Origin of the sequence: Acinetobacter sp. AOR43_HL, assembly GCF_027854635.1 — a bacterium.
Classification (GTDB): domain Bacteria; phylum Pseudomonadota; class Gammaproteobacteria; order Pseudomonadales; family Moraxellaceae; genus Acinetobacter; species Acinetobacter pittii.
The window spans coordinates 346,030-401,016 of sequence record NZ_JAKTHX010000002.1 but is presented as its reverse complement, the minus strand read 5'-3'; the positions used below and the strand labels follow the sequence as shown (position 1 = coordinate 401,016).

Annotated in this window: 55 protein-coding genes and 1 tRNA gene (1 of these 56 only partly in view); 22 read left to right on the top strand and 34 right to left on the bottom strand. The window is 38.4% G+C overall.

All coding sequences use genetic code 11. The annotated features are described in order from the left end of the window. The 3 genes from MKL33_RS01880 to MKL33_RS01870 all read right to left on the bottom strand — a co-directional run bounded on the left by MKL33_RS01880 (position 1) and on the right by MKL33_RS01870 (position 2,488). Positions 1 to 85 (bottom strand) — tRNA-Leu (locus MKL33_RS01880). Positions 86 to 177: 92 nt separating this feature from the next. After that, positions 178 to 993 carry a protein kinase domain-containing protein gene (locus tag MKL33_RS01875; protein ID WP_270906362.1) on the bottom strand — a complete coding sequence of 272 codons (816 nt, stop codon included), beginning with the start codon at positions 991 to 993 and terminating at the stop codon, positions 178 to 180. Continuing rightward, the gene (locus MKL33_RS01870; RefSeq protein ID WP_005073515.1) at positions 980 to 2,488 is read right to left on the bottom strand and encodes a DUF3336 domain-containing protein; all 1,509 of its coding nucleotides are present in this window, start codon (positions 2,486 to 2,488) and stop codon (positions 980 to 982) included. Before MKL33_RS01870 ends, MKL33_RS01875 begins: the two co-directional genes overlap by 14 nt. Before the next feature lie 177 nt (positions 2,489 to 2,665). On the opposite strand from MKL33_RS01870, the gene MKL33_RS01865 reads away from it, so the two are divergent. Further along, a complete protein-coding gene (locus MKL33_RS01865) occupies positions 2,666 to 3,547 on the top strand; it encodes an ATP-binding protein (RefSeq protein ID WP_032052273.1) in 882 nt (293 codons plus the stop codon). Positions 3,548 to 3,650: 103 nt separating this feature from the next. Continuing rightward, positions 3,651 to 4,754, top strand: a complete 1,104-nt coding sequence (locus MKL33_RS01860; protein ID WP_069036112.1) for a DUF6670 family protein — start codon at positions 3,651 to 3,653, stop codon at positions 4,752 to 4,754. 2 nt (positions 4,755 to 4,756) lie between these two features. Here the strand turns inward: MKL33_RS01860 and tsaD are convergent, their stop codons facing one another. Then, the gene (gene tsaD / locus MKL33_RS01855) at positions 4,757 to 5,767 is read right to left on the bottom strand and encodes a tRNA (adenosine(37)-N6)-threonylcarbamoyltransferase complex transferase subunit TsaD (RefSeq protein ID WP_005068344.1); all 1,011 of its coding nucleotides are present in this window, start codon (positions 5,765 to 5,767) and stop codon (positions 4,757 to 4,759) included. A 145-nt stretch (positions 5,768 to 5,912) separates the two neighbouring features. On the opposite strand from tsaD, the gene rpsU reads away from it, so the two are divergent. Beyond that, positions 5,913 to 6,128 (top strand): 30S ribosomal protein S21, encoded by a 216-nt coding sequence (rpsU, locus tag MKL33_RS01850; RefSeq protein ID WP_001136722.1) that lies wholly within the window; start codon positions 5,913 to 5,915, stop codon positions 6,126 to 6,128. A gap of 25 nt (positions 6,129 to 6,153) precedes the next feature. Continuing rightward, the gene (locus tag MKL33_RS01845; RefSeq protein WP_002115302.1) at positions 6,154 to 6,600 is read left to right on the top strand and encodes a GatB/YqeY domain-containing protein; all 447 of its coding nucleotides are present in this window, start codon (positions 6,154 to 6,156) and stop codon (positions 6,598 to 6,600) included. A 90-nt stretch (positions 6,601 to 6,690) separates the two neighbouring features. On the opposite strand, the gene MKL33_RS01840 is transcribed toward MKL33_RS01845, so the two are convergent. The 12 genes from MKL33_RS01840 to MKL33_RS01785 form a co-directional block, all read right to left on the bottom strand. After that, a complete protein-coding gene (locus MKL33_RS01840; protein WP_080632642.1) occupies positions 6,691 to 8,118 on the bottom strand; it encodes a M48 family metalloprotease in 1,428 nt (475 codons plus the stop codon). Positions 8,119 to 8,261: 143 nt separating this feature from the next. Beyond that, positions 8,262 to 9,227, bottom strand: coding sequence for a 2-hydroxyacid dehydrogenase (locus MKL33_RS01835; RefSeq protein ID WP_270906361.1), 966 nt, complete (start codon positions 9,225 to 9,227; stop codon positions 8,262 to 8,264). An 11-nt stretch (positions 9,228 to 9,238) separates the two neighbouring features. Next, positions 9,239 to 9,886, bottom strand: a complete 648-nt coding sequence (locus MKL33_RS01830; protein WP_270906360.1) for a hypothetical protein — start codon at positions 9,884 to 9,886, stop codon at positions 9,239 to 9,241. 100 nt (positions 9,887 to 9,986) lie between these two features. After that, positions 9,987 to 11,876 (bottom strand): M48 family metalloprotease, encoded by a 1,890-nt coding sequence (locus MKL33_RS01825; RefSeq protein ID WP_086378536.1) that lies wholly within the window; start codon positions 11,874 to 11,876, stop codon positions 9,987 to 9,989. Between the two features lie 78 nt (positions 11,877 to 11,954). Then, complete coding sequence (gene purF / locus MKL33_RS01820) at positions 11,955 to 13,496, bottom strand: amidophosphoribosyltransferase (RefSeq protein ID WP_005068333.1); 1,542 nt, start codon at positions 13,494 to 13,496, stop codon at positions 11,955 to 11,957. Between the two features lie 25 nt (positions 13,497 to 13,521). Then, entirely contained in the window at positions 13,522 to 14,109 is a 588-nt protein-coding gene (locus MKL33_RS01815) for a CvpA family protein (RefSeq protein WP_002115251.1), read from the bottom strand. A gap of 6 nt (positions 14,110 to 14,115) precedes the next feature. Beyond that, positions 14,116 to 15,120 (bottom strand): quinone-dependent dihydroorotate dehydrogenase, encoded by a 1,005-nt coding sequence (locus MKL33_RS01810; RefSeq protein ID WP_005068330.1) that lies wholly within the window; start codon positions 15,118 to 15,120, stop codon positions 14,116 to 14,118. An 89-nt stretch (positions 15,121 to 15,209) separates the two neighbouring features. Further along, positions 15,210 to 15,689, bottom strand: coding sequence for a type II secretion system protein GspM (gene gspM / locus MKL33_RS01805; RefSeq protein WP_270906359.1), 480 nt, complete (start codon positions 15,687 to 15,689; stop codon positions 15,210 to 15,212). After that, positions 15,689 to 16,828 (bottom strand): type II secretion system protein GspL, encoded by a 1,140-nt coding sequence (gene gspL / locus MKL33_RS01800; RefSeq protein WP_270906358.1) that lies wholly within the window; start codon positions 16,826 to 16,828, stop codon positions 15,689 to 15,691. Before gspL ends, gspM begins: the two co-directional genes overlap by 1 nt. A gap of 23 nt (positions 16,829 to 16,851) precedes the next feature. Beyond that, on the bottom strand, positions 16,852 to 17,307 hold the full coding sequence (locus tag MKL33_RS01795) for a SixA phosphatase family protein (protein WP_005068324.1): 456 nt from the start codon (positions 17,305 to 17,307) through the stop codon (positions 16,852 to 16,854). Positions 17,308 to 17,363: 56 nt separating this feature from the next. After that, positions 17,364 to 18,437 carry an NAD(P)H-dependent glycerol-3-phosphate dehydrogenase gene (locus MKL33_RS01790; protein WP_002115297.1) on the bottom strand — a complete coding sequence of 358 codons (1,074 nt, stop codon included), beginning with the start codon at positions 18,435 to 18,437 and terminating at the stop codon, positions 17,364 to 17,366. Positions 18,438 to 18,471: 34 nt separating this feature from the next. Next, positions 18,472 to 19,047: a nitroreductase family protein gene (locus MKL33_RS01785; protein ID WP_044100980.1), complete on the bottom strand. Its 576-nt coding sequence runs from the start codon at positions 19,045 to 19,047 to the stop codon at positions 18,472 to 18,474. Positions 19,048 to 19,251: 204 nt separating this feature from the next. Here MKL33_RS01785 and MKL33_RS01780 point away from each other — a divergent pair, with 204 nt between their 5' ends. Continuing rightward, positions 19,252 to 19,632 carry a hypothetical protein gene (locus tag MKL33_RS01780; RefSeq protein ID WP_005073503.1) on the top strand — a complete coding sequence of 127 codons (381 nt, stop codon included), beginning with the start codon at positions 19,252 to 19,254 and terminating at the stop codon, positions 19,630 to 19,632. Positions 19,633 to 19,669: 37 nt separating this feature from the next. Here MKL33_RS01780 and rhlB read toward each other — a convergent pair whose 3' ends face one another. Together rhlB and MKL33_RS01770 are read right to left on the bottom strand one after the other, a co-directional pair. After that, on the bottom strand, positions 19,670 to 20,821 hold the full coding sequence (gene rhlB, locus MKL33_RS01775; RefSeq protein ID WP_002115257.1) for an ATP-dependent RNA helicase RhlB: 1,152 nt from the start codon (positions 20,819 to 20,821) through the stop codon (positions 19,670 to 19,672). Positions 20,822 to 20,930: 109 nt separating this feature from the next. Beyond that, positions 20,931 to 21,143 (bottom strand): cold-shock protein, encoded by a 213-nt coding sequence (locus MKL33_RS01770; RefSeq protein WP_000126912.1) that lies wholly within the window; start codon positions 21,141 to 21,143, stop codon positions 20,931 to 20,933. A gap of 372 nt (positions 21,144 to 21,515) precedes the next feature. Here MKL33_RS01770 and MKL33_RS01760 point away from each other — a divergent pair, with 372 nt between their 5' ends. From MKL33_RS01760 to MKL33_RS01740, 5 genes are all read left to right on the top strand, one after another. After that, positions 21,516 to 21,761: a sulfurtransferase TusA family protein gene (locus tag MKL33_RS01760; RefSeq protein ID WP_033847590.1), complete on the top strand. Its 246-nt coding sequence runs from the start codon at positions 21,516 to 21,518 to the stop codon at positions 21,759 to 21,761. Positions 21,762 to 21,894: 133 nt separating this feature from the next. Next, positions 21,895 to 22,761 carry an RNA polymerase sigma factor RpoH gene (rpoH, locus tag MKL33_RS01755; protein WP_002115267.1) on the top strand — a complete coding sequence of 289 codons (867 nt, stop codon included), beginning with the start codon at positions 21,895 to 21,897 and terminating at the stop codon, positions 22,759 to 22,761. A gap of 111 nt (positions 22,762 to 22,872) precedes the next feature. Then, positions 22,873 to 23,238, top strand: coding sequence for a DUF423 domain-containing protein (locus MKL33_RS01750; protein WP_002115263.1), 366 nt, complete (start codon positions 22,873 to 22,875; stop codon positions 23,236 to 23,238). 13 nt (positions 23,239 to 23,251) lie between these two features. Further along, a complete protein-coding gene (thiS, locus tag MKL33_RS01745) occupies positions 23,252 to 23,449 on the top strand; it encodes a sulfur carrier protein ThiS (RefSeq protein ID WP_002115323.1) in 198 nt (65 codons plus the stop codon). A gap of 13 nt (positions 23,450 to 23,462) precedes the next feature. Beyond that, complete coding sequence (locus MKL33_RS01740; protein WP_001154366.1) at positions 23,463 to 24,248, top strand: thiazole synthase; 786 nt, start codon at positions 23,463 to 23,465, stop codon at positions 24,246 to 24,248. Positions 24,249 to 24,348: 100 nt separating this feature from the next. Here the strand turns inward: MKL33_RS01740 and MKL33_RS01735 are convergent, their stop codons facing one another. Together MKL33_RS01735 and yaaA are read right to left on the bottom strand one after the other, a co-directional pair. Continuing rightward, positions 24,349 to 24,972, bottom strand: a complete 624-nt coding sequence (locus tag MKL33_RS01735) for an HD domain-containing protein (RefSeq protein ID WP_032004641.1) — start codon at positions 24,970 to 24,972, stop codon at positions 24,349 to 24,351. 16 nt (positions 24,973 to 24,988) lie between these two features. After that, a complete protein-coding gene (gene yaaA, locus MKL33_RS01730) occupies positions 24,989 to 25,762 on the bottom strand; it encodes a peroxide stress protein YaaA (RefSeq protein ID WP_270906357.1) in 774 nt (257 codons plus the stop codon). A 125-nt stretch (positions 25,763 to 25,887) separates the two neighbouring features. Here yaaA and MKL33_RS01725 point away from each other — a divergent pair, with 125 nt between their 5' ends. Continuing rightward, positions 25,888 to 26,520, top strand: a complete 633-nt coding sequence (locus MKL33_RS01725) for an alpha/beta hydrolase (RefSeq protein ID WP_270906356.1) — start codon at positions 25,888 to 25,890, stop codon at positions 26,518 to 26,520. A gap of 57 nt (positions 26,521 to 26,577) precedes the next feature. Here the strand turns inward: MKL33_RS01725 and rtcR are convergent, their stop codons facing one another. Continuing rightward, positions 26,578 to 28,179, bottom strand: coding sequence for an RNA repair transcriptional activator RtcR (rtcR, locus tag MKL33_RS01720; protein WP_270906355.1), 1,602 nt, complete (start codon positions 28,177 to 28,179; stop codon positions 26,578 to 26,580). A 67-nt stretch (positions 28,180 to 28,246) separates the two neighbouring features. Between rtcR and MKL33_RS01715 the strand changes: the two genes are divergently transcribed. The 5 genes from MKL33_RS01715 to rtcA all read left to right on the top strand — a co-directional run bounded on the left by MKL33_RS01715 (position 28,247) and on the right by rtcA (position 33,124). Then, positions 28,247 to 29,221, top strand: a complete 975-nt coding sequence (locus MKL33_RS01715) for a ribonuclease Z (protein ID WP_270906354.1) — start codon at positions 28,247 to 28,249, stop codon at positions 29,219 to 29,221. Between the two features lie 255 nt (positions 29,222 to 29,476). Then, on the top strand, positions 29,477 to 30,745 hold the full coding sequence (locus MKL33_RS01710) for an RtcB family protein (RefSeq protein WP_270906353.1): 1,269 nt from the start codon (positions 29,477 to 29,479) through the stop codon (positions 30,743 to 30,745). Positions 30,746 to 30,774: 29 nt separating this feature from the next. Continuing rightward, positions 30,775 to 31,332: a hypothetical protein gene (locus MKL33_RS01705; RefSeq protein ID WP_064785296.1), complete on the top strand. Its 558-nt coding sequence runs from the start codon at positions 30,775 to 30,777 to the stop codon at positions 31,330 to 31,332. A 26-nt stretch (positions 31,333 to 31,358) separates the two neighbouring features. Beyond that, a complete protein-coding gene (locus MKL33_RS01700) occupies positions 31,359 to 31,817 on the top strand; it encodes a DIP1984 family protein (RefSeq protein ID WP_086394952.1) in 459 nt (152 codons plus the stop codon). 260 nt (positions 31,818 to 32,077) lie between these two features. Continuing rightward, entirely contained in the window at positions 32,078 to 33,124 is a 1,047-nt protein-coding gene (gene rtcA, locus MKL33_RS01695; RefSeq protein WP_086394951.1) for an RNA 3'-terminal phosphate cyclase, read from the top strand. A gap of 33 nt (positions 33,125 to 33,157) precedes the next feature. On the opposite strand, the gene MKL33_RS01690 is transcribed toward rtcA, so the two are convergent. From MKL33_RS01690 to pheA, 4 genes are all read right to left on the bottom strand, one after another. Beyond that, the gene (locus MKL33_RS01690) at positions 33,158 to 34,618 is read right to left on the bottom strand and encodes an aminoacyl-histidine dipeptidase (protein ID WP_086394950.1); all 1,461 of its coding nucleotides are present in this window, start codon (positions 34,616 to 34,618) and stop codon (positions 33,158 to 33,160) included. Between the two features lie 170 nt (positions 34,619 to 34,788). Continuing rightward, positions 34,789 to 35,172 (bottom strand): hypothetical protein, encoded by a 384-nt coding sequence (locus MKL33_RS01685; protein WP_014207212.1) that lies wholly within the window; start codon positions 35,170 to 35,172, stop codon positions 34,789 to 34,791. Between the two features lie 126 nt (positions 35,173 to 35,298). Continuing rightward, positions 35,299 to 37,545 carry a bifunctional prephenate dehydrogenase/3-phosphoshikimate 1-carboxyvinyltransferase gene (locus MKL33_RS01680; protein ID WP_213074427.1) on the bottom strand — a complete coding sequence of 749 codons (2,247 nt, stop codon included), beginning with the start codon at positions 37,543 to 37,545 and terminating at the stop codon, positions 35,299 to 35,301. A 107-nt stretch (positions 37,546 to 37,652) separates the two neighbouring features. After that, on the bottom strand, positions 37,653 to 38,762 hold the full coding sequence (gene pheA, locus MKL33_RS01675; RefSeq protein WP_002049199.1) for a prephenate dehydratase: 1,110 nt from the start codon (positions 38,760 to 38,762) through the stop codon (positions 37,653 to 37,655). 183 nt (positions 38,763 to 38,945) lie between these two features. On the opposite strand from pheA, the gene MKL33_RS01670 reads away from it, so the two are divergent. Continuing rightward, the gene (locus tag MKL33_RS01670; RefSeq protein WP_270906352.1) at positions 38,946 to 39,890 is read left to right on the top strand and encodes an alpha/beta hydrolase; all 945 of its coding nucleotides are present in this window, start codon (positions 38,946 to 38,948) and stop codon (positions 39,888 to 39,890) included. A gap of 108 nt (positions 39,891 to 39,998) precedes the next feature. Continuing rightward, positions 39,999 to 40,625, top strand: coding sequence for a hypothetical protein (locus MKL33_RS01665; RefSeq protein ID WP_270906351.1), 627 nt, complete (start codon positions 39,999 to 40,001; stop codon positions 40,623 to 40,625). 51 nt (positions 40,626 to 40,676) lie between these two features. Here the strand turns inward: MKL33_RS01665 and MKL33_RS01660 are convergent, their stop codons facing one another. Beyond that, entirely contained in the window at positions 40,677 to 41,822 is a 1,146-nt protein-coding gene (locus tag MKL33_RS01660) for an acyl-CoA dehydrogenase family protein (protein ID WP_270906350.1), read from the bottom strand. A gap of 163 nt (positions 41,823 to 41,985) precedes the next feature. Continuing rightward, the gene (locus MKL33_RS01655; RefSeq protein ID WP_270906349.1) at positions 41,986 to 43,344 is read right to left on the bottom strand and encodes a dicarboxylate/amino acid:cation symporter; all 1,359 of its coding nucleotides are present in this window, start codon (positions 43,342 to 43,344) and stop codon (positions 41,986 to 41,988) included. 503 nt (positions 43,345 to 43,847) lie between these two features. Between MKL33_RS01655 and MKL33_RS01650 the strand changes: the two genes are divergently transcribed. Next, positions 43,848 to 44,864, top strand: a complete 1,017-nt coding sequence (locus MKL33_RS01650; RefSeq protein ID WP_270906348.1) for a glycosyl transferase family protein — start codon at positions 43,848 to 43,850, stop codon at positions 44,862 to 44,864. A gap of 198 nt (positions 44,865 to 45,062) precedes the next feature. On the opposite strand, the gene MKL33_RS01645 is transcribed toward MKL33_RS01650, so the two are convergent. Beyond that, positions 45,063 to 45,335, bottom strand: coding sequence for a YeaC family protein (locus MKL33_RS01645; RefSeq protein WP_002118245.1), 273 nt, complete (start codon positions 45,333 to 45,335; stop codon positions 45,063 to 45,065). Continuing rightward, positions 45,332 to 46,240 (bottom strand): NAD(+) kinase, encoded by a 909-nt coding sequence (locus tag MKL33_RS01640; protein ID WP_005073476.1) that lies wholly within the window; start codon positions 46,238 to 46,240, stop codon positions 45,332 to 45,334. The genes MKL33_RS01645 and MKL33_RS01640 overlap by 4 nt, the downstream gene beginning before the upstream one ends. A 185-nt stretch (positions 46,241 to 46,425) precedes the next feature. Between MKL33_RS01640 and mrcB the strand changes: the two genes are divergently transcribed. After that, positions 46,426 to 48,822 (top strand): penicillin-binding protein 1B, encoded by a 2,397-nt coding sequence (gene mrcB, locus MKL33_RS01635; protein ID WP_270906347.1) that lies wholly within the window; start codon positions 46,426 to 46,428, stop codon positions 48,820 to 48,822. 21 nt (positions 48,823 to 48,843) lie between these two features. Continuing rightward, entirely contained in the window at positions 48,844 to 49,392 is a 549-nt protein-coding gene (locus MKL33_RS01630) for a tetratricopeptide repeat protein (RefSeq protein WP_002118198.1), read from the top strand. A gap of 25 nt (positions 49,393 to 49,417) precedes the next feature. Here MKL33_RS01630 and MKL33_RS01625 read toward each other — a convergent pair whose 3' ends face one another. Further along, positions 49,418 to 50,314 (bottom strand): NUDIX domain-containing protein, encoded by an 897-nt coding sequence (locus MKL33_RS01625; protein WP_270906346.1) that lies wholly within the window; start codon positions 50,312 to 50,314, stop codon positions 49,418 to 49,420. A 136-nt stretch (positions 50,315 to 50,450) separates the two neighbouring features. Between MKL33_RS01625 and hemP the strand changes: the two genes are divergently transcribed. Then, positions 50,451 to 50,621 (top strand): hemin uptake protein HemP, encoded by a 171-nt coding sequence (hemP, locus tag MKL33_RS01620; RefSeq protein ID WP_002118129.1) that lies wholly within the window; start codon positions 50,451 to 50,453, stop codon positions 50,619 to 50,621. Positions 50,622 to 50,693: 72 nt separating this feature from the next. On the opposite strand, the gene MKL33_RS01615 is transcribed toward hemP, so the two are convergent. From MKL33_RS01615 to MKL33_RS01600, 4 genes are all read right to left on the bottom strand, one after another. Continuing rightward, on the bottom strand, positions 50,694 to 52,034 hold the full coding sequence (locus tag MKL33_RS01615; RefSeq protein WP_075383613.1) for a sensor histidine kinase: 1,341 nt from the start codon (positions 52,032 to 52,034) through the stop codon (positions 50,694 to 50,696). After that, positions 52,031 to 52,693, bottom strand: a complete 663-nt coding sequence (locus tag MKL33_RS01610; protein ID WP_014207221.1) for a response regulator transcription factor — start codon at positions 52,691 to 52,693, stop codon at positions 52,031 to 52,033. Before MKL33_RS01610 ends, MKL33_RS01615 begins: the two co-directional genes overlap by 4 nt. Before the next feature lie 108 nt (positions 52,694 to 52,801). After that, positions 52,802 to 53,161: a NirD/YgiW/YdeI family stress tolerance protein gene (locus tag MKL33_RS01605; protein WP_017398588.1), complete on the bottom strand. Its 360-nt coding sequence runs from the start codon at positions 53,159 to 53,161 to the stop codon at positions 52,802 to 52,804. Positions 53,162 to 53,241: 80 nt separating this feature from the next. Further along, positions 53,242 to 54,987, bottom strand: the 3' portion of a protein-coding gene (locus tag MKL33_RS01600) for a GspE/PulE family protein (RefSeq protein WP_270906345.1). The gene runs 12 nt beyond the window's last position; the window shows 1,746 of its 1,758 coding nt (coding positions 13-1,758); its start codon lies off the right edge, out of view; the stop codon is at positions 53,242 to 53,244.

Genomic DNA, 54,987 nt, shown 5'->3' with positions numbered 1-54,987 from the left:
TGGTGGGGGCGAAGAGACTCGAACTCTTACACCTTGCGGCGCTGGAACCTAAATCCAGTGCGTCTACCAATTTCGCCACGCCCCCGATGGCTGTGTATATTAGCGATAAGATCTGACAGTGACAAGTGTTTTTTTTCTAAAAAAAACTAACCGTGTAAATTGTATACAGATACTAGATCAATGATTTTTATCAATTTGAATCTGTTTTAAGCAATTTATTGCTTCATCAGCATTTGAAAATCGATTTTGCTGCTGTTTTTGTAATAAACCTGCAAGTAACGGATAAAAAATCAAAAACTGCGCGGGTAATTGAATGGTTAAATTTTGACAGTGCAAGATTGCCCAATCACGATAACTACCTGCTTCTAAGCGAGTTTGTATTAACCATTCATATAGGACGATGCCAAATGCATATAAATCGCTTTGTATTCCCTTACGCCCTCCTCTAAATAGCTCAGGAGCCATATAACGAGGTGTTGCATCCATGACTGTATCGCAACTTGAGATCGGTCTCGTTTTCTCAAAATCAATTAAATAAGGCTTTTGCTGAAACTTTCTAAAATGCTCTGCCTTAACGTCTCCATGAATCCAGCCAAGTTCATGAAGTTCTGCAAGCTTATTTATTGCCAACCAAATCTTACGATATACATCAGTTAAACCACTTTCATGAGCCAATGAACCGAACCACACATCACTATTAGGTAAAATTAAAACCTTACCCAAAGAATGGCCTAGCTGAGGGATTAAATTGACCTCAATCAATTTATAAGGTAAAAGCCATGCAGGTTTTTTAAGGTGAATTTCTTCGTAAAATAGTTGCTCATGCATGAAGTCTTGCTCATTTTGAGCATGGGTTTCAGGCAAATGATATTTTAACCAGTAATTCTTGGTATCTATGGTACATGTCCATAAACACCGCCCTAACGCTGCACTTCTTGGCTTTGTTATACATGTTAAGTTTTCTATATACGAAGCAAAATCATGCTTCAGCATAGTAAGACTCAGGCTGTTGTTTCTTTTCTTCAAAGCGCAAAACTTCTAAACAATGCTGAATTGTCTTACCAATACGAGCATGGGTTTCAATTGAAGAAATTTTTGGCCAAGTTGCACGTTCCCCTTCTCTTTGCAAACGCTTAAATAGATGCGGACGCGGGTTTTGCAAAGTGTAGGTATAGTGACTTAGGCTATATTTAGCAATGATATTCACATCACCATAATAACGCTGTCCCATTACGCCATAGCCATGATCCAACAATCTTCTAACTGGAGATATAGAACCAAGTCGTTGACGCGTAAAATCCATGATACCCATTGATAGTACTTTACCTTGGCGTCTTAAAATTCTTTCAGGCCAACTTAAAACATCTTTACGGAAGCGATCCGCATCATTTTGCATAAATGGGACAATATGTGGGTTAACCTGACTCGCAATCGTGTAGTTTAAGTTATAAAGCCGCGCCATTCTTTCTTGCGGGAAATCGCTTCTTACACTTCCATCCACCCACTTTGTATTTGCCATATAAGGTGTATGCTCACCGTCATAACGTTTACTGGTTAAGCGTACCGGTGGGAATAAAATTGGCACGGCACATGAAGCCAATACCGCACTCCACACCAAAACATTCGGCGTCATAATGGCGTTCATAATTCTTGGGTTTTCTGTTGCATCATATGGCGCTACTGCCACATTAATATTTAAACCAGATTTTTTGAAAGCCTCTTCAAACGTAAGATCACCTAAATTCTCAATGAGGAATTTTTTCAAATATTGAACATCGGCAATTCCACCATTGCCTTTAATAAGTTCACGGAATTTCCTAAAATGAAAAGCATCACTAAAAAATTGCTCACCATTTAATAAGTTTTGGATATCTTCACTGGCAGAGGTTCCAAGCATACCTGTCATAATTGCCCCTGCACTTGAGCCAGAGAGCACTTTAGGCATTAAGTCTTGTTCAATTAAAGCCTTACATACTCCCGTATGAAAAAGTCCTAAAGTCGCCCCGCCCGAAAACATAAGTGCAGGTTGTCCATACGCCTTTTCACAGTTTTCAAAAAACTCTATTTTTTCTTTTCTTTGAAACGTAATACATTCACTTGAAGCGATATAAGCCAAGCTTTGACTAACTTCTTCAATATAGTCTTCAATTAACTTTTTTGTACCGACATGTGTTGCTGCAAAAAGCATTGGATGACCAATATTTGCAATATCGTAGGTTAGACCTTCTTTAAGTAAATAGATGAGGTCTAATGTGCGATGTTGCTGACGATATCTTTTAAGCAAAGTGTATCGATAAGAAATCAGTTCGGCATCGAAGTAAGGTGAACTATTATCAAACTTCCACTCTTGCACACCTGTTTCTTCATCTAGTTTTAATGCAAAAGACTTCCATTCCTCATAAGATTCAGCCATGTCTAATTGACGTTGTAATTTTTTGATACGGTAAGCCTGATGTGGATTCATATCACTTCGTATTTTTTCAAACATATTTCGTCCTCATCTTCCCAGATGATTTTACTGAATAGACATCACAACACTATGCTCGGTCTGAACATTTCAATCAATTGCAAAACCGATAAAGTGGATAGGTAATAAGTTTTTTGTCAGCCTGTTAATTTCGGTGTTAGTATCCTATCAAACACTGTTTAACATGATTGACTTACCATGGCTACCATTGATTTACCGGACAATTTAGTTCAAACATTATCACTTGTATTAAATCAGTTACAGCAAGTCTTGCCTGAGCCTCGACAAGAAACAGATTTTACTGCACCTGCTTTTAGATGGGAAAATCAGCAACTTAATGCCATCTATACGCCAAAAAATATTTATCTTGATGACTTAAAAGGCATTGAGCGTCAAAAAGAAAAAATTATTCAAAATACTTTGCAATTTTTAAATGGCCTACCAGCGAATGATGTGCTGTTAACAGGCTCACGTGGTACAGGAAAATCATCTATTGTTCGTGCTTTATTAACTGAGTATGCCCCTCAAGGATTACGTTTAATTGAAATTGAACGTGATGATTTATCAGACTTACCCAAAATTCAAAAACTCATTCAAAATCGCCCTGAAAAATATATCGTCTATTGTGATGACTTGGCTTTTAACGCGGAAGATGAAAATTACCGTAGTCTAAAAAGTGTATTAGATGGTTCATTACAGTCAGGTTCAAGTAATTTTATTATTTATGCAACCAGTAACCGTCGCCACCTGTTACCAGAATTCATGCATGAAAATACACCTGTAACTAAGGTCGATGTTCCCCAATATACTGAACTACATCCACAAGAAGCGATTGAGGAAAAGATCTCTTTGTCGGATCGGTTTGGTCTATGGCTATCTTTTTATCCAATGGATCAAAACCTATATTTAGAAATCGTTGAGCATTATCTTGATAAAGCAAACATGCCTTTCAATGATGAAGTTCGTGCAGAAAGTCTACGTTGGTGTCAGATGCGGGGTCAGCGCTCTGGTCGAGCGGCTTATCAGTTTTCTAAGCATTGGATTGGTTTAAACGCATTAAAAGATTTGTCTAACAATTAAATAAAATGTCCCGCAAAGCCTTAGCTTTGGCCTATAAACCGCTTAGCTTTGGCAGTTGTTTTTCATAACCTAAAACAAAGATAGCCCTTCTTTAGGTTTATATATGAAAAAACAATTGCCAAAAATTTCTACAGCCAGTAAAGCGCTTGGTAAAAGTTTATTACTTGCACAAGGCGTTTTAGACCAAGCAAAAAAATATTCAACTCTTCCTTTTACTCAAGCTCATACCATCCATCCACGAGTTGACGAAAAATATTATAGTTGGACACATTACGGTATCTTTTTCCCGCTTTTACCAGAGCCGCATCGTTACTTAAATATTATGATTTTAATCGGTACACCAGGTGCACTTGCTTTTGACCATGATGATATCATTACTGGAAATCCTAGAAAAACAGCTACATTCTTTTCAAGCACAGCTGCTCTGGAACAAGCTTTACTAAAGGCCTATGTCATTCCCGAAGATACAAAAATTAATAAAGATGGGAGCTTAATAGAACTAGGTCAAGAAATTTCAATTCAAGGTAAATTCCCTCAAATTCACATTAATGGTCATTATGATGGATTTGATTTCGACTTTGATATCGATATTACTTCACATGTTTCATGGTTTATAAAAACACCAATCTATGATCATTTTAGCTTATTGGCAAAGTTTAAAGGTTTTCTAAACTATCAAGCAGAACGCATTGAAACCCAAGGACTTTGTACTTACGAATATGCTCGAGCAGTTGGTCCTCACTCCATCACAAATAAACTTATTCCTGATGCATATAAACTACCACTTGATTTTTTCACTTATCAAATCATCAATTTAAATGAAACCACTCAGCTTCTTCTTACCAAAGCCGATATTGCAGGACAAACAGCTGCATATACCCTACATATTAGACATCTGGACCAGCCAGCTGAAATTTATACAGATGTAAGCTTTGATATTATTTCGCATCAAGTTGATGACTTTGTTTCACTTAGTGGGCAAAAAATGCGACTTCCAAAATATTTTTCTTGGATCGCTAGAAATGAGGCAAAGCAAATTATCTTAAACATTCAGGCAGAAATTGACTGCCCATTCCGCTATGGTCATGGGCGAGGTTATGCGAGTAGCTATATATTTACAGGTCATTATTTTGGTAATGAAGTTCAAGGCCGTGGTTACATCGAATATATTGATATCGAAAACCAACATGCTTTTGAAGATGAATAATTTTACTCAGGAATAGTGAGTTCAGTCATCGGCCAGCGCGGCGTGGTCGTTACCGCTAAACCATCATGCTGACCTGCTTTTAAACGTTGATATCCAGCAAAAGCAATCATTGCCCCATTATCAGTACATAAAGCAGGCTCTGCATAATAAACTTGCGCTTTAATTTTCGCCAAAGAGGTTTCTAATTGCTCGCGTAGTCTTAAATTTGCGCTAACTCCACCTGCAATCACTAAACGTTTAAGTCCAGTTTGCTTTAAAGCTTTTACTGATTTTTTTACCAAGGTATCTACAATTGCTTCTTGGAATGAAGCAGCAATATCAGCGTCACGATTTTCGCCATTCAATTTTTTCAATTGAACAGAAACAGCTGTTTTTAAGCCACTAAAAGAAAAATCCAAGCCTTGATGAAGCATAGGTCTTGGAAACTCAAAAGCTAATGGATCACCAGATAATGCAAGTTTTGCGATATTTGGCCCACCTGGATATGGCAAGCTCATCATTTTTGCAACTTTATCAAAAGCTTCGCCCGCAGCGTCATCAATAGACTCACCCAATAGTTCATATTGACCAATAGCGTGGGCTGCCATCAATTGTGTATGTCCACCTGAAACTAACAATGCTACAAACGGAAATTCAGGTGGTTGACTTGAAAGTAATGGGGCCAACATATGACCTTCCATATGGTGAACACCAATTGCAGGCTTGTTTAAAGAAAAAGCTAAAGTTCTGCCAAACAGTGCACCTGTCATTAATGCTCCCATTAAACCAGGACCACGCGTATAAGCAACCGCATCAATCTCTTGTTTTGTTACACCACTTTGTTCAAGCAATTGATTCATTAAAGGAATTAATTTACGCACATGGTCACGAGAAGCAAGTTCAGGTACTACTCCACCATATTCGGCATGAAGTTTAATCTGGCTATAAAGAACCTGTCCCCGTAAGCCGAGTTCGCTATCATAAAGTGCCAACCCTGTTTCATCACAAGAAGTTTCCAAGCCTAAAACAATCATCAAAACTGCCTTTTATATGAGTCAAAATATTGCAATCGCTATTATAGACTTGTGATATGAGTTGTAAATGAGTAAAATACTGACCTTCACTTGTGATCCGGCGCAATGGTGTGCCTGATCTTATCCATAATCTAGAGGATTTTACATGCCACAAGTTAAGTTGAAAGAAGGCGAACCAGTTGACGTAGCTATCCGTCGTTTCAAACGTTCATGCGAAAAAGCTGGTGTTTTAGCTGACGTTCGTAAACGCGAATTCTACGAAAAACCAACTCAAGAACGTAAGCGCAAAAAAGCTGCAGCAGTTAAACGCTACCAAAAGAAATTGGCTCGCGAATCTGTACGTACTACTCGCCTTTACTAATTAATTTGTGATTGACTGCTGAATTATGACTACTTTAAAAAACCAAATTACTGATGCATTAAAAACTTCTATGCGTGCCAAAGATATGGCAACAGTGACGGTTTTGCGTAGTCTACAAGCGGCAATTAAGCAAATCGAAGTCGATGAGCGCAAAGAGCTTGACGACGCTCAGGTTCTTGCGGTCATTGAAAAGCAAATTAAACAACGTAAAGAATCGATCAAAGCCTTTGAAGGTGCTGGTCGTAATGATTTAGCTAGTAAAGAACAAGCCGAAGCTGAGATTATCTCTCAGTTTCTACCAGAAGCTATGACTGAGGAAGAGCTTGATTCTATCATTGAGCAAACGATTGCTGCTCAAGAAGCAACTAGCATGAAAGATATGGGTAAGGTGATGAATTCTCTACGTCCGATCATAGCCGGGCGTGCCGATCCTGCTCAAGTTTCAGCAAAAATTAAAGCTAAACTAGCTTAATTCCCTCTCTTCTTATATATCCTTAAATTAAACTTTCTCGTAAGTTTAAATATATTTATGCCTGTGAAAATTCCTAAGTCATCCTAGACCTTAAATTTTCATTCTTCGCTCATCTTGCATTTGTTTCAAACGACTGTCTATTCTTGCCGACATTGCTTGATTATCTTTTGCCAATCGCTGAGCATGTAACATTGATTTAATTGCATTTTCCTCACTACCTGACCAATATTCTGCTTCAGCCCGATAGCGTAGAACATTAACCGCTCTTAAAGGTCCATTCTTATCCAAATTCGCAGCTTGCTGTAAAAATTGCCAACCTTGTATATCTCTTGGATTCTTATTAATAAATCTTTGAACCAAAGTTTGAACTTGCGCAAACTTACCTTGGCGTAGCAGCACCTCAGCCAACTTATAACTAAAAGCTTTATTTTCAGGCATCGTCATTTGTGTAGAAGCAATTGTTGTATAAGCTTGATCTAGCTTGTTTTGGCCAAGATAAATATCTGTCTGCAATAATGTGACAAGAGGCTTTCCACTAGATTTCGCTTGATCTAAAGTAGACTGCGCTTGCACATAATCACCTTGTCTTGTGTAAAATGCTGCTAAAGCAATCAGACCAGCAATATTTTTTTGGGACGCCAAACTTTGTAGTTGGTTTTCAGTTGCCTGATTGGCAATCACCATGGTGTACCATTTTAAAATCTCAAAATCTGCATCATATATACGGTTTTTAACTCGAGGCATCTGGTTTGCACGCAGCCGCGCTTCACTCATACGCTCAGTCGTCAATGGATGAGTCAACCAGAAATCCGGTAAAAAACTTACTCGACTTGTAGCTCTATGCATTGTTTCAAAGTAATCAGCCATACTTTGAGGGTTATAACCCGCCGCATACATATATTGCATACCAATACGGTCTGCTTCACGCTCTTGATTTCGACTATATGTTAATTGCTTATCCATGAGTGCAGCTTGGGTTCCAAGCATCACTGCTGCACCCGCATCGCCACCACCCTGCGCAGCTATAGCCACCCCCGCTAAAAGTCCTGCTAGACTTAGCAATGTTTGACCTTTAAAAGCTTCTTCAGAGCGACTAAAATGTCTTTGCGATACATGCGCAATTTCGTGAGCCATAACCCCAGCAATTTCATCAATATTTCGTGCTGAGGCAATAAGCCCTGTATTGAGCGCAAATAAGCCACCCGGGACAGCAAAAGCATTAATTTGTGGATCTTTAATCACGACTAGACCAATCGGCTGCCCAAGCTGAGTTTCACTTAAAATACTCGAAAATACCTGAAAAAATTGATCTTCTAGCCAGACGTCTTGAATAACGGGCATTTGTTTGTGAACTTCACGAAAAACTTTTTCGCCAATAAATTTTTCTTTTTGTTGATCAAGCAAACCAATCCCACTTCCAATATTTGGAATTTCTACTTGATTTGCAGAAGGCTGAGGGTCGAAAGGCTGCGCGTACGAAGCATTTGTTATAAAAGCCGTACTTAAAATAATTGGCAAAAATCTCAAATGTTTTTCTCTAGTAAAATTAAACCATCAAAAAAAGTCTACTGATATAAAACATAAAAAATTATGTTCGATCAATAGACTTTTAATATATCACTCGAGATCGCTTAGTTTTGCAATGAAGTGTTATTAATCATTTATGCAAAGTTTGGGTTTACCAAATATCTAGGAGTTTTATCCTCTAAAGCTTCAACTAGATTTTTATAAGCAAGATTTGCCATTTTTTTACGGGTCTCTGCAGTCGCAGATCCTACGTGAGGCAAAGTAACAACATTTGACAGTTTAAAAAGCTCCGAATCTTGTAAAGGTTCTTTTTCATATACATCCAAACCAGCTCCAAAGATTTCCCCGCTTTGTAAGGCTTCAATCAAAGCTTGCTCATCAACTACTGAACCACGCGCAATATTTATAAAAATAGCGTGCTTTTGCATAAGCTCAAATTGAGCTTTCCCCATCAAAGCTTTCGATTCATTATTTAAATCAACTGCGGTTACTACAAAATCAGACTGTTGCAATAACTCATCTAAACCAAGATATTGTGCTTTTAAAGGCTCTGCCAATTCAGGTTTTTCACGGCGATTATGGTAAACAATATTCATGTTAAATCCATAAAAACCACGTCGTGCAATTGCAGCACCAATATTACCAAGCCCAATAATTCCTAATGTCTTTCCAAAAACATCTAAACCAAACTGCTGAGGCCCAACAGTTCTTTTCCATTCACCTTGTTTCGTCCAATGATCAAGAAAAGGAACTTTTCTAGCAGCGCTTAGTAATAATGTAAAAGCAAGATCAGCCGTTGTTTCAGTTAAAACATGAGGTGTATTTGATAACCAGATTTTTCTTTGGTTTAGATAAGCCACATCATAATTGTCATAGCCAACTGTTACAGATGAAATAATTTTGAGTTTTTGAGCAGGCGCAAGATTACTTTCATTAAGAAGTCGACCAGCACCGATCATCCCATCAGCATCTACAACTTGTTGGCGAATTTGCTCATTAATATCACCCAGTTTTGGATTAAGAACCACAACCTGATAATCCTGTTGTAATCGAGACAAAATTTCTTCATCAATTTGGCTAAAAACTACAACTTTTTTCATGTAAATCCCTACTACTCGTTGTTATCTTGCATTAATTGCCATAACCTTTTTTTAAGGAGTGGTTTCTCCAACATCTCTTTTAAACTCGCCAAATGAATAATATTGGCATGTTGAATATAAGAACATTCCCCAAGACACAAGATTTTCTTGTCTGCTGCGACAGCATCTAAAAATCCTTGAATATATGAACCTGCACCACGTTGGTCTTGATAGTTAGCTAAAGGGAACGGCCATTTTAGTTCAGCATATTGCCCTATTTTTGCTTTTTGAATGTTATTCCAAAGCTGCTTTTCTTCTTCACTTAAATTAGTAACATCTAAAAAAATAACACACTTTTCAAGCGCAAAAGCCTGCAACTCAAATGAAGCAATCGTAACCACTGGAGTTTGTACTTCAGCACGAGGCGAAACAACAGGCGGAACTTCTACTGGAAGTGGTACCGCAATTTCAGGTTCAACTTTTGGAATTTCGTTGACTTGTGGTTTTGTCGGCTGCTCAACAACTGGATTGCTCTTAGAAGGCAATATAATTGGCTCACCATCTGGAGCAGCTTGATCTCGCCAGAGGCTTTGAGCATTATTTTTTTGGCACACCTGTGCCTTAGGAATCCATACATCAATTCCCAAAGTTGCCAATATATTTCTTTGCTGCCCAATCATCTGTAAATCAATACCTCTACTCTATCTACATTCTAACGGGCTTGAGTTTTTTTTTCAGTGTTTTATTTCATTCAGATGTTTTTATAATCGTATATGTCTTTTAAATAATCATCACACTATTTCTCTTTTGCATTTGATCCACAATTTCTTCTGTCTCAAAGCCAAAACGCCAATAAAGCAATTCAAGCACATCGAGTTCATCTTGCGTAATAATACGGTCGCTCCACAAGCACATTTCTGCAATAGCTAGAATACTTAGACGGTCACGTAATAATAAACCAGCAATATCATTTAAAATTTCAGCCAGATCTAATGGCTCATCTGAAATTTCATCATAGATATACATTTCATCTGGATTGAGTAACGAACGTAAAATGCGCTCACGTACTTCCAACTGATTAGGGCTATTAATTTGTTGAACATGAAGCAGAGCATCAATCAAACGAACAATTTGAGGTTTCACTTCTTCAAATGCAGTTGGCAAATGTAATGGCATTAAGTTCAACTCATGTTTAACCCGCTCCAGTAAAAGTGCATCTAACAACCCAATTTCACCATCTTCTTGGATAATAAGTGCTAGCTTAGTCAGAAATTGCCGCGCAATACTTGCAGGTATATGTCCAATATTTTTACAAGCATCATGAAATATTTGAATATGAATACGCCCATCCAAATTCAATAATGCATCGATAATGGCATGACTCACAGGTGCATCTTTTGGAATAAACTCGCGATATTGGCGAATCATCAAAATAGCAACCATAACTTCACGTGAACCAGTCGCAGTTTGTAGTGCTCGCTGAATTAATTCAGGACGCTTCTTATTTCGACGTACATCACTACTCAGGGGTTTAATGGCATCATTTAATGCAAAACTAATTGGCGACAGCCTTAACAAAGGTAGAGGCTGTGGAGATGACCACGGAATATAAATTTCTTTCTCAGATTCTTCCAAGAAATGAAATAAACTAAACAACGGACGGTTGCGAAGCTTCTTTAAATTTTCTAATTGTAAATCTTGTAGCAAAGTGGGATTTAACTCATAAATACGTTCACGAATACTGGGGTGAATATTCATCCAGCTTTGTGGGCTCAGTGAGTTAGCAAAACACATATGCGCGATTGACTCAGAATAAGCACTATGAATTTGCGAACCAGAATGGTGAACATAAATACGCAACAAGGTTTGGGTATTCGCATTATTTTTTAATAGTCGCACTGTTTTTTGGTCATTACGAAAGGTACGTCCACTCAAAGTCAAATATTTAATAAAACGAGTAATCAGTACACCTAGGCTTCCAGCCAACCAAATGACTCCACCCACCGCAACAAAAACTGTTTCAAATTTATGTTTATAGCCGGGGCTATAGCGTTTAAAACCTTGCTTGGCTAATTTACTGCCCCACTGACTAAAAGTTGTTAAGCCGCTATATAAAATCTTTAATTTTGTATTCTCAACAGCCTCACCAGATAAAATCTGATTAAACTCATGGCCCAATAAACCATATAATTCAAGCTTATCCAGATTCTGTAAAGCACCCCATGTCAGAATAATTACGATATCTTTGGGATGAAAACCTGCCGTAAGTGCATTTACACCAACTTCATCAGGTAGTACATATACGGTTGGAACTTTGAGTGAAAAATTTTGAGCTAAATGTTCTGTAATTTTTAATGCCGCGAGTTCTTCTGGAGTACTTTCCTCTTTCACCAAACGACGTGCTTTAAGTTGTTTTGCTAAAGAGTGCCCACCTTTACGCAGGATATAAAGTTCGGTAACTACAGACCAAACCATAATAAAAAGTAGTAGTGCAACGAAGTAAGGACTTAAGATATGCCACCAAATTGGCTGGCTATAATCAAAAAAATGAACGAGTAAACCTAAAATTAAATTTAAGATAAAAATAGTAAGCAGCACAGCAACCAAACACATAGTGATGGACCATGCCATATTTTTATTTTCGATGAGATAGTGGCTTACTTCTTTCAATGTAAATATTCCCAATTACATTGTTAGGTTTCATCATAAAAGAAAAAAGCGGGAAATACCCGCTTTTTTCGGCTATTTCTATTCTTCTTTGATGCCTGTTAAATCTACAGAAGCAGCATCGACATTAACGTCAATATAACCATCTTTTTTCTTCTTAGCAGAGTCATTACGCTTCTGCTCCAAATTATTTAGATAGTTACCATCAATATCACCTGTTACGTAGATTCCATCAAATACTGAGCAATCGAACTCAGTTAAGTCAGGCACTTTGCTGGTACGTACAGCATTTTTCAAGTCTTCCAATTCTTGGAAAATCAAACGATCAGCACCAATAATTTCTTGGATTTCTTCCACGCTGCGTTCTGAAGCAATAAGCTCAGCTTTAGCAGGCATATCAATACCGTAAACGTTTGGATACATTACTTTCGGTGCTGCTGACGCAAAGTATACTTTTTTTGCACCAGAATCACGTGCCATCTGAATAATCTCATTACACGTTGTACCACGTACAATAGAGTCATCCACCAATAGAACGTTCTTACCTTTGAATTCTAACTCAACAGGGTTTAATTTCTGACGTACAGATTTTTTACGTTGCTGTTGACCCGGCATAATAAAGGTACGGCCGATATAACGGTTTTTCATAAAACCTTCACGGAACTTCACACCTAGAATATTTGCAAGTTCTAAAGCTGAAGTACGACTCGTATCTGGAATTGGAATCACCACATCAATATCGTGGTCTTCGCCCCAGTCACGTAAAATTTTATGAGCAAGCTTTTCACCCATTTTTAAACGTGCTTTATAAACTGAGATTCCATCAATAATCGCATCAGGACGAGCAAAATAAACGTATTCAAAAATACATGGACGGTATTTAGGATTAGCAGCACATTGTTTAGAGAACAACTCGCCATTTGCATTGATGAAAATTGCTTCACCTGGTTCAATATCACGCTCGATTTTGAAACCAAGAGCAGTAATAGCAACCGATTCAGAAGCAATGATGTATTCCATCTCACCTTGTTCAGTTACACGCGAACCGTAAATAAGTGGGCGAATACCATTTGGATCACGGAAACCAACCAAACCATGACCAGTAATCATTGCTACTACCCCATACGCACCTTGGCAACGCTCATGCACACGAGAAACCGTGTGAAAAATATCGTCAGGGGTAGGATTTAAAGTGCCTTTCTTCTGTAATTCATGCGCGAACACGTTTAAAAGAACTTCTGAGTCAGAATCAGTATTCATATGACGTAAATCTGTTTTAAACAGGTCATCATGAATTTCTTCTGCATTGGTCAAGTTACCATTATGTGCAAGCGTAATACCGTAAGGTGAGTTTACATAAAATGGTTGTGCTTCAGCACTGCTCGCAGAACCAGCAGTTGGGTAACGTACATGGCCAATACCATAATTACCAAGTAATGCTCTCATATGACGAGTATGAAAGACATCACGCACCATACCGTTATCCTTACGAAGGAAAAGACGGCCTTCATGGCAGGTTACTATTCCAGCTGCATCTTGCCCACGATGTTGCAACATCGTTAAAGCATCAAACAACATTTGGTTCACTGGCGATTTACCGGCTATACCAACAACTCCACACATAGCAACCTCGCAGACAAGCTAGGAATTAATAAAAAGGATTCTTTGTCGAATGGTCGGATCGGTTTTCTAAGTCTTCCGATTCGTCCATTGGTTTTGAAGGAGTGCCTGATGCACTACCTCCAGATGTTATTTGATGAAATGCCTCACTTGCAGCATCTTTAGACAACTCGGTAGCCAAAGGCGCATAAGGCAATAAAAACTGTATAAATTTGGACTGTTTCCAGTGTGGTGAACTCTCAACCCAAGGCCCTACACCCTGCATTGTAATTAGTACAACCAATAAGCCCTTTAAAGAACCAAAAGCACCACCTGCTAAACGATTTAATGGCCCCAATTTCAGACTTTTCAAGAGGCCATTTAAAAATGCAGAGACAATCCATGTTAAAACAATGATCAAAAGTGCTATAAATGCAAAAGCTGCAATTTTCTGAACAACTGGATCATGACTTAAACCCGACATAGACGGAGCAAGAAGGACAGCATATTTTGCACCCATAATTAATGCAATGACCCATCCTACCAAGTTCGCAAAGGCTTTAATAAATCCTTGTCGCAAACCGTTTAGCCCCCCAATGAGCAAAAGTATCAGAATAATGATATCAATTGTGTTCATATTCACTTAAGACATAGCTGCAACACATTGTTTCACTAAAATAGGACCTGTATAAATTAGCCCACTATAGATCTGTACTAATGTTGCTCCAGCTTGCTGTTTGACTGCTGCTTGTTCACCCGACAAAATTCCACCTACGCCAATTAACGGGATTTGTCCTTTTAATGTTTGGGCAAACAAACGTAAGCATTCTGTACTTTTTTCAAAAACAGGTGCGCCTGATAAACCGCCCGACTCATTACCATAAGGAAGATTTTCTACACCTTCTCTTGATAAGGTCGTATTAGTAACGATCAAGCCATCAATTTTAAACTGCACTAACTGCGCTGCAATAAACTCAACATCTTCCGCTGTTAAATCAGGTGCAACTTTCAGAACCAAAGGAACATAGTGATTATTTTGTTCAGCTAGCTCAAGTTGTCTTTCTTTTAAGGTTTGCAATAGTTCAGTTAATGCATCGCCACTTTGTAAACTTCTTAAGTTCTTAGTATTTGGAGATGAAATATTAACGGTAATATAAGAAGCGTAGTTATACACTTTCTCAAGGCAAATCAGGTAGTCATCAACAGCTTTTTCTACAGGAGTATCAGCATTCTTACCAATATTAATACCTAAAATTCCTTTAAACTTTGAAGCTTTTACATTTTCAATCAGCTTATCAACACCATCATTATTGAACCCCATACGGTTAATAATGGCTTGAGCTTCAGGAATACGGAATAAGCGCGGCTGCGGATTACCCGATTGAGGACGAGGTGTAATGGTTCCAATTTCAATAAAACCGAACCCTAACCCAGCTAAAGCATCAATGTGTGCACCATTTTTATCAAGACCGGCTGCCAAACCTACTGGATTTGGAAATTCAATTCCCATACAAGTCGTCGGTTTCGCCTCTACGCTCTGACGAAGTAGGCCGAACTTATGTGCTTTATCAAGCATAGATAATGTTAATTCATGGGCACGCTCTGGTGCTAAACTAAACAACATCGGGCGAGCAAGTGAATATAACATACCAATCACAATCTACTGATTTTAGGTAGGCATATTATAGGCACAGGGAGCACAAAACACCATGCTTAAGACCAGCATATTTTAATATGTTATTGAACCGTCGCTGTTAATTTAATCTGACTTTCACTTGAAACCATTTCCATTTTTTCAATACTTAAGCCCATTTGTGCCAGTTGGGTTAAAAAGTTAGCTAAAATTGCGTAATTCTGATGAGTAACAATAATTTGTAACTGCTCGCCATTTTGCTGAGAAGTAACCGTTAAACCTTGCTGTTGAGCTACACGTTGTATTTTTTCTGCCTGCCCCAGCTCAAGCTCACTCGCAGGTTTCATAGTGACCGCATTACTTTGCATCCACACCATCAAATCTTTTAAATCATTTAAGCGCTGTTGCTGCTGTTCTGCTAAGGAATGCATTTTCCAAAGTGAAGCCCCAATAATAGCCACTACAACAAAAATTGTAGTAAAGACCACCATGATACGTTCACGGACAGTCAAACGGTCTAAATATTGATTAACTTGTTCGATCCACTGATCAAAGCGGTTTTGCAATTGAGCTAACATTTTCATTATTGTATTTTCACCACCCCAATTGCCCCACCACCATCGGCTTGAATATTACCTAACTCCGCCTTAAATCCTTGCTGATTAAGCTGCTGTGTTAAAGCTTGCAAATCATCTGCCGACTTTGCTTTCAAGGCCATGGTTAGTGTAGAAGCATCATAATTTAATTGCTGAGCTAAAATTTGTCTTTGCATCAAAATAGGTCCAACACGACTCAATAAAGAAAGTGCTTGTGTATCGCCTTGTTTACTCATTCTTAAATGACTTTCAAATTGGCTTTTTATATTTTGTTCATTTACGCGACTAGAAGGACCAAACCAATATTTATATTGTTCAATCGTCTGCTCAGCTGTTTGATTCGCTACATTTCTTAATTTTACCCAACGCAACAAATCATAGCTAAACTGAACCACAATTATTGCTAAAAGAATAACAGCACATGCTTTCCAGTACCCAGAAACCGTTTGCTCTTGCCCTTTGGCTTTTGGTAAAACGTTAAAAGGATGCTGTTTAGGTTTATCTAAGCCCTGAAACTGATAAAAAAATTCTGAACGTTGCTCAACACTAGAAGCTGCTTCTAAGCTTTCTAATTGTTCTGTCGTTAATCCACTATATTGATAGTTTGTTTCAACTGGCTGGAATTCCAAAAACAATCCCAAATCATCTAGTGAATTACCAACCCATTTACTTTCACGCGCCAGTAATTTTTGGTCAATATTACACAGGATAACTTGGTGTTCTTGTGGCTCTGGCAAAATCAAAAAGTCTGGCAACAAAGCAACCAGCTTGATTGGCAACAAATTCATTGCATGTTGCCATGTTTCCACAGTAGTTTTTGCAACGCCCAATATTGTTAATTGATCAGCATGAAAATGATGAACTACTTTCATGTGATCAATAGGCAAAGTTACAAACTCTTCAAGCAAATATTTAACACCATCTGCTCCAAGTTGCTTGTAATGAGACTTTGCTATTTGTTGCTGGAATATCTGAGCATGACGACTAGGAAAAAAAACGACAGCCTCTTTTCCTTGGTGCAATTGTAGGTCTTGTATTAATTGATCAAGGCTTTCAGCCTGCAACCAGTTTTCTCCGTTAGACCAATGCCATATTCCATTGGTTTCAGGCATCCATAAATACAGCATAATGGGCTAAATAACCTTTTTATTTATATTGTGGGTATAAAACTATTTTTTTGTGTTGATAAACCAGTTGCAATCACAGCCTGATCATAAATTCGAGCTTCAGCCAACGCAAATGGATTAAAGTTTTCATGGGTCAGCAGTTCAGCAATATGCCCTACTACATTCATATGACACACGACCACAATTGACTCATAAGGAATCTGAGACAACCACTCAACTGCCTCTTTGGCGTTATCATCCGGTTTAATTTTATCGCATAACAACACAGGCACATCTTTAAAGTACGCTTGAATATGTGCCAATGTCTCTTGAGCACGTAACAAAGGACTAACTACAAAAATATCAGGCTTAACAATATCTTTTAAAAATGTTGCTGTCTGTTCTGCTTGAGCATGTCCACGAGCAGTAAGAGGGCGTTTAGTGTCGTTACCATTTACAGGTGGAGCGGCTTCCCCATGGCGAACCAATGTCAGTTGCATAAATTTTCCTTGTTAATAATTCCTGCATTATAACCACAATTTATGACATTTCTTCTTCAGACTTCGTGATGAGGTAAAACAAATTCAACATCACTACGGTGTCCGTTTTTCATAAGAGATAATGCAATATTTAAAGGAGGCGCCCCTTCAAAAATAACTTCATATAAAGCATTAGTAATAGGCATATAAACATCTAATTCTTCTGCTTTACCACGCACCTGAACAATTGTATTGATGCCTTCTGCTGTCTGCCCCAACTCTTTACTCGCCTGATCCAGCGTTTTACCCGAACCTAAAGCATAACCAATCTGATAATTACGGCTTAAAGGGCTATTACAAGTCGCGAATAAATCACCAACACCTGACAACCCCAAGAATGTAAGCGGATTTGCACCTTGTTTTACTGCAAAACGGCTCATCTCGGCCAAAGCACGCGTTAAAATCATACTCTTGGTGTTTTCACCAATTTTGTAAGCAGCACCAATTCCCATTGCAACCGCATAAATATTTTTAAGCGCACCGCCTAACTCTACACCGTGCACATCATCGCTACCAAAAACACGGAATAAAGCACTATGTAAGGCATGTTGCACAGCATAACGAACTAATTCGGAGTCACTGGCAATAACGGTGCCGGACGGCATACCCGCCATAATTTCTTTTGCAAGGTTTGGACCTGATAGCACGCCATAAGGAACTTCAGGTAATTCTTCACGAATGATATCGCTCATGAAGCTGAAAGTTTTAGCTTCAACACCTTTGGTTAAAGACACAACCGCTTGTGCAGTAATATAAGGAGCGATTTGTTTTAAAACATCACGGAATGAATGACTTGGAATTGCGACTAAAATAATATCTCGGTCACATACAGCTTGCTCAAGATCAGACACAGCACGTAATGATGACTCTAAAATAAAATCTGGCAAATAACGTTTATTAATGTGGGTTTTATTAATTTCCTCAGCTGTTTCGGCGTCACGAATCCAGATCATGGTATCGCAACCATTACGTGCAGCTAAATTTGCCATAGCCGTTCCAAAGCTTCCTCCCCCTAGAACGGTAATACGTAAAGCGGTTTTTTTATCAACCGCAACAGGTTCCACCAAATCTGTAAACTTAAATTCAGCCATCTTTTATTATCCTATTTCTTACTTCTACAGACGTTTAAGCCTGCCAAACTTTTACGAATTCTTTACTTTCAATATCTGCACGCGGTGCAATTACTTTAGCTGCTGTGCCGACGTAAATAATACCTGAAATTAAATCACGAGATTGCAGACCTAAATGCTGCTTTAACCAATTTGATTCGACAACTGCACCACTACGCCACATGGTCGAAAAACCTTGAGCTTGTAGAGATAATAAAAGATTTTGTACTGCGGCACCCGTACTTAAGATTTGTTCGAAATGCGGTACTTTCGGATGATCTTGTAGTTGTGTAAGCGCCAAAATGAGTAATGGTGCGCGAAAAGGATGTTGTTTAACACGTTCGAGTTGAGCGGGATCAGTTTCACCTAAATCTGCTAGAGCCTTTGCTAAAACTTCACCAAAAGCACCACGTTGTTCGCCTGAAACAACCACAAAACGCGTTGGCTTAAGTCTATGATGATCTGGAGCAGTCAAAGCTGCTTGGAAAGCTAACTCTAATTGCTCTGTACTTGGAGCTGGCTCAACTAATTGGCCAATAGACTGACGCTGATGAATATTTTGGTGAATTATTTGTATTGCTGATTCCGTCATTAATATTGATCTAACTCAAAAATTCAAAATAGATTAGCATAATCTACCGTTAATCCACCATTGAATCTAGCTTATAAAATTAGCGAACTCTCACTTTGACATTTTTTAATACAAAACATCAAAACTCATACAACGTCTTCAAAATCAACTAGAAAACTTATGTTCAAATAGCTATGTCTTTTAGCGATTAACTTTAGGTGCATTATGAAAAAAATAATTTTAGCGAGCGCAATGAGCGGTGTTGTTTTATTACTTGGTGCTTGCGCAACTACTCCTAAAAATACTTTAGCAGTTCAAAAAGAAAATAATCAGTTTGAAGTTACAGGTATTGGCAAAACCAATTTAATTGCAAAAAATAATGCAATTACTGCAGCTCAAAAAACTTGCTCAAAAAACACTACACCAGTCGTTGTAGATGAAAAAACAACCTATAACGGTGTATTAAAAGATGTTGTAAGTGAAAAAACTGGTCAAATGGTTGAAGCAGCAGCAGGTGTTATTGGTACATTAACTGGTAAAAATGCATCTCTAGCAAAAGATGATGACTACCAAACCACGCTTACCTTCTATTGTAAAATTAACTAATCAAAAAAATCCCAATCAAATGATTGGGATTTTTTTATTAGCAATAACCATCTAATCTGGTCAGTGGTAATTTTTTACCAATTGCTTTTTCAATTTCGGGTAAATAAAAGGCGTCATCTTCTGAAAGAAAACTAATACTTACACCTTGTGACCCAGCGCGACCTGTACGACCAATACGGTGTACATAGTCATCAGATTGTTCAGGCAATGTAAAGTTGATGACATGCGACACGCCATCCACATGAATACCACGACCAGCAACATCCGTCGCGATCATAATATTATGTTTACCTTGCTTAAATTGCTCTAACATTTTTAAACGTTTATCTTGAGCAATCTCACCAGAAAGCATACCAACTCTATATCCATCTTTCTTTAAATGATCATAAAGACGGCGGACTTGGTCACGTCGATTAGCAAAAATCATGACCTTATCGATTGGCTCTTCACGCAAGATATCTTGCAGTAAACGATATTTATCTTGTTTAGCTACAACATAAACACGTTGCTCTACATCGTTATTGGTCTTTTGTTCAGGCTCAATTTCAACAGTTACAGGTTCAAATAACCATTGTCTTGCCAAATTAAGAACATCATAACTAAACGTCGCTGAGAACATGAGGGTCTGACGTTGTTCCTTGCGTGGTGAATAACGAACAATACGTTTTACCGAAGGAATAAAGCCCATGTCTAATAAACGGTCAGCTTCATCAATCACTAAAAATTCAATTTGATCGAGCCAGACTTCTTTTTGTTCTACAAAATCGATTAAACGCCCAGGTGTAGCTACCATGATATCGACAAAATTAGCATCAAGTTGCTTCTTCTGCTTATCGAAATCAACACCACCTAATAGGGTCACTAAATGTAAATTAGAGAATTTTGTGAGAAATTTCGCATCACTTTCAATTTGCAATGCCAACTCACGAGTAGGCGCCAAGATTAAAGCACGAGGCTCGCCACGGAAGCGTTGCTCTTGAATCGGATTATTGAGTAAATCATTAATTACACTAATAAGAAAGGCAGCTGTCTTACCTGTTCCTGTTTGTGCTCGCCCAATTGCATCATGCCCGGCTAATGTATATTTTAAAACCTTTTGCTGAATTGGGGTCATTTGAGTAAACCCTAAAGCATCAATCGCCTTTTTAAGTTGCGGATGTAAATTCAAGGTTTCAAAACCAGATGTCATAAATACGCGCTCTAACAAACAATCTCTCGAATGAGAAGATCATTATAAACAAAAACGCCCCAATTCAAAAATTGGAGCGTCCATCATTCATCAAAAAGATGAATTAGTCTTAGTCTAAAGGCTGAACGTTTTCAGCTTGAAAACCTTTTTGACCTTGTACAACGCTAAACTCTACGCGTTGACCATCACGTAGAGAACGGTGACCGTCACCTACGATTGCACGGAAGTGAACGAATACATCGTCGCCGCCGTTACGTTGAATAAAACCAAAGCCTTTAGTGTCATTAAACCACTTTACTACGCCTTGTTCACGAGCTGTCATAAGTCAATCCTCAGATGTTGAAAAAAGGACCTTCCGGTGTTGCAAACAGCAGAGCAAACAAGGTTTTAAAATATTTATAATCTTAAAGCTTGTAATCATTCTGTAAAACTATCAACAATTTCCGGTTACATCCATTTGTTATAGGGTTATTAAATCAATTTGATTGTGTGGTAAATCCTAAAACGGTTCGAGCTTAACACGGGTTTATGACAATTAATAGAATTTTTTTCAAATATTTCCCCTATTTTTAGTTCTTTTTTTAAACAGCTTATTACAATATTTTTTATAGAAATTCCTGCATCTTCTTTCATAAAATATGCTGTATTTATTAAAAATTTGTTAGAATATTTTTTTTAGTTGTTTTGATGATGAATGAGCAATACTTCTTCTAATACAGCACCCATTGAAATTAATGCCCTTGGGCAGCCCTGCCCAATGCCATTGTTAATGTTAAAGCGTGAACTTAAAAAAGCGTCAGGCAAACAACAATTTTTATTAAAATCGTCAGATCCTCATAGCGAAATTGATGTAACTCGTTACTGTGGTTTACATCATTTTATGTGTCAAACTACACACATATCAGAAAGAGAATTTCACTATTTAATTGAAACTCAATAATTCTTTGCTAAACTAAAAGATTAGAAATTGCATAAAATTTTACATTTCTCTACCCAATTTTCCTTAATTATGAAGCTGATTCAAATTAAGATGAATTTATTGGTTATCCCATTCGATCCTATAAGGAGAACTCATGAGTGACAGCAGCAATCAATTGATGCCCCTGTCATTGTCTGCGCCCGGTGTAAACCTTGGTGCATATATCAGTACTGTCAATCAGATTCCTATTTTAACGGCCGAGCAAGAAAAAGAACTTGCTGAACGTTATTATTATGACCAAGATCTTGATGCCGCAAAAATGCTGGTAATGTCGCATTTACGTTTTGTCGTTCATATTGCGCGCAGCTATGCAGGTTATGGCCTACCACAAGGCGACCTTATTCAAGAAGGTAATTTAGGCTTAATGAAAGCCGTGAAACGTTTCGACCCAAATATGGGCGTGCGTCTAGTATCTTTTGCCGTCCATTGGATTAAGGCAGAAATCCATGAATACGTTATTCGCAACTGGCGTATCGTCAAGATTGCAACGACAAAAGCTCAGCGTAAATTATTTTTCAATTTACGTAGTTTAAAAAAATCGAGTAAAAAATTAACGCTCGAAGAAGCTCAATCGATTGCTAATGACTTAAATGTAACTCCAGAACAAGTTCTGGAAATGGAAGGTCGTTTAACTGCTTATGATGCTGCTTTTGAAGCACAAGGCGATGACGACGACGATACCCCACATACTGCCCCTGCGTTGTATCTTGAAGATAACCGCTACGACCCTGCCCGTTTAGTCGAGAACGAAGACTGGGAAGAGCAAAGTACTTCAGCCTTGCATGATGCGATGGACCAGTTAGATGACCGTTCGCGTAATATTTTACAACGCCGCTGGTTAGATGATGACAAATCTACTCTTCACGAGTTAGCAGCTGAATATAATGTTTCGGCAGAACGTATTCGTCAGCTTGAAAAGAATGCGATGGAAAAAATCAAAACTGCCATGTCAGCAAGCTAAAATAAATGAAAAAAATAAAAGGGCGAATCGCCCTTTTGTTTTATCTGGCTATGTTTAGCCAACCCAATCTATGTTAACGTTGCCTTTCATTATTCAGTTGCGTTTTTTGTTATGTGGATCGCCATTTCAGCCCTTAATCTTGCTTTTGCAGTCATGTTGGGTGCTTTTGGAGCACATGGTCTTAAAGCTCACGCGGGTCCTGAGCAACTTGCTTGGTGGCAGACTGCAACCGACTACTTTTTTTATCATGCGCTTGGCCTATTAGCTCTTGGTATTTTAAGTAAGGTTCTTCCTCATTTCCCAATCAAGTTATCTTTCTTGCTTATCCAAATTGGTATTCTATTTTTTTGTGGTTCGCTTTACATCATGGCGCTAGGTTTACCACGAATATTAGGCGCAATTACGCCAATCGGTGGAGCCTTAATGATTGCGGGATGGCTAGTCTTGGCTTGGAATGCTTTCAAATACGCAAAATAATCGGAATGTGATCATGCAAATTTATTTAAATGGCGAATTAACGGACACGCCTAGCCAAAACCTGTTGCAACTCATTCAGGAGTTGGCACTTGAAGGAAAACGTTTTGCTGTTGAGCACAATCAGCAAATCGTTTCTAAAAGCAAATTAGAGCAAATTTCTATTGCTCAACATGACCGTATCGAAATTATTCACGCTGTTGGCGGCGGCTAAGTCGGAGTTATCCATGCAAGACACCCCTCTCATTATTGGTTCACGTTCTTTTCAATCTCGCTTATTGGTCGGAACTGGCAAATATAAAGACTTAAATGAAACGGATTTAGCTATTCAAGCCAGTGGTGCAGAAATCGTAACTGTCGCAATCCGCCGTGTGAATATTGGACAAAATCCAGATCAACCGAATTTACTGTCTGTCATTCCACCAGAAAAATATACAATTTTGCCAAATACCGCAGGTTGTTTTGATGCTGATAGCGCAGTACGTACCTGCATGTTAGCGCGTGAGTTACTTGATGGTCACAACCTAGTAAAACTTGAAGTTTTGGGCGATGAAAAAACCTTATATCCAAATGTAACCGAGACCTTAAAAGCGGCCCGTACTTTGATTGATGATGGTTTTGAGATTATGGTCTATACCTCTGATGATCCGATCATTGCACAAGAACTTGAAAGTATGGGCTGTGTTGCAATTATGCCTTTAGGTAGTTTGATTGGTTCAGGTTTAGGTATTTTAAACCCACACACCATTTCAATTATCAAAGAAAATGCGAAAGTTCCAGTTTTAGTTGATGCAGGTGTTGGCACAGCAAGTGATGCTGCTATTGCGATGGAACTCGGTTGTGATGGTGTATTGATGAATACAGCGATTGCAGCTGCGCAAAACCCTATTTTGATGGCTTCTGCAATGAAAAAAGCTGTTGAAGCAGGACGTGAAGCATTTTTAGCAGGTCGTATGCCACGTAAACGCATGGCAAATGCAAGCTCGCCAGAAACAGGTTATTTCTTTAAATAATTTATTTCCAAGGAATCACTGCTTTTTCCAGTGATTCCTCTCCTGTCATATAACCATTTTACGTTTTAAAAATATATCGCTTTATTCTAATATGCTTAGGCTATTCCAATATTCGTCTTAAATTATCCTTGGCGTTTAACTCAAAATTCTTTTGGAAATATACAGTTTGATAAAGTGGCTCAGACTGATAAAAATGTATTAAAACTTGTTTTCTCTTAATTGAATATACTTCTGGATCAACCCAAGAATACTCCTGCTGAATTTGCTGTTCATACTGAATAAAACGTTCAGGTGTTGCTGCCAAAATAGCTAAATCAATATCCAATAAAAATTGCAAATCTGTTTCATCGGTTAATGCATGCTTTTGAGTCGCAAGAATCCAACGCTTTATTTTCTCTAGAGTATCGGATGATAAATCTTGCACCATCGCTTGTTCAAATAACTCAACACTCTTAAGTTCATTGTCTTTAGCTTCTGGATCATAGACCGCATCATGAAACCAAAGAGCCAATGCAACAGCATACGGATCATTTAATTCGTATTGAACCGCCTCCATTAAACTCAAACATTCATATAAATGTTGGACGGTATGATAGGCTCGCTGCTTTTCACTATAAGCCGCAATTAGTTCATCATAAATTTTCTGTGGTTCAGAAAAATCATAATGCTGATGCAGCTCAAACCAAACATGCTTTAGTTTTGATAAATAAAGCTGCATCATCAATTAACCACGCTTAAGATTATTGTTCATCACGTTTAAATACCAACTCTTTTGCAGATGAGTTATCAGCATCAAAGTAGTAACCCTCGGCATTAAACGCTTTGATGTCTTCAGCTTTATTTAATTGGTTTTCAATCATAAAACGAGCCATTAAACCGCGTGCTTTTTTCGCATAGAAACTTATGACTTTATATTTGCCATTTTTCTGGTCAAGAAAAACAGGCTTCACAATTTCAGCCTTAATTTTCTTTTCATTGACAGACTTGTAATATTCATCTGAAGCTAGATTTACCAACAATTCAGATTTAATTGCGGCCAAGTCTTCATTAATCTGGTTAGTGATGATATCACCCCAGAATTCATACAAATTATGGCCACGCGTATTTTTTAATTTAGTACCCATCTCTAAACGATAAGGCATCATTAAATCTAAAGGACGCAATAAACCATATAAACCAGAGAGCATACGCAAATGCTGCTGTGCAAAATCAATATCTTTGTCTTTTAAATGATAAGCATCTAAACCAGTGTAAACATCACCTTTAAATGCATAGATTGCTTGGCGAGCATTTGAGAAATTAAATTCGGGATTCCAATCTCTAAAACGATCTGCATTGAGTGTGGCAATTTTTTCACTCACACTCATTAAACTCGCAATTTCCGAAGCGGAAAGTTTGCGGCAAACATCAATTAATTGTGCTGAGTTTTCTAATAAGCGCGGCTGAGTAAACTCATCTGTAGGTAACGCTGTTTCATAATCTAAAGTTTTTGCAGGAGAAATTAAGGCAAGCATAGACAACCTGAAAAAATTATTCTTAATACCAACTATAACAGTAGATTTTTTTTAATGCTAACTCGTGTTTTCAATGACGACTATCGGTAAAATAGGAATACGTATTGTTATTTATCGATTCTTATATGTCTGAGCAAATTTTCATTCAGGGTCCAGTTGGTAAAATTGAACTTTTTGTAGACCGCCCTGAAGGTGAAATCAAAGGCTTTGCGGTTGTTTGCCATCCGCACCCATTGCAAGGTGGAACTCCTCAACATAAAGTCCCTGCTCTTTTAACCCAAATCTTTAATGAATATGGTTGTATTGTTTACCGCCCAAGTTTCCGTGGTTTAGGTGGTAGTGAAGGCATTCATGATGAAGGCCATGGTGAAACTGAAGATATCTTAGCTGTAATTGAGCACGTTCGTAAGCTTCATGAAGGCCTACCATTTTATGCAGGCGGTTTTAGCTTTGGCTCACATGTTTTAGCAAAATGCTTTGCACAGCTTGCACCTGAATTACGACCTGTACAGTTAATTTTATGTGGTTTACCAACCGCTACTGTAGTAGGTTTACGTCACTATAAAACTCCTGAAATTCAAGGTGATATTCTACTCATTCATGGTGAGCAAGATGATATTACTTTACTTTCAGATGCAATTGAGTGGGCAAAACCACAAAAACATCCAATCACAATTTTGCCGGGTGCCAACCACTTCTTTACAGGCTATTTAAAGCAGCTTCGCCAAATCATTACACGCTTTATTATCATGAAATAAACGGTAATTTGATGGGCATAACTTGAGAGTATGCCCATCATTTTATAAGCCTTGTCATTATTGAAAGTTATTCCAGCTTAACCCAAAACGTGCCAAATATTTTTTCACTCGGTCACTATCGTTCGTTGTATTACGCTGTTGACGAGATACCGAAAAGAGTTGTCTTCCCGCCTCTGCCATTGATTTTGAATTTTCGCAGACTTTGAGCACACCTCGTAATTGAATTTGATCAAATTCATCTATTTGTTCTAGCTGCTCAGGACTCAAATAGTTCAAAAGAATATCTTCATCTTTATCATTGTAAGATTCATCCTGAATAAGCCAAAGCTGCTTTAGACGTTGAATTTCTTTTTCTACAGCTTCACGGCGAATTAACTCACCTTGCGATAAAGTTGCCAAACGAGTTACGCTCGCTGCTAAATCTCTAAAATTTCCTTGCCATGATGCATCTACTGATTTAGCAAACTTTAAATATGTTTCTAAAGCATCACGTTGAAAGCGTAATTGTCTTTGATGAATTGCAGCAAAACGCTGTAGCTCAAAATCAATATTGGGTGCAATATCTTCTACACGGTCTTTTAAATTTGGTAAGAAGAACATCCACGTATTCAAACGAGCCCATAAATCTTCACGAAAACGACCAGCTTGAACCTCATTGCGCAAATCACGGTTAGTACCTGCAATCAACTGAAAATCGACTTGAATTTCTTTATCACTTCCAACGGGAAAAAAGCTTTTGTCTTCTAGCGCTTTTAGCAGCATAGCTTGTTCATCAAGTCCCAATTCACCAATTTCATCTAAAAATAAAATACCTTGGTCAGCACTTTTTAATAAACCAGCACGAGAAGCTGCTGCTCCTGTAAACGCACCTTTTATATGACCAAATAAAGTTGACATGGCACTATCACCACGTAAGGTTGCACAGTTAACATCAATAAAACGACCATTTAATTGAAATTTATCTTTCTTTAACTGAAAAATTTGTTTTGCTAAATGAGACTTACCAACCCCTGTTGCCCCCATAATCAAAATAGGTGCACTAGAGCGGGTTGCAACTAATTCAACTTCCTCAATAAGCTGATTAAACGCTTTATTATGAGTAGAAATATTTGCTTTAAGTTGTTGCCAATTTTGTTTTTGTTCATCATCGAATCGCTGTTTTAAAACATCGTATCGAGACAAATCCAGATCAATAATTCTATATTCACCTTCTGAGGTCTTTTGCTGATTAGGTGAACTTTGGATAAGTTGAGCTGGTAAATAATGCGCATCTATCAATAAATACCAACAAATTTGAGCAACATGCGTTCCCGTTGTGATATGCAGTAAATAGTTATTTTTTTCGACATCAAACGGATAGGTTTTTACAAAGTCATAGAGTGCACCATAAACTTCAGCAAAATCCCAAGGATCTTTAATACTTACCTTATGTCCAGAAACCTCAGTTTGTGGAGAGATCTCTTTAGCATCTGCTGCTATAGATTTAACTAAATTATGATGTTGTCGATCATGTAACAGCACCAATTCATCTACAAGCAAATCTTCATGCATTAACAGGCTAAGTGTAGGACGCCAACGTTGCCATCGATCCGACCTTCTCCCCTGATCAAGCGTAGAACCGACAAAGCCCATAACGACTGTTTTCTTTGCATCCGCCATAATTTCTATAAAATTTTATAAGTGTCTATAATATACAATACGCATTTGACCAAAAAATTCCAAGAATATGCTTCATTTTACTTTTTTAGGCACATCTTCAGGTGTACCAACCCTAACACGTAATGTTTCAGGATTAGCAGTTCGTAACACCAAAAATAAGGACTGGATTTTAATTGATGCCGGCGAAGGGACACAGCACCGCGTTCAACAAGCTAAACTTTCACTACAAAATCTAGTTGCCATTTGTATTACACACGTTCACGGCGACCATTGTTATGGTCTAGTTGGTTTATTAGCAAGTGCAGGCATGAATGCCCGTAGCAAACCATTAATTGTGATTGCACCGAAAGAAATTCAGCAATGGTTTGAAATCACGGCCCAGCTTACAGACTTAAATTTGCCCTATTCCCTTCAATTTATTGATGTAAATGAAGCAATGCAGCCACAACAGATTACCGATGAATTCATTGCTCAAGCACATACCTTAAGTCATCGTGTTCCAAGTTTCGCCTTTAGCATTTATATCAAATCTATTCAGAAGAAGTTAGATATCCAAACTTTAACTCAGCTTGGTGTACCCAAAGGCGATATGTGGGGTCATTTAAAACGAGGCTACGATGTTGACTTTGAGGGGCAAACTTTAAAAGCCCAAGACTTTATCAAAGTTCAAAATCAACAAGTTCATGCAATTATAGGTGGCGATAATGACCAACCTGAACTATTAGCTGATGCTTGCAAAGATGCTCAACTCCTTATTCACGAATCAACATACTTGCAAACGATTTTAGATAAAGTCGGCAAAGGTCCAATGCATAGCTCAGCAAAAATGGTGGCTGAATTTGCAGAACAGCAATCTTTAAGCAATTTAATTCTGACGCATTTTAGCCCCCGACATCAGGATAAAGCTGGGCAGCAAGCTATTACTGAAGAAGTTCGTCAGTTTTATAAAGGTCATTTTTATTTAGCAAATGATTTTGATGAATTTACTTTAAGTGAAGCTGGACAGCTTTTAAAAGTCGATAAAAACGAGAAGACCCATTAAACAAATATATCCAAAAAGATATTTAAATATATTTTTAGATATCTTTTAAATATTAAAATTTCCAACAGAAATTAGTTACACAGAAAGAATAATTATTTTTATATATTATTTTCAATAACTTACATTTTAAATTAAGTGTATTTTTAAAAGTTGGCACACTCAGTGCATTAGTACAAAGCACACAACATCATTGGGATCTTGTGAATAACACCTGCCTGCAAACGCTTGGCAGGCAGGCTTTGAAAGGAAAAGAAAATGTCTGTCATTGAAGAAATTAACCAACAAGCTCAATTTGAACAAAAGCAGCAAGAACGTTCTTATCAAGTTCTGCAAAATGAAAAAAGTATGCCAGTCAAAATGTGGACTAAAGGCGTGCTTGTTGATGACAACTCAAAACAACAATTATTACAAACAGCTCAAATGCCTTTTATTTATAAATGGATGGCTGTTATGCCAGATGTACACTTCGGTTTAGGAGCAACTATTGGTAGCGTGATTCCAACTAAAGGGGCAATTATTCCTGCTGCTGTGGGTGTAGATATTGGTTGTGGAATGATGGCAACTCGTACAAGCTTAACTGCTTCGGATTTACCAGATAACTTACATGCACTACGTACTGAACTTGAACGTTTAATCCCACATGGAATGACTAAGCGCGGACGTGATCGTGGCTCATGGGAAACTCCACCAGAAATGGTAGATCAAGCTTGGTCCAATCTAGTGGCAGATTTTGAATACATTTGCACAAAACATCCACGTTTAAAAAACACCAATAACCGTAAGCATTTGGGAACTTTAGGTACTGGAAACCATTTTGTCGAAATCTGTCTAGATGAGCATGATCATGTCTGGATTATGTTGCATTCAGGTTCTCGTGGTGTAGGAAATGCTATCGGTAACCATTTTATCGAACTTGCACGTAAAGACATGCAGAAGCATTTCATCAATTTGCCAAATAAAGATTTAGCATACCTAGTCGAAGGAACTGAACATTTTGATGATTACTGGTTTGCGGTAGGTTGGGCTCAACGCTTTGCGATGAAGAACCGAGAAATCATGATGCAATCTGCGATTAAAGCCTTGGCTACGATTGTACCAAAGCCTTTTCAGGCACGTTTGGAAGCGGTGAACTGTCACCATAACTATGTGGAAAAGGAAGAACATTACGGTGAAGAAGTAATGGTCACTCGTAAAGGTGCAGTCCGTGCGCGCTTAGGTGAATATGGAATTATTCCAGGCTCAATGGGTGCGAAGTCCTTTATTGTCCGTGGACTTGGAAATCAGGAATCTTTCTGTTCATGTTCGCATGGTGCAGGCCGTGTTATGAGCCGTACTGAAGCAAAAAGACGTTTTACTGTTGAAGATCAGATTGCACAAACTGAAGGTGTGGAATGCCGTAAAGATGCTGCTGTTATTGATGAAATTCCTTCGGCATATAAACCGATTGAAGATGTAATGAAAGCACAAAGCGACTTGGTTGAAGTGGTTTATACATTAAGACAAGTGGTGTGTGTTAAGGGTTAGATAATTTACCATACCCAGAAGGTGAGCATATGTTTGTCCAATTAGATCATTTGAAGACCAAAGAGTTACAATCTGATCTTGATGCCATACAAGCCGTATTTGAAGTATTTTTGTTTAATGTTGTACATAAGACAGAATCTTCGAATACGCTAGCTATTCATCAACAGATGTTATTGAATTGTGAAAGTTTAGCAATAGAAAAAACGTTAGACTTAAATACTTTAACCACTAAAAAATTAGATCGCAGCCTTGTAAGTTTTGATCGTTTGGACAAACCTAATTTATTTTCTAGACATAATTGGTTTTGGGGTTTGTTAGAGGCAATCATTGATCCACCATATGGCACAACCCTTACCCATTCTAATCAGGTAGCATTCTTTCAAGCTTTCTTGCGGCTATGCCTTTTCACGGAGAAAGACTGTGAAATATATGATTGGGTTGGCTATCCAGGTAGTGGTCGAGAAGAAAGTTCTGAATGGAATGATTATTTTGAACCGGGCCGAGAATGGTGGGGTAATTGGTGCTTAACCATCTATTCACCAGAGCAAAATAAAGGCTGCTTACTACTTGCCAGCTCAACAGATTAAAGAATAAATTTTTAGGAAAATAAAATATGAAACTCGCAGAAGCACTTTTACTTCGAAGCGATCAACAAAAAAAGCTCGCTTCGTTAAAACAACGAATCAATGCGAATGTATTGGTACAAGACGGTGATGAACCTAGTGAAGATCCAAATGAACTCATCAAACAAGTATTTGCTTTAACTCAGGAAAGCAATCAATTGATTTATCGTATCCATTTGACCAATGCACAAGCAAAACTGGAAGATGGCAAAGTATTGTTGTCCCTATTAAGCTTGCGTGATAGTTATGCTGAACAGCATAAGATTTTAATAGATGCGATTGCCAATACACATCGAGAACCTGATCGTTATAGCTCACGTGAAATTAAGTGGAAGAAAGTCATTCCTGTTTCTAGCTTACAAAAGCAGGCGGATGATATCAGTGCAAAACTCCGTGACTTAAACGTTAAAATTCAGGCTGCTAATTGGCAAATTGATCTAATCGATTAAACAATAGATTTTGTGAAAATCATTTTCACAATCAAAGTTTGGACATACTGGGCGAGTACAAGATCCTGCGTTACTCCGATCTGAGGGATTGAAAATAATTCAGGCGGCTATGGCAGCATGTGAGTCGTGCATCGATATTCACTTATGAGACTCAGCACTATGCACCTAGTAAACCTTTGTCGAAAACAAAGTCAAACGTTACTTCGCATTACCATGTACTGACAGTATGTTCATTAAATTAGAAAATAAGGAAAACAGAAGTGAATAAAGCTTTGGCAAATATGCCCAAAACCATCCAAATTGATGGTTCACAAGGTGAAGGTGGTGGACAGATTTTAAGAACTGCTCTTGCCCTTTCAATGATTACAGGTCAGGCATTTGAATTAATTAATATACGTGCAGGACGTAAAAAACCAGGATTAATGCGTCAACATTTGGTTTGTGTACAAGCATCTCAACAAATTAGCCAAGCTTATGTAGAGGGTGCTGAATTACATAGCCAACGTTTATATTTCGCACCTCAGCATGTTCAAAGTGGTAAATATCAATTTCAAATCGGTTCAGCGGGTAGTACAACACTGGTTTTACAAACGCTTCTACCTGTTTTGTTATTACAAAATGAAGCTACTGAACTCACCATTTCAGGGGGTACACATAACCCACTTGCACCAACAGCAGATTTTATTGAACACTGCTTTTTACCTGCTCTAGCTCAAATTGGAATTAACGTAGATTTTAAATTAAGTAAAGCCGGCTTCTTTCCAATTGGTGCAGGTGAAATTCAGGTTACCGTTCAACCATGGCAACATCGAAACAAGCTAAATTTATTAGATCGCGGTGCTTTGCAAAGTAATGAGGCCTTTGCAGCTGTATTAAATCTTTCAGAAGAAGCACAGATAGCACAACGTGAATTAACCACATTAAGTAAAAAACTAAACTTAAGCTCTCAGCAGCAATTTCATTTAAATGGAATTAGCCAAGGCAATACAGTCTATGTGAAAGTTACTCATCAATATCACACTCAACTGTTTACGGCTTTAGGTGAGATGCGCAAAAGTGCAGAGCAAATAGCTGAGCATTTAGCAAAAGATGTAAATCTATATTTATCTTCGCAGGCTGTTGTAGATGAGTATTTGGCAGATCAATTGCTTCTACCTTTAGCTCTAGGTCAAGGTGGTGAATTCACCGCACAATGTATTAGCGAACACACTCGTACTCAAGCAGCCATGATTGAAAAATTTATTGATTGTGGAATCGAGTTTATCGAGTTAAATCCACATCATTTTCATGTAAAAGTTAAAGTTTAAGAAGCTCACAATTGAGCTTCTTATTTGTAAAAACTACTCTACAGATGCTAAAGCTGTTACCAGCAGCTTCCAGCATTTCTCTACAGTATCAACTTTGACTCGTTCACCCGGTGCATGTGCCCCCTGAATATCTGGTCCAAAAGAAACCATTTGTAAATGTGGATAATGCTCGGCAATAATCCCACACTCTAAGCCTGCATGAATTACTTTTAGATTTGGCTCAATATTAAATGCATTTTGATAGGCCTGCTGTAAGCACTTTAGAGCAGCCGAATCTGGATTTGGTGTCCAACCCGACACTAACGGCGTAAGTGTAGAGCCGATATTAAATTGACTGAAATGTTTTTGAATTTTTTCTGCAAAGTCTTGAGCTTCTTGATTCACCATTGAGCGAACCATTAAAACAGCTTTTCCACTTTCTCGATTTAGTCTCACCACTCCAATATTATTTGAAGTCTCAACTACATCTGATAGAACCTGACTCATACTTGCAACGCCATAAGGACTTGTTGCTAAAGCTTGCAACCATTCATTTTGCTGTTGTTGAGCAATCACTTCGGTCACTTCAGCACTATTAGGCTGAATAGTTAATTGCAGATTGTCATCAATACCTTGTAGCTGTTTTTTCCATGCTGTTTGATATTCAGCGAGTAATTTTTCTAATTCAGGCAATTGGTTAGATGAAATGGCAATGGTTGCTACAGCTTCGCGAGGTAAAGCATTACGAGCTGTACCACCTATAAACTCAACAAGTCGTCCACCAAGCTTCGCTAAATGCTGATTTAAAAAACGGGCCAGAATAACGTTGGCATTACCACGTCCTAAATGGATATCTACGCCAGAGTGGCCACCTTTAAGACCAGCCATCTGAATATTAACAATATTCAAATTTTCAGGAATTGGTTCATAATTAAGCGGTTGCTCAACTTCAACATCAATACTACCAGCACATCCGAGATACAACTCGCCCCACTCTTCTGTATCAATATTAAATAGCCACTTCCCTTTTAGTACACCTGCCTGTAAAAGTCGCGCACCACTCATACCTGCTTCTTCATCCACTGTTAAAAGAACTTCAATTGGCCCATGAGCAATATCATTTGAGTCTAAAACTGCCAAAGCTAATGCTACCCCAATGCCATTATCAGCACCTAAAGTAGTATCTTTAGCAATTAACCAGCCATCTTCGAGGACTGGCTGGATCGGGTCTTTAAAGAAGTCGTGTACTGTGCCAGTATTGGCTTGAGTGACCATATCTAAATGGCCTTGCAGAATAACGCCAGACACATGTTCTTTACCCAGAGTCGCATTCTTACGAATAATCAAATTCCCCACTTCATCTACGTAAGTTTCTAAATTTCGACTTTCGGCCCAGTTTCTTAAAAACTCACGAAGTTGCTGTTCATGCTTCGATGGGCGAGGAATAGTGCAAAGTGTTTGAAAATGCTGCCAAACCACTTGAGGAGATAACGCTGCAATATCAACTTGTGTCATGAAAACCACACTCTAATTATGTAAATATCGTAATAATTTCAATATACACAATGCATTAAAGATAGGTAGGGATTTCGGGAAAGATTTTGTATTTTTATATTTAATCTAAAGAGATAGTACGACTTTTCTAAAAAGTCGTACTCCATAAAGAACTCTTAAAACAATATGTTTTAGCTTTTCCACTCAAATGCTGAAAAGCTATGATCAGCTTTCAAACTATTTTCAACTGCCTGTGCAAGCTGACGAATAATGCTTTGTGTTTCGATTTTCTCAAACCAATCTTGTTCTTCATCAGGATTGGCAGAGATTTCACACATCAAATGCCCTTCATGGTCTGTTTTCTGACAAGTAATAGATAATGGCAAAAGATGATTATCTATACTGACTTCTACTTTTTCATGTTCATGCACAATGTGCTGCGCATCAAAACCATAATGCCCCAATTGCTTAAACAGTAAAGCCGCTACATATTCTTGAGTGATATGGCATTCATTTGGTGGATGATCAAGCACCCCATGTTGTGGGCAACTGGCAATAAATTGTAATTTTTTCATCCTTTGTCCTAACACTATTATCATTATCTGCACTTAGCATAAGCAATAAACAAACAGCAGCCAAGCCTTTAGCCCGCTGCTGCCGTTGCTATTGTGTTAGCAATTATAAAATGTGTCAGGTCAAAGTTATTGGCTAACTTCGATTGTTAAGCCTGCACGATTCGCCAACTCAGTGAAAGTCGGGAAGCTTGTCGCCACAGTTTCAGTACCATGAATTGTAATCGGACCAGAATTACGAAGACCTGCCATACTAAAACTCATAGCAATACGGTGGTCATGATGTGATTCAATTTCGCCGCCAGCAAAGATTGGTGACCAATCGCCAGATTTGCCTTTACCTTCGATAATGATGCCATCATCAGTTGGCGTACAGTCAATACCCATGATTTTTAAGCCATCAGCCATAACCTGAATACGGTCAGACTCTTTCACACGAAGTTCTGCCGCACCAGTTAATACTGTTTGGCCTTCGGCACAAGCTGCTGCAATAAATAAAGCGGGGAATTCATCAATTGCTAAAGGTACTTGGTCTTCAGGCATATGAATACCTTTAAGAGTACGTGAACCTTTAATATGAATATCAGCAATAGGCTCGCCACCGGCAATACGTTCATTTTCAACAGTCAGGTCAGCACCCATCTGTTTTAAAATTTCAATTACGCCAGTACGTGTTGGGTTAATACCTACAGCTTCCAGAACAACATCAGAACCCTCAGTAATTGCGGCACCCACCATAAAGAAAGCAGCTGATGAAATATCTGATGGTACTTGAATATCAGTACCTACTAATTTTCCACCACCAACGAGTGAAATCTTGTTGCCTTCGGTTTTAACATCATAACCAAATGCACGAAGCATACGCTCTGTGTGGTCACGAGTTGGTTCTGGCTCAGTTACCGAAGTTTCACCTTCAGCCCATAGGCCCGCAAGTAAAATACCCGACTTCACCTGAGCAGATGCCATTGGCAAGTCGTATTGAATGCCCTTTAATTGCTGGCTACCCGTAATACTTACAGGTGGTGTACCTTTCTCACCTGTTGTCTGGATTTGCGCACCCATTAAACGCAATGGCTTAGCAATACGCTCCATTGGACGTTTAGAAAGTGATGCATCACCTGTCATCACTGAATCAAATTTTTGTGCTGATAACATGCCTGAAAGCAAACGCATGCTGGTTCCAGAGTTACCCATATACAAGGCACTCGCTGGTGCTTTTAAACCATGCATGCCCACGCCATGAATGGTCACTTCACCATTCTTAGGGCCTTCAATGCTTACACCCATATCACGGAAAGCTTGTAAAGTTGCTAAAGCATCTTCACCTTCAAGGAAGCCAGTTACATGCGTAGTGCCTTCTGCAATAGCACCAAACATAATGGAGCGATGTGACACAGATTTGTCACCCGGTACGGTAAATTTACCTTTAAAAGCCTTATTTCCCGGTAAGATACTGAATTGCTGTGTCACCTTATTTTTCTCCATTAAAGGTTTTTTGGCTAACATATGATTGAAATGCTGACGTGCTGCCTGAGCATGGCCGAGTAAACCCATTAATGCATGAGAATCTTCGTTTTCAATCAATTTTCTAAGTACGGTAAGTTGTTTCTCGAAGCCATCTACAGCATTTAATATAGCGGTTTTATTGGCAAAGAAAATATCATGCCACATTTGTGGATCACTAGCAGCAATACGCGAAAAGTCACGAAAGCCACCTGCTGCATAGCGGAAAATATCAAGATTATCTTCACGATTCGCAAGTTGCTCAACCAAATTAAATGCCATCAAGTGCGGTAAATGACTTGTATGTGCTAAAACTTCATCATGCTTGGCAACGTCCATACAAATGACTTCAGCTTTAGCAGCAGACCAAAGTTGAATTAGTTTATCAACAGCCCATTCTGCACTTGTTGGTAACGGCGTTAAAATAACTTTGTGATTTGCAAATAAATCGACCTTACCTGCATGAACGCCCGTATGCTCACTACCAGCAATAGGATGTCCTGGTACAAAACCTGCTGGTAAATCTTCACCAAATACAGCTTTTGCTGCATCAACGACATTACCTTTTGTACTTCCCACATCAGTTACAATCGTGGTTTCTGTCAAATAAGGTTTAATTAGCTCAAGCACTTTTTGTGTTGCACGTACTGGCAAGGCCAAAACAACTAAATCTGCCCCTTTCACAGCCTCTACAGGATCAGAAAATCCTTGTTGTATTAAGCCAAGTGACTTTGCATCTTCTAAAGTTTTTTGTGAGCGTGTAGAAGCCACTATAGTTGTCGCCAACTTTTCTGCAACAATAACGCGCGCCAAACTCGACCCGATGAGTCCTAAACCAATAAATGCAACTTTTTTAAATAGGGGTTGTGACATAACTTCAACTTTGCTTTTGCTCAAAGTGATTTAAACCTTTAAGCAATTTGTTTTTAAGCATAATGACATGACCATCTTGATGCATGTCATTATTCCAACATGAGTGATTAAAGAACAGCAGCAGGATAAGAACCTAAAATACGAAGTTCTTTTACCATTGGACGAATATCATTGATTGCCGCAGCAACATTCTCTTGATCGATATGACCTTCTAAATCGATAAAGAATACATAGGCCCACTTTTCAGGTAATGCTGGACGGGTTTCAATACTTGTTAAGCTAATATTATGTTTTGCAAACGGCGCTAAAATTTCTAATAAAGCACCAGCGCGGTCATGCGCTGAAATTAATAATGAAGTTTTGTCATTGCCACTTTGTGGAATTTTTTCACGGCCAATGACTAAGAAACGAGTGGTATTTTCCGGATTATCTTCAATATTGCTATGCAAGATTTCAAGGTTATACATACCTGCTGCAATATCTGACGCAATCGCAGCTGAGTGCCATTCGTTGCGAATACGGCGTGCAGCTTCAGCATTTGAGTTTAAGGCAACACGTTCAACACCCGGATAATGCGCATCTAACCACTGACGACATTGAGCCAAAGTCTGCTGGTGGGCATAAATCTGTTTAATACTGTCTTTACGTGTATTTTCAGAGACTAGGAATTGATGATGAATACGTAATTCAACTTCACCAATCACATTTAAATTCGATGTTTTAAAACAATCTAAAGTATGGTTCACAATACCTTCAGATGAGTTTTCAACTGGCACTACGCCGTAATGTGCACTACCTGCTTCTACTTCACGGAACACTTCATCAATTGTTGGTAATGGACGAACAACTGCATCTTTACCAAAGTGTTTAAGCACGGCAGATTGAGTAAAAGTCCCTTCCGGTCCTAAAAATGCAATACTTTGCGGAGCTTCTAAAGCAAGGCAAGCAGACATAATTTCACGGAACAAACGCGCCATGGTGACATCAGACAAAGGACCTTGGTTGCGCTCCATGACTTTGCGTAAAACTTGTGCTTCACGTTCAGGACGATAAAACAAAGGATTCTCTTCAGAAGCAAATTTAGCTTTAGCAACAGCCTCAGCAAGGCTTGCGCGGCGATTTAATAATTCTTGAATCTGTTGATCTACACTATCAATATCTTCACGAATTTGTTCTAAACTAAGAGAAGTCGTTTTGTTTTGATCATCGTTGATCATTAGAATGCAGCCTCAGTAAAATCATCTTTTAAACGAGAGTATAACAATAGTCTGCTTTGATTTGTTAGGCAATATAGCTGTAAGAGCTTTTTTCATTAACCTTTTTGCTCCCATTTCTTGATTGCTTTATTTGATAATGATTTTCATTTATTATTTGTATAATAAATTTTATTATCGCCCATTATGCAAAGATCATTTTTCCTTTTATCTACTAGTTTTTTATTAAGTACTTTAATAAGCTGTTCTGCCCTCGCCCAAACGCCTATACAAAATCAACCAAAAATCGTTTTTCAAAATAATCAGGCACAATTTCAAATTAAATCTAAAAATACAGGCCATGATTATCTTATTCAAATTTATAAACCACCTGTCGCCCCGCCCCAACATGGCTATCCAGTACTTTATATATTAGATGGAAATGCTACATTTCCAAGTGCTGCCAATATTGCTCAGTCGATTGGCGCTGGTTCTACCAAATTAGGACTAGATCCACTCATGATAGTAGCGGTTGGTTACCCTCAGCAAAAAACCTTTGATGTGCAAAAGCGTGCTTATGATTACACTCCAAAACCTTCTGCCCAATTTCAAGCACAAGGTAAATATAAATATGGGGGTGCTGATCAGTTTATTGCTTTTTTAAATAGCGAACTCAAGCCTACAATTGCAAAACAATTTCCGATTAATAGCCAACAGCAAAGTCTTTATGGACATTCTTTTGGTGGCTTATTGGTTCTTTATCATTTTTTTCAAAAGCCAGATGCATTTCAGCGTTACTTTGCTGCAAGCCCTTCTCTCTGGTTTGACCAAGGCATGTTATTTCAGCAGTTAAATGATTGGCAAAGTCAGAAACCAAATCATTCCCCTTTACTCATGACCACAGTCGGTACACATGAGCAAGGTGGTCCTCGTACTCAACTTAACAATAAATTTAATGAAGCAGATTTCTTTAAAGCCTTAGAAAATAAACGTTCAACCCAATTTAATTATTGGCATTTTTATAACCCTGCTGAACAACATATTACAAATTTATATGCGAGCTTGCCTAAAGCACTTATGTTTGCTTCATGTCAAAATTTAGAAAGCTGTAAATCTTTATTTGATGGGCCATTGCAGCAGCCAGCCAAGTAAAAACATAATTACATTTAAAGATGATTATTTCGTTGTTCTTAAAGATACTCCTCTTAATGTATAGATTGGTTATACTGACCCAATATGTCATAACAACAGTAAAATAGAATGAATAAAATTATTGTTTTAAGCCTATTGGGTTTTACAACTTTTAGTTTAACGGCTTGTGGCGGTTGTCCAATAATTGCAGGTTGCAATGGTACTGATAATTCCCCCTACTATATGACGACTGTCAGTAATCAAGTTCGTGGTATTCCAGTCCCACCTAAAACTAAGCTGACATATCAGTCACAACATTTTAGGCAGAAATATGAGCAAACATATGTTTTAAAAGAAAAAAATTTATCAAGCATCTATTTACCACCAGATACAGCAATCATTTGGGGTGGTATGCCAGTAGACAAGTTTATACAGTTTTCTAATCCCGAAATGAAAGGATTTTCAGTCTATCCAGCACGAGGATTTAAAGCAGAATTATCAAATGAGTTTTTACGTTTATGGAAAAGCTGTGAAAGTGATTTAAACATTAACTTAAAGAATCCAAATGACTGGTCATTTAATCCTGAAAATATGAAAATAACGGGTTGTGGTGTCGTCTTTCAAGAACGTAGTAAATACACCGAAGATTCATTCCATCAAGATGAAGCAGATGAGTTTTTAAGAAAGATGAATAATGCATTACAGCAATTACCGAAACAACAAGACTATCCTGCCATTCAACAGAAGACCAAATAGTTAAAAACAAAACAGCCCATTCTAGGATAGGCTGTTTTTTTCTCTGCTTAATTAAGCTTTGCCAATTAATCCACGCGCTACGATTTCTTTCATAATTTCATTTGTACCACCGTAAATACGTTGAATACGTGCATCTACAAAGAAACGTGAAATTGGATATTCAGTCATATAACCATAGCCACCAAAAAGTTGCAGCAAGTTATCTGCGACTTTCATTTGCATGTCAGTGCTGAAACTTTTAAGCGCTGCTGCTGTTTCCACATCTAGCTTGCCTTCTTGATATAGAGCAACGTTTCTCTCATAAAAAGCAGCCGTAGCAAGCTCATCAATTTTTGCTTGTGCTAGAACAAAACGAGTATTTTGGAACTGTGAAATAGGTTGGCCAAATGCATGACGTTCTTTTACATAAGCCGTTGCTAAATCGATTGCACCACGAATAGCTCCAATTGCGGTAGATGCAATAGCGGTACGTTCACGTGGTAATTCTTGCATTAAATAAGCAAAGCCTTGTCCAGCTTGACCGAGTAACTGGTTTTTAGGAACCTTAACATTGTCAAAAAATAGCTCAGATGTGTCTTGAGAATGCAGACCGATTTTGTCGAGGTTGGTACTTTTTTTAAAACCTTCTAGATGAGTATCTGCCAATAATAAAGACACACCTTTTGCACGCGCTTGAGGATCAGTTTTTACTGCAAGCACCACAAGGTCAGCATGTTGTCCATTTGAAATAAAGGTTTTTGAGCCATTTAATAAATAATGGTCATCTTGCAAAATGGCGCTAGTACGCATTGATTGTAAATCCGAACCCGCTCCAGGTTCAGTCATACCAATTGCACCAACCACTTCACCTGTCACCATTTTCGGCAACCAGTATTGTTTTTGCTCTTCTGTCCCAATATGTAAAATATATGGTGCAGCAATTTCAGAGTGGCAAGAAATCGCTGTTGATAAGGCACAAAAACCAGCACGTGCCGATTCTTCAACCAACATTAATGAATAATAGGTTGGCACACCATAACCACCGTATTCTTCTGGAACATCCACACATAAAAAGCCATTTTCGCCCAGTTGATTCCAGACGGAACGTGGCATGATTCCTTCGCGCTCCCATTCGTCATAATGTGGAGCAATATGCTCATTCATAAAACGTTTAAAATTATCACGGAATAATTCTAAATCTGCATCGTATGCCAACATAATATTTTCCTTCGGCTTTATTGTTTTATCTAATCTGATTGTTGTGCATGCTAATCATTTTTTAAGCTACTGTCATGACATAGCTGCTCATTAAAACTGTACTTTTCAGTCAGCCAATAAAAAAGGAAGCCAAAGCTTCCTCTTTTATATAGATTTATTTGAATTAATCTAAACCTTCAGCGACTTGAGGAGTTTTTTGCTCCATCATTTTTCTGTCGACTTCATCTGGATTGTTTAAAGCATCATTTAGCTTATCTTTATCTAAAGCACCGACCCATTTTGCAACAACAATCGTTGCTAATGAGTTACCAACAAGGTTAGTTAATGCACGGGCTTCTGACATGAAACGGTCAATACCTAAAATCAATGCCAGACCTGCCACTGGAATATGTCCTACAGCAGATAAAGTTGCAGCCATAACAATAAAGCCAGAGCCTGTTACACCCGCAGCACCCTTAGATGAAATTAAGAGTACCAACAACAAAGTAATCTGATGTTGAATATCAAGCTGTGTATTTGTTGCCTGAGCAATAAAGATTGCGGCCATAGTCAAATAAATTGACGTACCATCAAGGTTAAATGAATAACCTGTTGGAATAACCAAACCAACTACAGATTTTTCACAACCTGCAATTTCAAGTTTACGTAACATGCGAGGCAAAACAGATTCAGAAGAAGATGTACCAAGTACAATTAATAACTCTTCACGAATCAGGCGAATCATCTTAAAGATACTGAATCCGCTAATACGGCTGATTGTACCCAAAATTAAGAAGATAAAGAGTAAGCACGTAATATAGAAGCAGATAATGAGCTGCCCTAATTGTACGAGTGAACCAACACCATATTTACCGATAGTAAATGCCATTGCACCGAATGCACCAATCGGAGCTAATTTCATGACCATATTCACAATGTTAAAGAACACATGTGCAACTTGATCAATAAATTTTAAAACTGGACGTCCCGCATCACCTAACTTATGTAAAGCAAAACCAAAGAGAATTGCAAAAAGAAGGACTTGTAAGATTTCACCATTTGCAAACGCGCCAACCACCGTATCAGGGATGATGTGCATTAAGAAATCAATGGTAGATTGTGACTCACCAGAACTGACGTATTTTTGAATGCCCGAAGTATCGAGAGTGGTAGGGTCAACATTCATCCCTACACCCGGTTTAGCAATGTTAATTACAACAAGGCCAATTAGAAGTGCAATTGTTGAAACGATTTCAAAGTATAACAACGCAACGCCGCCAGTTTTTCCGACTGACTTCATGCTTTCCATGCCAGCAATACCGCTTACCACGGTACAGAAAATAACTGGAGCAATGATCATCTTGATCAAACGAATAAAGGCATCACCTAATGGCTTGAGTTTTTCACCTAACCCCGGAATATGCTGTTCGACACCATTGACAATTTGCGTTGAGCTTGGGGAAAAATGTCCTACCAAGATACCCGCAATAATCGCAATAATCACCTGAAAATAAAGTGATTTATAAATCGGTTTTTTAGCCATAACTTTACTTCAATCTATATTTCCAAGTCCGTTGGAAATACCAAAATGAAACGTCTATTCTTTACGAATACACAGCCCTAACCTTTCACATTAACACCGCAAAAGGGAAATGGTTTTTTGTGAACAAAAAACCTTCCTACTACCTCAATGAAAACAAAATCAATGTTTTCTAAAACAGGAGAATACCTGAAGTTTCTAACCACTTTGAGTAGCTCGAAATAACCTCTTACTTTTTCAATAAAAAGCTGAAGATATAGGAGAATCACATAAAATTATGATATGAGTGCTCAAAAAAGCACGGGAAAGTGTACTCGAATTAAATAACGATTCGATTAATTTTTTAGCTAATACGCATAAAAAACACTCAGGTAGCCTTAAGACTTTAGTATAAGAAACACTTTTGATATTTTTTCAGCAGCTTTTTATGTCATATTGATTAAATACCTGTGGACATTTCATTTTGAGCTGCCTACATCCCATCATTTTTATTGTTTTGAACTACGATGAATACTAAACGTAATATCTATAAAGATGCTGAACATCCCTTTGCTCAATATGTCCGTATTTTAGGTAAGGGGAAAACCGGATCTCGCTCTTTAAGCTATGAAGAAGCCTATCAAGCTTTTACCATGATTTTAAAAGGTGAAGTGCTAGATGTGCAGCTAGGTGCATTTTTAATGCTACTTCGGGTTAAAGAAGAATCGATTGATGAACTTGCAGGGTTTGTGCAAGCGACCAAAGATCAGCTTCATTTTGAGCCTTTAGAAGTCGATTTAGATTGGTCATCTTACGCAGGTAAGCGAAAACACTATCCATGGTTTTTGTTAGCCGCCCTTACGCTTGCCCAGCATGGCCATAAAATTGTTATGCATGGTGCGTCAGGTCACACGCTTAACCGTGTTTATACAGAGCAAGTCTTAGAATATCTTGGTTATCAAATTTGTCATTCTGAACAAGAAGTTCATGCACAATTAGCAGAGCAAAATTTCGCTTACTTACCACTAGATGTGATTTCACCAGTTTTAAGCGACTTGATATCTCTAAGAAATGTCATGGGATTGCGTTCGCCTATTCATACTTTGGCTCGTTTAATTAATCCTTTTAACGCTAAGGCTACCTTACAAGCAATATTCCACCCTGCTTATAGAACTTCACATCAACATAGTGCGTTACGCTTAGGCTATCAAAATAGTGCCGTCATTAAAGGTGAAGGTGGTGAATTTGAACGAAATCCAGATGCTAAGACACTCATTTGTGGTATTAAAAATGGTGAGCTTTATGAACATGAGTTACCAAAGCTCACACCTGAGCGAAGCCCAATTGAAGAAGAATTAGATTTAGCAACATTTAAAGCAGTATGGCTTGGTCAGCAGCATCATGAATATGGCGAAATGGCCGTAACAGAAACCATCGGAATCGCGCTATATACGATCGGCGTTGTTGCTAATTTTGAAGAAGCGATGCAAAAAGCAAAAGTGTTATGGGATACACGAAATTCAGAGCTAAAAGATAAAATTTAGTTCATACAGCCTTATACGCCAAGTCTCTTCGATATTGTTGCATATAGGCTATACTTACTTTTCAAAGATGAAAAGTAACAAAAATCTTTTGTTGAGCAAACAGTACGTTCTTGTACTGTTGCTCAACAGGCGACATCCATGTCGCCTACGCGATAGCAAATGCTAATACGATTTATTCTTTTATTCTAAAATGCAGTTTTAAACAAAACGAATTGGTTTAAATTCTGGCTCATGCTTGTGATGATCATCATCACACTCTTCGCCTTCTTCTTTTGTACCACGGTCAATATAACCACTACGCTGATCTTCTGGTAAGTTCTTTAACTCCCAAGCGATTACAGCTTGCATACAAGTCTCACGTTGCTCTTTAGTTAAAACAACGCCGTTTGGCCATTTACCAATTTCTACTGCTGTTTTTAAACGCTCCACTATTTCAGGGTTTAAAACAGATAGCATTTGTTCAATATTCATGATTCATCTCTTTGAAAAGATTCAAAATCTTGGTTCCAACCAAGTTTGGTACGGCAGGCCATATAGAAATCATAACCTGGTGGATGCAATAAACTTAGTTTAAATGGGTGTTTACGGATGTGTAAACTGTCTCCAACATTGAGCGAGACACTATGTTGCCCATCTGCACTCACCATTGGTAATACCCGATTTTCGCGAATAACGATTTTAATTTCGCTTTGACCACCGACTACGATGGGACGTGATGACAATGTATGGGGATGCATTGGAACTAATGCAATAGCATCCATACTTGGATGTAAAATTGGACCACCACCTGACAATGCATAAGCCGTTGATCCAGTTGGAGTCGAAACAATTAAACCATCACTATGTTGGCGGTAAACATATTGACCATCAATATTAAGCTCGAAGTCAATCATGTGTACCGATTTACCCGAGTGCAAAACCACATCATTTAAGGCAATAGCGTCATAAATGACTTCACCATTTGTTCGTACTTCCATTTCAAGTAAGAAACGACGGTCAAGCTGGAAATGCCCTTGAAGTACTTGGTCAAGTTTGAAAATGGCTTCTGAAGGTTTGATATCAGTTAAAAAACCTAACCGCCCGCGGTTAATACCAATAACAGGTGTATTGTAACGAACTAAAGCTCTAGCAGCGTGGAGTAAAGAACCGTCGCCTCCAACAACTATGACTAAATCAGCAACTTCACCCAATAAATGACGACTTACAATTTGTGCATGATCATAAGGCACTAATTCAGCAGTTTCCTGATCAAAAATGGGGTTTAAGCCTAGGTTCAACAAATGATCATGAATTAAACATAGTGTTTCTACTACTGATGATTTATCTGGTCGACCGATTAACCCGACGTTTCTGAAGGACTTATGTGAAATTTGCACGAATGAGTAAGCTCCGCTGCGATACTTGGCTATAATAACATTAACCTGATTAATTTAAAAAAACATAACAACAAGATGCTGTAAAATTCAATCTAAGTTTTCCAATTATTCACAGTTTTATCATTGCAAATTGATGACAAGCTATCGCATCATTACAGGCATTGTTAGGGTTTTATCTCATTTTTATGAAGTTTGAACGTGGTATCGGTTTCTTTGCACTAATTTTTTCCATTTTGGTCATTGGTGCTTTTATTGCTCTTAGTATCTATCTGATTCGTTTAGATAATATTATCCGTGAAAAATTTGAAGGACAGCGGTGGGATATTCCCGCCAAAGTGTTCGCACGACCTTTGGAAATTTATAATAACGCACCTATTACCCAAGCAAATTTCACTCAAGAATTAAAACTCTTGGGTTACAAAACTTCAAGTAATTATGACAAGTCTGGAACCTATGTTGCTCAAGGTAGCAATATGTATATCCACACGCGTGGTTTTGATTACGGCGACAGTGTTGAACCCGAACAAGTACTAGAGTTAAGTTTTGCAAATGATCAGGTTGCTGAAGTTCGAAGTACAAAACCTTCTTCAACGGGTGTTGCGCGACTAGAGCCACTACTGATTGGAGGGATTTACCCTCAACATAATGAAGACCGTGTTCTCATTAAACTGAATAATGTCCCTAAACCTCTTATTGAAGCTTTAATTTCAACAGAAGACCGTAATTTCTATCATCATCACGGGGTTTCAATTCGTGGTACTGCTCGTGCATTGGTGAGTAATATTACAGGCGGAAAGCGTCAAGGTGGTTCAACCCTAACTCAACAATTAGTTAAAAACTTCTACCTTACACCTGAACGCACCTTAAAACGTAAAGTTAATGAAGCATTAATGGCTTTACTCATTGAGCTGCATTACAGCAAAGATGAAATTTTAGAAGCCTATTTAAATGAAGTGAATCTAGGCCAAAATGGTAGCTACTCAATTAATGGCTATGGTTTGGCTTCACAATTTTATTTTGGTTTACCGTTACGTGAACTCAATGTTTCACAACAAGCTTATTTAGTCGGTTTGGTGCAAGGCCCTTCTTTGTATAACCCTTGGAAAAATCCTGAAGGTGCAAAAAAACGCCGCGATACCGTGTTAAATAACATGCGTGTAATGGGTTATTTAACTCAAGCAGAATATGAAGATGAAATTGCACGTCCTTTAAATGTGTTAAATAAGCCAAGTTTAGGCCCTGCAAAATTCCCTGACTTTTTAGATATCGTGCGTCGTCAATTACGCACAGAATATCAAGAAAGTGATTTAACTAATCAAGGCTTACGTATTTTTACGACTTTAGACCCAATTACTCAAACTCAAGTTCAAAATGCGTTTAAAGCCTCAGTAGACCGCTTAGCAAACAGCAACCCAGCCCGTTTGAAAAACTTACAGGGTGCTGTACTGATCGCACATCCAGAAAACGGCGAGCTCGTTGCTGCTGTTGGTTCTACACAAGACTTTACTGGTTTTAACCGTGCTGTGGATGCAAAACGTCAAGTTGGTTCTTTATTAAAACCTGTGATTTATTTAAGTGCTATTGAATCTGGGCGTTACAACTGGGCAACCCAAATTGAAGATGCACCGATTAGTATCCCTGTAGATGGTGGCAAAAGTTGGACACCTAAAAACTACAGTGGTGGCGGACATGGTATAGTCAGCCTGAGTGAAGCTTTGGCAAATTCATATAACCTATCTGCTGTGCGCTTGGGTCAAGAGTTTGGTCTATCGACATTTACCAACAACTTAAGAAAGTTTGGTGTTGAGTCTACCATTCCTGCCTACCCTTCTATTTTCCTTGGGGCAGTCAATATGTCACCAATGGAGGTTCTTGGAATTTATGAGAACTTTGCTACAGGTGGCTTTAAATATCCGACTCGTGCAATTCGATCTGTTGTAGATGCGAATGGCCGCCTGCTTGACCGTTATGGCCTGAATGTTCAACAAACCATTGATCCATCTGTTGGCTATATTATGAATTATGGTCTACAACAGGTCATGTCTTCGGGTACTGGTCGCGCAGCTTATAATAGCTTGTCTCCTGCTTTAAAATTGGCGGGTAAATCAGGTACGACTAACGATACACGTGACTCATGGTTTGCGGGTTACTCAGGTAACCACGTTGCTGTAGTGTGGTTAGGTTTAGATGACAACAAAGTGACTGGATTAACAGGTTCATCGGGTGCATTGCCAGTATGGATTAATGTGATGAAACAATTACGTCAAACGCCTGTAAACCTACGCCAACCAGACACTGTACAGTGGCAGTGGATTGACCGTGCAACGGGTGATTTATCTGCTCAAGCTTGTGATGGTGCTATGTATATTCCGATGCTAACGCATACGGTTCCGCACCGTGCTACGCCATGTGGAGCACCTTATTATCAAGTTGATCCAACATATACGCCACAAAGTGATAACACAATTCCTGACTCTCAGGATGATAATACCGACAGTTATATTCGTGAAAGTGAAAACCAGATGGAACAAGATCTGTCAAACAACTCACGAGTAATTTCAAGTGGTAGTTATAACAACTAAGCGTTAACAGGAAATTAGGATATGTTGAAGAAAGGTGTTTTTTATATTGGTGCTGTTCTTATGGTCGGCTGTACAACTCTGCCTGATCATTCTGACTCCAAAGAGAAAACACCTACTCCTCCAGTCAAAAAGACGGAAACTCCATCAGGTGTAAAAATTACGCCTTATGATCACCCAGAAATTCAACGTAAAAATTTACAGGTGATTGTTCCTCAGCAAAAAAAGCCTCAACATTTTAGTGATGATGGTAGCCAGTTACCTGCATTTAAAGTTTTAATGCAAAAAACACAGCAGGCTTATAAAAATCAACAGTGGTCAGAGGCTGAGCGCTATGCGCTTCAAGCACAGCGTTTAGCGCCACAAGCGGCTGAGACTTATTTATTTCTTGCGCTTACGGCAAATCATAAACAGCAATATTCTAATGCTGAGTCTTTGGCAAGACGTGGTTTGAGTTTTGCCCAAAGTCAGCCAATGAAAAAGCAGCTATGGTTAGTCATCTTAAAAGCTGGGCAACAACGCAATAATCAAAAAACTGTTCAAGAAGCACAGCAAGCATTAAAAGCCCTTTAGCTTTTAATGCTTTTTTATTTTCTCATTAGAAATTACGAATACCTCCTAAGCCATATGCACCATGCTGCTGTGCAGTGGCTAAATCATCCGGATGCACTCCTCCTAATGCAAAAACTGGAATCTGGCTATTTTGAGCGAGATCACTAAAACGTTCCCAACCTAATACAACAGCATCTGGATGAGTCGTTGTTGGTTTTACAGGACTAATAAAAACAGCATCACAACCAATCTGCTGAGCTTGTTTTAAAGAAACGGCATCATGACAAGCAGCAATATAACGTACGCCCACTGTTAAATCGCCTTTATGCAAATTCATGAGTTGAGATTGCTTTAAATGAACTGTCTTTATTTGTTTTTGTAATTCAGGACTTAATTGATGCCAGATATCTACATTTATAATTAAACTTGATCGTTGCCCTTCATCTAAAGCAGTTAATTGCTCTATATACTGCGGCTCAAATTCTTCGATACGCCAGTACAATAAAGCATCACTACTTTCTACCGTTGAAAGCGTATTGCTAATTTTGATGAGATGAGGCCAATAGAGTCGTTTTATGATGTTTTTATTGGCTTTTGGAAAGTTTAAATGAAGTAGCTGATCACGTGTGTACCATGCCCATGGCTGGTGAATAAGATTTAATAACTCATCAGGTACATAACTATGGAACAAATGAAGGTTGACGATAATGTCATCATATTCATGGTGAATATAATCAAACTGATGCCAATCTTTTAAACCAATACCCACCTCTTCATAAATCTCACGGCGGCAGGCTTCTTCTGGTGTTTCACCTTGTTCAACCTTTCCACCAGGGAACTCATGCTTTCCACCTTGATGTTGCTGCTCTTCGCGCCATCCAACTAATATTTTTCCAAGATGGATCAAGATTGCTATAGCGACATCGACTATTGGTTTGGGCATCTTTTTACTCTCTAAAACTTTTCTCAAGTGTAAGCAAATTTTATCATTTTATAAAATCTTAAAAATCTCATTGACAGATCTATTCGATAATGATTATCATTTAAATCGTTCAAGAACATACCACGGAGCACAACAAATGAACGCACCTTTTAGCTTATTTACCCGTAACAATGACACAGCTCACGCCTTACCAATGTTACATTCTAATAACCTCTTTGCATTAGGCCGTGAAATTCGCATTATGCATGCTGGCGAGGAATATCGTTTACGCCTCACTCGCAACAATCGCCTAATTTTAACTAAATAAAAAACATACTCGCGTTTCAATAATATTCGTGGGAAAACAAAAAATGGATAGCATGGGTAACCATGCTATTTTTTATGAAGGAAGAATAATCTCTGCTCTCAGCCCACCTTGTTCAGCATGCATAAAACGTAACTTGCCATTATGCAATTCAATAATTTTTCGAGTAATTGAAATTCCTAAGCCAGAACCTTGCTGCTGAGTACCAAGTACCCGAAAAAAACGCTGCCCTAACCGTAATAGCACTTCATCATCTACTCCATTTCCCGTGTCTTCAATAGACACCTTAATTTGCTGTTCATATTGACTAATCTCAACATGAATAGAGCCTAGTGTCGGGCTATAACGAATGGCGTTATCAAATAAATTTCTAAAAGCAATAAATAGCAATTCTTCATTCGCATATGTTTTAGTTTCTGTCGATAAGGTATTGGTCTCTATCAACATCTGTTTAGCCTTCGCATCTAAATCTACAGTTTCAATCACTCTAGCCAGTAAGTAATTTAAATCGATAACTGTCTTAGGAAGTTCGGGCTGTTCAGCTTCATTAGGTTCTAAGCGGGCCAGAAGAAGTAAATTCTCAAGTATTTTTGTACTTCTAGAAACGTCTTCTTGTATGCGTTCAAAATCTTGATGAAGTTCTGGAAGATGTTGGTATTTACGCTGTAAAACCTGAAGACGCATTTGTATGGCAGATAACGGAGAACGTAGCTCATGCGAAGCATCCGCGGTAAAACGCTGTTCAGCAACAAGAGCCCTTTGCAATCTCGCAAGCAATTGATTTAATGCATCTATAACAGGTTGAATTTCTGTAATGACATCTGGTTCTTGAATTGGCTCTAAATTTGATGCAGTTTTTTGAGCAATTCGTCTAGAAAGTAAATTGAGTGCAGCCAATTGATGCTCGGTACGCCAACTTACAATGACCCATTGCAGTAACCAAAACAACACCATAAGACCGCTATATCCAGCAAGTGCTTTGAGTACCTCTTCAACACGTGTACTCATTGGTTGAAAAACTTCAACTTGTAGCTGAGAGTCTTCTTGTTGTGCAGCCAGACTACGCCACAATTGTCCATCAAACCAAAAATACGAAAAACCTTCTGATAAGTTACCTTGTTCAAAAAGTTCATGCTGATAGGTATGAGAATGAGTAAGTACTTGGCCTGTGTTTAATAACTCATACTGAATATCAAATTCATCACTCAGTTCATCAAACTGTTTCATGGAATGTTCAGAAAGATCAGAAACCAGCAAAGTATCTGAAATTTCATCCATGATTTCGTCTTGCACTGACATGTTGTGATAGATAGAAAATATGGTGAGTAAGCTTAAAGCCAGTAATCCCACCACGATACTACTCCACATCGTCGTTTTAACCAGTTGAGACTGCAAAGATGAGCGATTCGATTTCATTTTACATCTCCCATACGGTAGCCTAGCCCCCGTATGGTTTTAATACTGCTACTTCCGATTTTTTTTCGAAGTTGATAAATAAATACTTCGATTGCGTTACTTTCAATTTCCTCGCCCCATGCATAGAGTGCTTCTTCTAATTGATCACGGGTAATAATATGCTCGGGATGCACCATAAGCTTACGCAATATTTGGAATTCTTTTGCCGTTAAATCGATAGACTTGCCTGCGCTTAATACGACTTTCGCTTGCGTATCAAGTTGTAGGTCACCCCATGTTAAAACCGATTGCTGACTCAAAGTTTGTTTGCGTAATTGAGCACGTATTCGGGCGGATAACTCTTCTAAACTAAAAGGCTTAACCAAATAATCATTTGCGCCTAAATCTAGCCCCTCTACCCGATCATGAATGCTGTCACGTGCAGTAATAAAAATAACAGGAACATTTTTTTGTTTATGGCGGATGGTAGTGAGAACCTTTTCACCAGCCAGTTGAGGCAGCCCCCGATCAAGTAAAATACAGTCATAATCATGCTGTTCGATTGCCGTAAGTGCATAATCACCTCTTTCGACCCAATCTACCTGATAACCGTCTAACTCTAACCATGATTGAATGCTTTCAGCTTGAGAGCGATCATCTTCTGCAAGCAAAATTCTCATCTATTTTTCCTGTTATATCCTGATTTGATCTTGCCAAGCCTTTGTAAAAAAAGCAAAGCCGCATGATTTAAATGCGGCTAAAAGTAGTAGATCTACAGACCTTATTCATTAGAACTGAACTTGATCCACATCAATTTCTACGCGTTTTAAAGGTTTATAGTCAATGTCTACTTCACCAATTAAAGTCACATTTGTATTGGCTGAAATAGGGCGACCTTGCCAAAGTTCATCATCTACATCAATTGTAATGTTACCTGTCTTGTCACGGAATTGATATTTTTCATCACCTAAAGATTTTACAACCTGACCATGTAATTTGATCGGTGTATTATCTTTTGAGGTTAATGCCTGTTTTACTGTGGTGACAGTTGCCGGAGCAATTGCAGCTTGATTCACTGGTGTATTCGCCACAACTACGCCAGCAGCAGTCATACCAGCAGTCATCAACATTACTTTAAGCATATTCATATTATTACCCTCTGTTTATGGTTCCCTTTTGGGATAAAGCAATTAAATCAACCATAAATGAGGTGAATCTTAAGAAAAACTTAATTTAATGGCACAACCCGCAGGACCTCTTCTAATGTCGTAAGTCCTTCAATCACTTTACGGGCTCCCGCAATTCTTAAAGGTTCTATACCTTCTTTTTTAGTTTGAGTTCTTAAATCATTTAATACCCCATGACTACTAATAAGGTGTTTAAGCTCAAGACTGACCAGCATAAACTCATAAATACCGACTCGCCCTTTATAGCCTGTATGACGACATTCTTCGCAGCCTACCGCTTGATAAACCGTTTCAGGCATTTCCATAATGTAGTCAAAGGTTAGGTGTTCCCACTCATCCTCATTAATATGAGTTTTTTGCTTACAGTGTGGGCAAAGCTGGCGGACTAAGCGCTGCGCGAGAACACCCAAAATTGTTGCAGCTGTCAGAAATGGTTGTACACCTAGATCATGCAAACGAGTCAAACTAGACGGTGCATCATTGGTATGTAAAGTTGATAAAACCAAATGACCTGTTAATGCTGCCTGAATGGCCATATTCGCTGTATCTTGATCACGAATTTCCCCAATCATAATAATGTCGGGGTCTTGTCGCATCAGAGCACGTACACCGTCTGCGAAGCCTAATTCAATTGCATTATTCACCTGCATTTGGTTAAAACTAGGCTCTAGCATTTCAATCGGATCTTCAATGGTACATACATTGACCTGCTCGGTTGCAAGCTGCTTTAAAGATGAATATAGCGTGGTCGTTTTACCGGAGCCTGTGGGACCTGTGACTAAAATAATGCCGTGGCTATTTTTTGTTAATTGTTGCCACTGTTGTAATAAACGCTCTTCAAAACCCAATTGCTGAAAAGAACGTACCAACACATCAGGGTCGAAAATACGCATAACCAGTTTTTCACCAAATGCGGTTGGTAAGGTTGATAAACGTAATTCGGTTTCTTGCCCTTTAGGTGTACGTGTTTTTAACCGGCCATCTTGTGGTTTACGTTTTTCCGCTACATTCAAACGTCCTAAAATTTTAATCCGAGAAATCACGGCGGTCAGCGTATTTGAAGGCATGTTATAAATGGTGTGTAAAACGCCATCAATCCTAAACCTGACTTTACCATTATCTTTACGCGGTTCCATGTGAATGTCACTGGCACTCTGCTCAAATGCAAACTGTAAAATCCAGTCGACTAATTTCACAATATGCTGATCATTTGCATCTGGGTTTTGACTATCGCCAAGCTGCAAAAGTGCTTCAACATTTTTAGTGTCGCGGTCATGAGCCGCATCTTTTTGAGCCGAGTTTACCGCGCGACTTACCTGATAATATTCGCGCAAATAGCGTTGTAACTGTTCGGGATTAAGCAGTACCCGTTCAATTTTTTTAGGCGCTAGACTTCGTTCGAGATTATTGAGCCAATCTGTTTGAAAGGGTTGATCTGTTCCAATCACGATTCGGTCAGCATGAATTTCAACAGCTAAAATATGGTTGCGAATGGCAAACTCTTGTGACATGACCTGCGTTAAAGCACTGACATCTGCCTTTAAAGGATCGATCACAAATAGAGGTAGCTGAACCCGATCTGCAAACCATAAACATAAGCGGTTTAAACTCAAATGGGCATGTGTATGCTGCTGATCTTTTAAATTGAAATGTGCAATCCACTGTAATGGATGCCACTTTAACTGGTCTTTTTGGCGGTGACTTGTCTGTACCAGTAATTTATCTCGTTCTGTTATACGGCCTTCTTGTAATAGTTGTTCTAGACACCAATACGTATCTATTTCTAC

What these genes read in the sequence shown, in the direction of transcription:
- MKL33_RS01670 (WP_270906352.1), top strand. Translation starts at nt 38,946, where the DNA reads ATGCAAAGATCATTTTTCCTTTTATCTACTAGTTTTTTATTAAGTACT.
- rhlB (WP_002115257.1), bottom strand. Translation starts at nt 20,821, where the DNA reads ATGACATCTGGTTTTGAAACCTTGAATTTACATCCGCAACTTAAAAAG.
- MKL33_RS01835 (WP_270906361.1), bottom strand. Translation starts at nt 9,227, where the DNA reads ATGAAAAAAGTTGTAGTTTTTAGCCAAATTGATGAAGAAATTTTGTCT.
- MKL33_RS01605 (WP_017398588.1), bottom strand. Translation starts at nt 53,161, where the DNA reads ATGAATATGCTTAAAGTAATGTTGATGACTGCTGGTATGACTGCTGCT.
- MKL33_RS01630 (WP_002118198.1), top strand. Translation starts at nt 48,844, where the DNA reads ATGTTGAAGAAAGGTGTTTTTTATATTGGTGCTGTTCTTATGGTCGGC.
- MKL33_RS01750 (WP_002115263.1), top strand. Translation starts at nt 22,873, where the DNA reads ATGTGGATCGCCATTTCAGCCCTTAATCTTGCTTTTGCAGTCATGTTG.
- MKL33_RS01610 (WP_014207221.1), bottom strand. Translation starts at nt 52,693, where the DNA reads ATGAGAATTTTGCTTGCAGAAGATGATCGCTCTCAAGCTGAAAGCATT.
- MKL33_RS01740 (WP_001154366.1), top strand. Translation starts at nt 23,463, where the DNA reads ATGCAAGACACCCCTCTCATTATTGGTTCACGTTCTTTTCAATCTCGC.
- rtcR (WP_270906355.1), bottom strand. Translation starts at nt 28,179, where the DNA reads ATGGCGGATGCAAAGAAAACAGTCGTTATGGGCTTTGTCGGTTCTACG.
- MKL33_RS01810 (WP_005068330.1), bottom strand. Translation starts at nt 15,120, where the DNA reads ATGTTATATTCACTTGCTCGCCCGATGTTGTTTAGTTTAGCACCAGAG.
- MKL33_RS01685 (WP_014207212.1), bottom strand. Translation starts at nt 35,172, where the DNA reads ATGAAAAAATTACAATTTATTGCCAGTTGCCCACAACATGGGGTGCTT.
- MKL33_RS01875 (WP_270906362.1), bottom strand. Translation starts at nt 993, where the DNA reads ATGCTGAAGCATGATTTTGCTTCGTATATAGAAAACTTAACATGTATA.
- pheA (WP_002049199.1), bottom strand. Translation starts at nt 38,762, where the DNA reads ATGATCAACGATGATCAAAACAAAACGACTTCTCTTAGTTTAGAACAA.
- rpsU (WP_001136722.1), top strand. Translation starts at nt 5,913, where the DNA reads ATGCCACAAGTTAAGTTGAAAGAAGGCGAACCAGTTGACGTAGCTATC.
- MKL33_RS01680 (WP_213074427.1), bottom strand. Translation starts at nt 37,545, where the DNA reads ATGTCACAACCCCTATTTAAAAAAGTTGCATTTATTGGTTTAGGACTC.
- MKL33_RS01725 (WP_270906356.1), top strand. Translation starts at nt 25,888, where the DNA reads ATGTCTGAGCAAATTTTCATTCAGGGTCCAGTTGGTAAAATTGAACTT.
- MKL33_RS01710 (WP_270906353.1), top strand. Translation starts at nt 29,477, where the DNA reads ATGTCTGTCATTGAAGAAATTAACCAACAAGCTCAATTTGAACAAAAG.
- MKL33_RS01655 (WP_270906349.1), bottom strand. Translation starts at nt 43,344, where the DNA reads ATGGCTAAAAAACCGATTTATAAATCACTTTATTTTCAGGTGATTATT.
- mrcB (WP_270906347.1), top strand. Translation starts at nt 46,426, where the DNA reads ATGAAGTTTGAACGTGGTATCGGTTTCTTTGCACTAATTTTTTCCATT.
- tsaD (WP_005068344.1), bottom strand. Translation starts at nt 5,767, where the DNA reads ATGATTGTTTTAGGCTTGGAAACTTCTTGTGATGAAACAGGGTTGGCA.
- gspM (WP_270906359.1), bottom strand. Translation starts at nt 15,689, where the DNA reads ATGAAAATGTTAGCTCAATTGCAAAACCGCTTTGATCAGTGGATCGAA.
- MKL33_RS01665 (WP_270906351.1), top strand. Translation starts at nt 39,999, where the DNA reads ATGAATAAAATTATTGTTTTAAGCCTATTGGGTTTTACAACTTTTAGT.
- MKL33_RS01715 (WP_270906354.1), top strand. Translation starts at nt 28,247, where the DNA reads ATGCTTCATTTTACTTTTTTAGGCACATCTTCAGGTGTACCAACCCTA.
- gspL (WP_270906358.1), bottom strand. Translation starts at nt 16,828, where the DNA reads ATGCTGTATTTATGGATGCCTGAAACCAATGGAATATGGCATTGGTCT.
- MKL33_RS01760 (WP_033847590.1), top strand. Translation starts at nt 21,516, where the DNA reads ATGAGCAATACTTCTTCTAATACAGCACCCATTGAAATTAATGCCCTT.
- MKL33_RS01845 (WP_002115302.1), top strand. Translation starts at nt 6,154, where the DNA reads ATGACTACTTTAAAAAACCAAATTACTGATGCATTAAAAACTTCTATG.
- MKL33_RS01705 (WP_064785296.1), top strand. Translation starts at nt 30,775, where the DNA reads ATGTTTGTCCAATTAGATCATTTGAAGACCAAAGAGTTACAATCTGAT.
- MKL33_RS01690 (WP_086394950.1), bottom strand. Translation starts at nt 34,618, where the DNA reads ATGACACAAGTTGATATTGCAGCGTTATCTCCTCAAGTGGTTTGGCAG.
- yaaA (WP_270906357.1), bottom strand. Translation starts at nt 25,762, where the DNA reads ATGCTTGCCTTAATTTCTCCTGCAAAAACTTTAGATTATGAAACAGCG.
- MKL33_RS01865 (WP_032052273.1), top strand. Translation starts at nt 2,666, where the DNA reads ATGGCTACCATTGATTTACCGGACAATTTAGTTCAAACATTATCACTT.
- MKL33_RS01780 (WP_005073503.1), top strand. Translation starts at nt 19,252, where the DNA reads ATGAAAAAAATAATTTTAGCGAGCGCAATGAGCGGTGTTGTTTTATTA.
- MKL33_RS01650 (WP_270906348.1), top strand. Translation starts at nt 43,848, where the DNA reads ATGAATACTAAACGTAATATCTATAAAGATGCTGAACATCCCTTTGCT.
- MKL33_RS01645 (WP_002118245.1), bottom strand. Translation starts at nt 45,335, where the DNA reads ATGAATATTGAACAAATGCTATCTGTTTTAAACCCTGAAATAGTGGAG.
- thiS (WP_002115323.1), top strand. Translation starts at nt 23,252, where the DNA reads ATGCAAATTTATTTAAATGGCGAATTAACGGACACGCCTAGCCAAAAC.
- hemP (WP_002118129.1), top strand. Translation starts at nt 50,451, where the DNA reads ATGAACGCACCTTTTAGCTTATTTACCCGTAACAATGACACAGCTCAC.
- rpoH (WP_002115267.1), top strand. Translation starts at nt 21,895, where the DNA reads ATGAGTGACAGCAGCAATCAATTGATGCCCCTGTCATTGTCTGCGCCC.
- MKL33_RS01615 (WP_075383613.1), bottom strand. Translation starts at nt 52,034, where the DNA reads ATGAAATCGAATCGCTCATCTTTGCAGTCTCAACTGGTTAAAACGACG.
- MKL33_RS01785 (WP_044100980.1), bottom strand. Translation starts at nt 19,047, where the DNA reads ATGACGGAATCAGCAATACAAATAATTCACCAAAATATTCATCAGCGT.
- MKL33_RS01660 (WP_270906350.1), bottom strand. Translation starts at nt 41,822, where the DNA reads ATGTTGGCATACGATGCAGATTTAGAATTATTCCGTGATAATTTTAAA.
- MKL33_RS01860 (WP_069036112.1), top strand. Translation starts at nt 3,651, where the DNA reads ATGAAAAAACAATTGCCAAAAATTTCTACAGCCAGTAAAGCGCTTGGT.
- MKL33_RS01625 (WP_270906346.1), bottom strand. Translation starts at nt 50,314, where the DNA reads ATGCCCAAACCAATAGTCGATGTCGCTATAGCAATCTTGATCCATCTT.
- MKL33_RS01815 (WP_002115251.1), bottom strand. Translation starts at nt 14,109, where the DNA reads ATGAACACAATTGATATCATTATTCTGATACTTTTGCTCATTGGGGGG.
- purF (WP_005068333.1), bottom strand. Translation starts at nt 13,496, where the DNA reads ATGTGTGGAGTTGTTGGTATAGCCGGTAAATCGCCAGTGAACCAAATG.
- MKL33_RS01700 (WP_086394952.1), top strand. Translation starts at nt 31,359, where the DNA reads ATGAAACTCGCAGAAGCACTTTTACTTCGAAGCGATCAACAAAAAAAG.
- MKL33_RS01870 (WP_005073515.1), bottom strand. Translation starts at nt 2,488, where the DNA reads ATGTTTGAAAAAATACGAAGTGATATGAATCCACATCAGGCTTACCGT.
- MKL33_RS01770 (WP_000126912.1), bottom strand. Translation starts at nt 21,143, where the DNA reads ATGACAGCTCGTGAACAAGGCGTAGTAAAGTGGTTTAATGACACTAAA.
- MKL33_RS01830 (WP_270906360.1), bottom strand. Translation starts at nt 9,886, where the DNA reads ATGATTGGGCAGCAAAGAAATATATTGGCAACTTTGGGAATTGATGTA.
- MKL33_RS01790 (WP_002115297.1), bottom strand. Translation starts at nt 18,437, where the DNA reads ATGGCTGAATTTAAGTTTACAGATTTGGTGGAACCTGTTGCGGTTGAT.
- MKL33_RS01795 (WP_005068324.1), bottom strand. Translation starts at nt 17,307, where the DNA reads ATGCAACTGACATTGGTTCGCCATGGGGAAGCCGCTCCACCTGTAAAT.